50 protein-coding genes and 1 rRNA gene (1 of these 51 running past the window's edge) are annotated in these 57,671 nt (G+C 51.0%); 23 read left to right on the forward strand and 28 right to left on the reverse strand.

Translation table 11 applies throughout. From position 1 onward, the window contains the following. Positions 1–221: ribosomal RNA gene (locus BMX22_RS04200) — 16S ribosomal RNA — on the reverse strand; the annotation flags it as partial. 877 nt (positions 222–1,098) lie between these two features. On the opposite strand from BMX22_RS04200, the gene lepB reads away from it, so the two are divergent. The 8 genes from lepB to BMX22_RS04240 all read left to right on the forward strand — a co-directional run bounded on the left by lepB (position 1,099) and on the right by BMX22_RS04240 (position 12,195). Beyond that, on the forward strand, positions 1,099–1,737 hold the full coding sequence (gene lepB / locus BMX22_RS04205; protein WP_318259675.1) for a signal peptidase I: 639 nt from the start codon (positions 1,099–1,101) through the stop codon (positions 1,735–1,737). Positions 1,738–1,777: 40 nt separating this feature from the next. Continuing rightward, entirely contained in the window at positions 1,778–5,089 is a 3,312-nt protein-coding gene (locus tag BMX22_RS04210) for a Spy0128 family protein (RefSeq protein ID WP_074740957.1), read from the forward strand. 52 nt (positions 5,090–5,141) lie between these two features. Then, the gene (locus BMX22_RS04215; RefSeq protein ID WP_074740959.1) at positions 5,142–6,773 is read left to right on the forward strand and encodes an isopeptide-forming domain-containing fimbrial protein; all 1,632 of its coding nucleotides are present in this window, start codon (positions 5,142–5,144) and stop codon (positions 6,771–6,773) included. A gap of 68 nt (positions 6,774–6,841) precedes the next feature. Further along, entirely contained in the window at positions 6,842–7,714 is an 873-nt protein-coding gene (locus tag BMX22_RS04220; protein ID WP_074740961.1) for a class C sortase, read from the forward strand. A gap of 13 nt (positions 7,715–7,727) precedes the next feature. Continuing rightward, on the forward strand, positions 7,728–8,792 hold the full coding sequence (locus BMX22_RS04225; RefSeq protein ID WP_074740963.1) for a Cna B-type domain-containing protein: 1,065 nt from the start codon (positions 7,728–7,730) through the stop codon (positions 8,790–8,792). Further along, the gene (locus BMX22_RS04230) at positions 8,785–9,429 is read left to right on the forward strand and encodes a sortase (protein ID WP_074740965.1); all 645 of its coding nucleotides are present in this window, start codon (positions 8,785–8,787) and stop codon (positions 9,427–9,429) included. The genes BMX22_RS04225 and BMX22_RS04230 overlap by 8 nt, the downstream gene beginning before the upstream one ends. 458 nt (positions 9,430–9,887) lie before the next feature. Beyond that, positions 9,888–10,535, forward strand: coding sequence for a TetR/AcrR family transcriptional regulator (locus BMX22_RS04235; RefSeq protein WP_074740967.1), 648 nt, complete (start codon positions 9,888–9,890; stop codon positions 10,533–10,535). 19 nt (positions 10,536–10,554) lie between these two features. Then, complete coding sequence (locus tag BMX22_RS04240; protein ID WP_074740969.1) at positions 10,555–12,195, forward strand: glycoside hydrolase family 36 protein; 1,641 nt, start codon at positions 10,555–10,557, stop codon at positions 12,193–12,195. 89 nt (positions 12,196–12,284) lie between these two features. Here the strand turns inward: BMX22_RS04240 and BMX22_RS04245 are convergent, their stop codons facing one another. The 6 genes from BMX22_RS04245 to BMX22_RS04270 form a co-directional block, all read right to left on the reverse strand. Next, positions 12,285–14,732: a glycoside hydrolase family 44 protein gene (locus tag BMX22_RS04245; protein WP_177172966.1), complete on the reverse strand. Its 2,448-nt coding sequence runs from the start codon at positions 14,730–14,732 to the stop codon at positions 12,285–12,287. An 83-nt stretch (positions 14,733–14,815) separates the two neighbouring features. After that, positions 14,816–15,670: a helix-turn-helix domain-containing protein gene (locus BMX22_RS04250; protein ID WP_074740971.1), complete on the reverse strand. Its 855-nt coding sequence runs from the start codon at positions 15,668–15,670 to the stop codon at positions 14,816–14,818. Between the two features lie 338 nt (positions 15,671–16,008). Further along, positions 16,009–17,607 (reverse strand): leucine-rich repeat protein, encoded by a 1,599-nt coding sequence (locus BMX22_RS04255; protein WP_074740973.1) that lies wholly within the window; start codon positions 17,605–17,607, stop codon positions 16,009–16,011. Positions 17,608–17,791: 184 nt separating this feature from the next. Next, the gene (locus BMX22_RS04260; RefSeq protein ID WP_074740975.1) at positions 17,792–18,595 is read right to left on the reverse strand and encodes an ABC transporter permease; all 804 of its coding nucleotides are present in this window, start codon (positions 18,593–18,595) and stop codon (positions 17,792–17,794) included. A gap of 4 nt (positions 18,596–18,599) precedes the next feature. Continuing rightward, entirely contained in the window at positions 18,600–19,403 is an 804-nt protein-coding gene (locus BMX22_RS04265) for an ABC transporter permease (RefSeq protein ID WP_074740977.1), read from the reverse strand. After that, entirely contained in the window at positions 19,400–20,401 is a 1,002-nt protein-coding gene (locus tag BMX22_RS04270; RefSeq protein WP_074740979.1) for an ABC transporter ATP-binding protein, read from the reverse strand. The genes BMX22_RS04265 and BMX22_RS04270 overlap by 4 nt, the downstream gene beginning before the upstream one ends. A gap of 355 nt (positions 20,402–20,756) precedes the next feature. Between BMX22_RS04270 and BMX22_RS17045 the strand changes: the two genes are divergently transcribed. After that, positions 20,757–22,883 carry a family 16 glycosylhydrolase gene (locus BMX22_RS17045; protein ID WP_413777953.1) on the forward strand — a complete coding sequence of 709 codons (2,127 nt, stop codon included), beginning with the start codon at positions 20,757–20,759 and terminating at the stop codon, positions 22,881–22,883. 147 nt (positions 22,884–23,030) lie between these two features. After that, positions 23,031–23,795 (forward strand): AraC family transcriptional regulator, encoded by a 765-nt coding sequence (locus tag BMX22_RS04285; protein WP_074740985.1) that lies wholly within the window; start codon positions 23,031–23,033, stop codon positions 23,793–23,795. Between the two features lie 97 nt (positions 23,796–23,892). Here the strand turns inward: BMX22_RS04285 and BMX22_RS04290 are convergent, their stop codons facing one another. Next, positions 23,893–25,173 (reverse strand): aminotransferase class I/II-fold pyridoxal phosphate-dependent enzyme, encoded by a 1,281-nt coding sequence (locus BMX22_RS04290; protein WP_074740986.1) that lies wholly within the window; start codon positions 25,171–25,173, stop codon positions 23,893–23,895. A 333-nt stretch (positions 25,174–25,506) separates the two neighbouring features. Between BMX22_RS04290 and BMX22_RS15800 the strand changes: the two genes are divergently transcribed. Then, positions 25,507–27,003, forward strand: a complete 1,497-nt coding sequence (locus BMX22_RS15800) for a dockerin type I repeat-containing protein (protein WP_177172967.1) — start codon at positions 25,507–25,509, stop codon at positions 27,001–27,003. Between the two features lie 45 nt (positions 27,004–27,048). Here the strand turns inward: BMX22_RS15800 and BMX22_RS04305 are convergent, their stop codons facing one another. The 4 genes from BMX22_RS04305 to BMX22_RS04320 form a co-directional block, all read right to left on the reverse strand. Continuing rightward, positions 27,049–27,267, reverse strand: coding sequence for a hypothetical protein (locus tag BMX22_RS04305; protein WP_074740988.1), 219 nt, complete (start codon positions 27,265–27,267; stop codon positions 27,049–27,051). Positions 27,268–27,345: 78 nt separating this feature from the next. After that, complete coding sequence (locus BMX22_RS04310) at positions 27,346–29,094, reverse strand: NADH-dependent [FeFe] hydrogenase, group A6 (protein ID WP_074740990.1); 1,749 nt, start codon at positions 29,092–29,094, stop codon at positions 27,346–27,348. Positions 29,095–29,109: 15 nt separating this feature from the next. Next, the gene (locus BMX22_RS04315) at positions 29,110–30,969 is read right to left on the reverse strand and encodes an NADH-quinone oxidoreductase subunit NuoF (protein ID WP_074741337.1); all 1,860 of its coding nucleotides are present in this window, start codon (positions 30,967–30,969) and stop codon (positions 29,110–29,112) included. A gap of 65 nt (positions 30,970–31,034) precedes the next feature. Then, the gene (locus BMX22_RS04320) at positions 31,035–31,532 is read right to left on the reverse strand and encodes a complex I 24 kDa subunit family protein (RefSeq protein ID WP_074740992.1); all 498 of its coding nucleotides are present in this window, start codon (positions 31,530–31,532) and stop codon (positions 31,035–31,037) included. A 393-nt stretch (positions 31,533–31,925) separates the two neighbouring features. On the opposite strand from BMX22_RS04320, the gene BMX22_RS04325 reads away from it, so the two are divergent. From BMX22_RS04325 to BMX22_RS04335, 3 genes are all read left to right on the forward strand, one after another. After that, positions 31,926–32,606, forward strand: a complete 681-nt coding sequence (locus tag BMX22_RS04325) for a hypothetical protein (protein ID WP_074740994.1) — start codon at positions 31,926–31,928, stop codon at positions 32,604–32,606. Between the two features lie 204 nt (positions 32,607–32,810). Continuing rightward, positions 32,811–32,987, forward strand: a complete 177-nt coding sequence (locus BMX22_RS04330) for a DUF4250 domain-containing protein (RefSeq protein WP_177172968.1) — start codon at positions 32,811–32,813, stop codon at positions 32,985–32,987. 26 nt (positions 32,988–33,013) lie between these two features. Beyond that, positions 33,014–34,456 carry an InlB B-repeat-containing protein gene (locus tag BMX22_RS04335; protein ID WP_074740996.1) on the forward strand — a complete coding sequence of 481 codons (1,443 nt, stop codon included), beginning with the start codon at positions 33,014–33,016 and terminating at the stop codon, positions 34,454–34,456. A 322-nt stretch (positions 34,457–34,778) separates the two neighbouring features. Here the strand turns inward: BMX22_RS04335 and BMX22_RS04340 are convergent, their stop codons facing one another. Further along, on the reverse strand, positions 34,779–36,683 hold the full coding sequence (locus tag BMX22_RS04340; RefSeq protein ID WP_074740998.1) for a diguanylate cyclase: 1,905 nt from the start codon (positions 36,681–36,683) through the stop codon (positions 34,779–34,781). Between the two features lie 259 nt (positions 36,684–36,942). On the opposite strand from BMX22_RS04340, the gene BMX22_RS04345 reads away from it, so the two are divergent. The 3 genes from BMX22_RS04345 (at position 36,943) to BMX22_RS04355 (ending at position 40,078) form a co-directional block, all read left to right on the forward strand. Further along, positions 36,943–38,577: a class I adenylate-forming enzyme family protein gene (locus BMX22_RS04345; RefSeq protein ID WP_074741000.1), complete on the forward strand. Its 1,635-nt coding sequence runs from the start codon at positions 36,943–36,945 to the stop codon at positions 38,575–38,577. Between the two features lie 104 nt (positions 38,578–38,681). After that, positions 38,682–39,074, forward strand: a complete 393-nt coding sequence (locus BMX22_RS04350; protein WP_074741002.1) for a PaaI family thioesterase — start codon at positions 38,682–38,684, stop codon at positions 39,072–39,074. A 212-nt stretch (positions 39,075–39,286) separates the two neighbouring features. Beyond that, positions 39,287–40,078: an NUDIX hydrolase gene (locus BMX22_RS04355; RefSeq protein WP_074741004.1), complete on the forward strand. Its 792-nt coding sequence runs from the start codon at positions 39,287–39,289 to the stop codon at positions 40,076–40,078. A gap of 57 nt (positions 40,079–40,135) precedes the next feature. On the opposite strand, the gene BMX22_RS04360 is transcribed toward BMX22_RS04355, so the two are convergent. From BMX22_RS04360 to rplU, 9 genes are all read right to left on the reverse strand, one after another. Beyond that, on the reverse strand, positions 40,136–40,705 hold the full coding sequence (locus BMX22_RS04360; protein WP_074741006.1) for a manganese efflux pump MntP family protein: 570 nt from the start codon (positions 40,703–40,705) through the stop codon (positions 40,136–40,138). A gap of 234 nt (positions 40,706–40,939) precedes the next feature. After that, positions 40,940–41,440 carry a GNAT family N-acetyltransferase gene (locus tag BMX22_RS04365; RefSeq protein ID WP_074741008.1) on the reverse strand — a complete coding sequence of 167 codons (501 nt, stop codon included), beginning with the start codon at positions 41,438–41,440 and terminating at the stop codon, positions 40,940–40,942. Positions 41,441–41,583: 143 nt separating this feature from the next. Further along, positions 41,584–42,318 carry a YebC/PmpR family DNA-binding transcriptional regulator gene (locus tag BMX22_RS04370; protein ID WP_074741010.1) on the reverse strand — a complete coding sequence of 245 codons (735 nt, stop codon included), beginning with the start codon at positions 42,316–42,318 and terminating at the stop codon, positions 41,584–41,586. A 12-nt stretch (positions 42,319–42,330) separates the two neighbouring features. After that, positions 42,331–42,531, reverse strand: coding sequence for a hypothetical protein (locus BMX22_RS04375; RefSeq protein WP_074741012.1), 201 nt, complete (start codon positions 42,529–42,531; stop codon positions 42,331–42,333). 19 nt (positions 42,532–42,550) lie between these two features. Beyond that, entirely contained in the window at positions 42,551–42,964 is a 414-nt protein-coding gene (locus BMX22_RS04380) for a ribonuclease III domain-containing protein (protein ID WP_074741014.1), read from the reverse strand. Between the two features lies 1 nt (position 42,965). Further along, the gene (gene obgE, locus BMX22_RS04385; protein ID WP_074741016.1) at positions 42,966–44,243 is read right to left on the reverse strand and encodes a GTPase ObgE; all 1,278 of its coding nucleotides are present in this window, start codon (positions 44,241–44,243) and stop codon (positions 42,966–42,968) included. 208 nt (positions 44,244–44,451) lie between these two features. Beyond that, positions 44,452–44,733, reverse strand: coding sequence for a 50S ribosomal protein L27 (gene rpmA, locus BMX22_RS04390; protein WP_031562180.1), 282 nt, complete (start codon positions 44,731–44,733; stop codon positions 44,452–44,454). A gap of 4 nt (positions 44,734–44,737) precedes the next feature. Further along, positions 44,738–45,052: a ribosomal-processing cysteine protease Prp gene (locus BMX22_RS04395; RefSeq protein ID WP_074741018.1), complete on the reverse strand. Its 315-nt coding sequence runs from the start codon at positions 45,050–45,052 to the stop codon at positions 44,738–44,740. After that, a complete protein-coding gene (gene rplU, locus BMX22_RS04400) occupies positions 45,049–45,360 on the reverse strand; it encodes a 50S ribosomal protein L21 (protein WP_074741020.1) in 312 nt (103 codons plus the stop codon). The genes BMX22_RS04395 and rplU overlap by 4 nt, the downstream gene beginning before the upstream one ends. Positions 45,361–45,706: 346 nt before the next feature. Between rplU and BMX22_RS04405 the strand changes: the two genes are divergently transcribed. From BMX22_RS04405 to BMX22_RS04430, 6 genes are all read left to right on the forward strand, one after another. Then, complete coding sequence (locus BMX22_RS04405) at positions 45,707–46,639, forward strand: AAA family ATPase (protein ID WP_074741022.1); 933 nt, start codon at positions 45,707–45,709, stop codon at positions 46,637–46,639. A gap of 6 nt (positions 46,640–46,645) precedes the next feature. Then, positions 46,646–47,866 carry a DUF58 domain-containing protein gene (locus BMX22_RS04410; RefSeq protein WP_074741023.1) on the forward strand — a complete coding sequence of 407 codons (1,221 nt, stop codon included), beginning with the start codon at positions 46,646–46,648 and terminating at the stop codon, positions 47,864–47,866. Between the two features lie 3 nt (positions 47,867–47,869). Continuing rightward, positions 47,870–50,146 (forward strand): transglutaminase-like domain-containing protein, encoded by a 2,277-nt coding sequence (locus tag BMX22_RS04415; protein ID WP_074741025.1) that lies wholly within the window; start codon positions 47,870–47,872, stop codon positions 50,144–50,146. Between the two features lie 2 nt (positions 50,147–50,148). Further along, positions 50,149–51,570 carry a dockerin type I repeat-containing protein gene (locus BMX22_RS04420; protein ID WP_074741027.1) on the forward strand — a complete coding sequence of 474 codons (1,422 nt, stop codon included), beginning with the start codon at positions 50,149–50,151 and terminating at the stop codon, positions 51,568–51,570. A gap of 15 nt (positions 51,571–51,585) precedes the next feature. Further along, positions 51,586–52,551 (forward strand): 50S ribosomal protein L11 methyltransferase, encoded by a 966-nt coding sequence (gene prmA, locus BMX22_RS04425; RefSeq protein WP_074741029.1) that lies wholly within the window; start codon positions 51,586–51,588, stop codon positions 52,549–52,551. 68 nt (positions 52,552–52,619) lie between these two features. Beyond that, on the forward strand, positions 52,620–53,816 hold the full coding sequence (locus tag BMX22_RS04430; RefSeq protein WP_318259676.1) for a DUF6348 family protein: 1,197 nt from the start codon (positions 52,620–52,622) through the stop codon (positions 53,814–53,816). Between the two features lie 252 nt (positions 53,817–54,068). Here BMX22_RS04430 and BMX22_RS04435 read toward each other — a convergent pair whose 3' ends face one another. The 6 genes from BMX22_RS04435 to BMX22_RS04455 form a co-directional block, all read right to left on the reverse strand. After that, positions 54,069–55,064 carry a hypothetical protein gene (locus BMX22_RS04435; RefSeq protein WP_074741033.1) on the reverse strand — a complete coding sequence of 332 codons (996 nt, stop codon included), beginning with the start codon at positions 55,062–55,064 and terminating at the stop codon, positions 54,069–54,071. A 36-nt stretch (positions 55,065–55,100) separates the two neighbouring features. Next, positions 55,101–56,021, reverse strand: a complete 921-nt coding sequence (gene tsf / locus BMX22_RS04440) for a translation elongation factor Ts (protein WP_074741035.1) — start codon at positions 56,019–56,021, stop codon at positions 55,101–55,103. Between the two features lie 121 nt (positions 56,022–56,142). After that, positions 56,143–56,889: a 30S ribosomal protein S2 gene (gene rpsB, locus BMX22_RS04445; RefSeq protein ID WP_074741037.1), complete on the reverse strand. Its 747-nt coding sequence runs from the start codon at positions 56,887–56,889 to the stop codon at positions 56,143–56,145. 158 nt (positions 56,890–57,047) lie between these two features. After that, a complete protein-coding gene (locus BMX22_RS04450; RefSeq protein WP_074741039.1) occupies positions 57,048–57,338 on the reverse strand; it encodes a YlmC/YmxH family sporulation protein in 291 nt (96 codons plus the stop codon). A gap of 61 nt (positions 57,339–57,399) precedes the next feature. Then, positions 57,400–57,558, reverse strand: coding sequence for a hypothetical protein (locus tag BMX22_RS16345; protein ID WP_177172969.1), 159 nt, complete (start codon positions 57,556–57,558; stop codon positions 57,400–57,402). Between the two features lie 106 nt (positions 57,559–57,664). Then, positions 57,665–57,671, reverse strand: partial view of a hypothetical protein gene (locus BMX22_RS04455; RefSeq protein WP_074741041.1) — the end only. The gene runs 494 nt beyond the window's last position; 7 of the gene's 501 nt are visible here — the last part of the coding sequence; the start codon falls outside the window, past its right edge; its stop codon occupies positions 57,665–57,667.

Consider the following 57,671-nt stretch of genomic DNA (forward strand, 5'->3'; position numbering starts at 1 on the left):
CGATAAATCTTTGATAACAAAGTCATGCGGCTTCGTTATGTTACAAGGTATTACCATCCGTTTCCAGAAGCTATCCCTTTCTCAGAGGCAGGTTGCTCACGTGTTACTCACCCGTCCGCCACTAAGTTAATCTCAGTAAACCAAAATTAACTCCGTTCGACTTGCATGTGTTAAGCGTGCCGCCAGCGTTCGTCCTGAGCCAGGATCAAACTCTTTATTAAATAGTATATATCACTCACTCTCTCAAGAAACCAAAATATCTTAATCCTGTTCAATAACGCTTGCGTTATTACTGCGCATTTTTTACTCTTGCTTGAGTTGTTTCCTCATTACAAGGAATCTCAAGGGTCGTTACTTTTTCTTAGCATTGTTCAATTTTCAAGATGCTGTGCCGTCAGTTCAGACGGGCTTTCTCACTGCCGTATAGCCTCTCCGCGTCCGACAGTAATGTTATTATATCACCATTTTGCGGTTTTGTCAACTCAAACTTCGGAAGGTTTTTCCACGTTTTTTTGTTGAAAACTAACAACGTGCCTTTATCGCACCCGAATTTATACTTATAAAAGAGCAACAGCCTTAACTCCAAAACCCAAAGGAGATAAGACTGTTCTGATTCGCCCTCTATAACAATAGGAATACGGATAGCTAAAGGAATTATACAGCCGTGCCGCGCTATCCTATCGGCAACGAACCCCGCCTCAGCATAATCTGCTGCCCGATTGTGCAGATTGAGCAGACAACTTTTGCTTTTGGTTTCTGATTGTATTATACAACTCCCCTCTTATGATTTCAACTCACATTCTGTCTTTTTGGTGCACAATATGAATATATATCAAAAAATTATTTTTTTACAATTTATTAATAATATCAGTTGGCTACGCAATCACCCCCGTAGTACAACGTTTCGGCACATTTGATAATAGTTATAACCAATATCTTTCAGCTTTTTATTTTACTTTTTCGCATTTGTTTGATTTGTTAATTCAGCTTTATTATTTTTGTGAACCTTTTTCGTCTCTCTTTGTTGACATCTTCTCATCTATATGGTATAATATACACATAGTATTCCAATTCATTGCATCTTACAAGGATAAAAAGATGGCTAAAAAGGATTTTAAAGACCTTAACAAACGCGAACTCGTCGACCTCGTCTATAAGATGATCGACACCGATGAACCACCGTCAGAGGAGCTTCCTCCGACTGATGAGGTGCGCAAGGTACACGACAAGCTTGCATACCGTGCAAAGCTCAGAAAAGTGCTCACAAGTACGATATCTGTGCTTGTAGTTGTCGCTGCTGTCGCAGTACTCGTTTCGACCTTGTTTCTCCCCGTGATACAAGTCTCGGGTGACAGTATGGAACCCACCTTGAACAACGGCGATATTATACTACTTGTAAAAACAAAACGCTATTCAACAGGTCAGCTGTGCTGCGTTGCTTGGCAGAACAAGCTCCTGCTGAAACGTGTCATAGGGCTCCCCGGAGACAGTATCGACATCGACGCGGATGGAAATGTCTCGGTGAACGGTCGGCTCCTCGACGAACCGTATGTTATCAACAAAAGTCTCGGAGAGTGCGATATTTCGTTCCCTTACGTCGTTCCGGACGGTAAGATGTTCGTGCTTGGGGACAGGCGCGATACGTCAATAGACAGCCGAAGTTCGGCTATCGGCTGTGTCAGCGCCGAGCAAATGGTGGGAAAAATGCTTTTCCGCATTTGGAAGTCCAATAAATAAGACTGAACAGTCTTCACTCATTGTAAGGAGGTGAGAACATTTGGGTATACCTTATAATAAGTACATACAACTTTTGCGTGAGTCAAAGAAGAAGCGCAGACAGCTTGCCTGTCTTGTAACAGCTTTGTCCGTATTTGTTTCGGGTGGAGTCTTCTGGCAGCTGAGAGGTATCGGCACGGCTATGGTCGACGGAAACCTCCCCACTGCCGACGACTCGGGCTGTGACCTTACAGCAACGCCGCTTGGCGCTTCGGAACTTGAAACGCAGGATGTATGGGAAGCCACGCTTCCAACGCTGACCGATATCGCGGGTGAAAATCTCGCTCGTATCGCCGAATCACAGCTCGGATACTCCGAAAGCAGTATCAACTTCGTACACGCTGAGGACGGCGAAACGCATAACGGATATACCAGATACGGCGCGTGGTACGGCAATCCGTACGGCGACTGGAACACTATGTTCACCTACTTCTGCATGAATTATGCAGGCATCGGTTCTGATGATATCCCATACGGCTCAGGCTGCTGGGCTTGGTCTCTCGAACTTGATAAGGGCGGGCTCGTTGTTCCTGTAACTCGCGGTTCACCCGCACGAGGAGATATTCTCCTCATCGACTCCGACCTCGACGGCAAGGCTGACAGGTCATGCATAGTGACAGCGGTCAGCGATGACGATATCCCCGAAATATCTGCAATAGAAGGCGATGTGGACGGTGAAGTCGCTGCCACTGCCTACCTCCTCGACGACGAGCACCTACTCGGTATGGTCTCGCTCGCGGACATCGTCCCCGAGCCGCCTGTACTCCCCGAGGAGCCCGCATATGTCGATTTCACGGCTGAAAGCGAGTCGGGCATTCGGGTCGAGGCTCACGCTGACAGTTTCGCTTTCCCGAGTGATACCGAAATGTTCGTGTTCGATATTTCCCGAGATGACGCCATTCAGACTGCTGCCGCCCACTTTGGCGATGCCGATTCCGATACTATCGAGGCTGTAGCGGTCGATATCACATTCATGACTCCCGACGGCTCCGAGCTTGAACCCGCTGAGGGCTCCCTCGTGAGCGTGAATATCAGTCTTCCCGAAGAGCACTCGCTCACAGGCGGTGAGTTCTCGCTGCTGCACGTATCGGATGACGGCGATGTTCAAGAGGTCGCCGACGCAAGCGTTTCCGCGGACGGTGCGGAATTTGTGGCGGAGAGTTTTTCGGTGTATGTTGTGACTGCTAACGGCGAAAAGAAAAAGACAGATTGGCATGCTTTGTCATTCGCCAACGGACAAGGTAATAATACAGCTGACAATCCCTATGTTGTTGGAGTCGGTGAAAACATTTTTGTTACATATGAATATGCTGAAAATGAAAACGATTTAAAATTCACTGTCAAAGGAAACGATCTGGGCACTGGTAAAGTGATTGATAGGACTCCTGGTAAGGATGAAAGAGATTCTTCAGACGGTAAGAGCAGATCTGCTTATTTTACTGCTACTAATACTGGTGAGTGTCGGATTGTTGTTGGAGCTAATCTGTGGGAGCCAAACGAAACTATCTCAGATTCTCTTTACGTAAAGGTAATTGACTCTCCAGTCTATATGTACGTTGGAAATGAACGAATTTATTTCGATCAAGCAATGAGCGACCTGAACAACACTGCGTATAAAACTATATATCTTCTTGAGGACGAAAAGTTTAAGCTAAGTCTTAATGGCACGAATAGGGGCAATGATTTTTCAGTGGTTGATTCTACTATTTTGACTAAGGGTGTTGCTGTTAATAATGGTAGCAATACCGATGTTGAATTCACCACTCAAAAACACGGAGAAACAACAATTACTGTCAATGGTCAGACAATTAATATTGTTGTAAAGCACCCTATGTATGTCAAGGACAGTTTTCATTATAGAGATATTGACAGAATCAACGAGTGGGTCAGCGCTGCAACCAGTTGGATTGGAAAACAAAATGGCTACATAGCTAATTCCAACGGATACTATCCATATCAACTGTTTGATGGCGATAATTTGACTTTAAAAGTTCCAACTCGCGAATTAACAAATGCAGAACTTGTCATTGGCACCCCGGTATTCAAAATGACAAAAGGCGATGGAAGTGAAGAAACAGTAGCTTATACTCCGGATTTCACTCCACTTTCAAAGTATTCCGGGGATTTGTCTCCACATGGCGGGAATATCGATGTTATATTATCTGCTAAAAACGAAAGTGACTATAACATATATGTTCCAATTTACTTAAAAGACGGTAATGAAACCGTTAGAATAATGCATGTTAAGATCCCGGGAAACACTAACAGTTTCCTTGACCATGCGGATATTGAAATCGCCGACGGCGGAAAATACACTGTTACCAAGCTAAAACGCAGCGGAAGCAACATAACCAAAAGCATTGTAACATACAGAGCTTATGTTTCCGGAGTAAACGAAAGTATACTGTATGAATCGGAAGACAATTCAGTAACCTGCCAATTCTATAATAAAAATGATGAGCCATACCCCAAAGATGAAATAACCGGCTATTCAGGTAATCAATACTATGTTGACCCCAATGTACCGAAAGGTTCTCCTCAGTATGAATTTACTTCAAAATATGAAATATTCCCTGACGGTAGTCTTAACTGGGGTTCTATTGGGCGAATAAAGTTCTATCCTTCGGAAGTTGATCATGCTGTATTTAATGTGCAACTAACTCTTGAACCAGATACAGAAGTTGTGTATAACGCTGATGGAACGGTCAAGGAAACAAATAATATCAAGGGCAGCGGAGATAAAGTGTTAGACAACGTACCATTTACTATGAACCATCAAGATGTTCTCGATGCTTACAATAAGTGTCCGAATCACACAGGTCTTGATTTCACTATCATGGCTTTCTCCGCATTGGTAGAGTTTGACCTTGAAAAGAAACTCACAGGCGCTGATCAGCTTACTGATGGCCAATTCAAGTTCGGTCTTTTTAAAAACGAAGATGATACCGAGCCAATATCTACCGTAACCAATAACGCTGACGGTATTGTAACATTTGACACTCTTCACTTTGAAAAGCCAGGTTCCTACACCTACTATGTCAAAGAAATTGTTGATACTCCAGCAGCTGACATTATCTACGATAATAAAATAATGACGTTACAAATCCAGGTAACAGAAAACCCTACCACCAATCAATTAACAGCTAATATATTGACAAATGTTGACGATTTCAAATTCACCAACCATAAAACCTACACCCTCCCCTCAACAGGCGGAACGGGCGAACTGCCGTACATAATCTTCGGCGGGACGATGCTCGCGGGTGCGTTCACTCTGCTGTTCATACGCAGAAAAAAGGCGGCGGCACGATAAAGCCTCCCCCACACACTGAAACCACGACATTTAAATGAAAGGAAAAAAGATTATGAAAAAAACTCTTAAAGGCTTATCGGCTATACTGATGACCTCAGTTCTCGCTGTTTCAGCAAGCGCCGCTACTGTAGGCTCTTTGACGGCTTCGGCTGGCTCCATCAAAGTCAAAACTGCCGCCGATACTAATAATGCTTATAAAGCATATCCTATTTTGACCGGTACCCTCACCGAAGGCAAACTGAGCAATGTTGACTTTAGTGATGCTTTACCAACCACAACGGATTCATCCGGTAAGAAGCATCTTAGCGATGATTTGGTTTCAGCCTTGAAAACTAAGTCAGGTTTAACTGCTTTTGCTTCTCTTTCTACAGACACTACTCCCACACAGTTTGCGGATATGATCGCTAATCTCGCTGATAAGAGCGCTGATGCTGAAAAATTCGCAAAAATAATCGGCAGGTACGTAGCTTCCAGCGAGGCAATTGCAATTTCAACTGATGCTACTCCAGTAGCTGACGGTTATTATATCGTCAAGGAAGAGGGAACCGGTGCTCCCAAAACACTGAATCTTCTCAAGGTTGCTGGCAATGCTGCGATTGATGTTAAGGAAACGACTCCTTCTTCCGACAAAACAGTCACTGATGTAAACGATTCAAAAAATGTAGCAGATACCCACACCAAAACCGCTGACTATGATATCGGAGATAATGTACCATATGTTTTGACTTTCACTCTACCGTCTGACTACAGCAGGTATGAAAAGTATCCGATTACATTCACAGACACAATGAGTGCAGGACTTTCATTTGATAAAAGTGCAGAGATTTTCTACGGTACTGGTGATACAACTGGCGATGCGATTACTTTTTCAGGTCCAACAGCTGTAACAGGCGGAAATCAATACACTTACCAAGTTGATCTGAAGGCACTGCAAGCCACTGAAGCAGCAAAGACAGCGGCTGATCAGGATGAAGATATCATGGGCATTTCTAAAGGAACTGTAATCAGAATCGAATATACTGCAACCCTTAATGACAATGCAGTAATTGGTGGTACAGGAAATCCGAACACTTATACAGTAGAATATGCAAATGACCCGAACTGGGTTCCTAGTGATGATACTCCCGGTACTCCCGAAACGCCTCCGGAGAATCCTCCTACAGGCACAACACCTGAGTCAAAGAATGTAGTGTTTACATATCAGCTCACTGTAAACAAAAAAGATGATGATGGCAACTCTCTTAACGGTGCAACATTCAAGCTTTCCAAGTGGACAGATAAGGAAAAAGCTGCTGATATTAATGGAACAAGCTGGAAACAGGTAGATGTAATCCAATTGACCGATGCTGCAACATTTGATTTCAAGGGTCTTGATGACGGTATCTACAAGCTCGAAGAAACAGCAGCTCCCGCGCATTATAACCCCATTGCTCCCATTAAGTTTGAAATAACAGCTGAGCATATCGATTCGACATACACATTAGACACTATTCAAACAGATCTTACAGATGCAACAGTAACCAATGGCGTGATTTCCGTTGACATCAAGAATAACAAGGGCATCCAGCTCCCCTCAACAGGCGGCATGGGCACAACGATATTCTACATCGTAGGCGGACTGATGATATCAGGCGCACTCGTTCTTCTCATCGTTAAAAAGAGAATGAGCATCAAGGAAAAATAAACCGTAAATGACCGCATCGCGGCGGAGGCTCTCCGCTTCCGCCGCCGTATCGCGGCAGGGAGGACTCAATGAAAAAGCACCTTTTCAGTATACTGATAATTGCTATGTTCATCATTGGGTCGTCCGTGCTGCTATATCCCGCGATTAGCAACTATGTCAACTCCAAGCACGCGTCGAGAGTAATCGCGACATACAATGAAGCTCTCACAAACTCCGACGAAGACGAGCTCGGCAGCTTTTTCGACGCGGCTGCCGACTACAATGACAGGCTCCGCACAACGCCTGATTCCTTCTTTATTCCGTCGAATGTGGACGGCTACTCAGACACGCTCGACATCACCGGCACGGGGATAATGGGCTACATCGACATCGACAAGATAGGCGTCGAGCTGCCGATTTACCACGGCACCGAGAAAGAAGTCCTGCAAATCGGCATCGGGCACCTTGAAGGCACCAGCCTCCCCGTCGGCGGAGATTCCACACACTGTGTCCTCTCGGGACACCGCGGACTTCCGAGTGCCAAGCTCTTCACCGACCTCGATGAGCTCGAGATAGGCGACGAGTTCACGATAACGATACTCGACCGACTGCTTACCTACAAGGTCGACCAGATACGCATCGTCCTCCCGACCGAGACCGACGACCTGCAACTCGTCAGCGGAGAAGACTACTGCACGCTGATGACCTGTACTCCCTACGGTATCAACACGCACAGACTGCTCGTACGCGGAGTCCGCACGGAAAATGCACAGGTCAAGAAGGGCGTATTCGTCAGGAATGAAGCGTTCAGGGTCGATACGCTGATAGTCACGCCGATAACGGCGATACCGCTGCTTATCATAGCGCTCGCTCTCATATTCCTTCACGACAGGTTCATTTCGCGAAAGAGAGCTGCAAAAGCGCCCGAAGAAGAAAATCCTCCTCCTGACAAAGAAGAATGATGAGGTGATGAAAATGCCGAAAAACAACAGAATATGGGCGGCTGTAATGAGTGCTGCGGCGGCATTCTCGCTCCTTGTGACGTTCATGCCCGCAGATGCTTCGTCCGCGGACAGCACAGTCTCGCTCGTTTGCGAGAGCGGCAGCAAGAACATCGCAGGCATACAATGGAAGATTTATCGCGTGGGAGAGCTCAGGGACACCGAATATGTTCTCACAGGCAGCTGCGAGGACTACGAAGTTGACCTTTCAGAGCTCACCCCCGAGAATATCAACGGCACCGCCAAGGCGCTCGAGAGCTTTGTACTCAGAGACGCCCTGCCGCAGCTCGCCGAGTGCAAGACCGACGAAAACGGTACAGCTTCCTTCTCCTCACTGGAAACTGGACTTTACCTCGCTGTAGCCAAGAGCGTGAAGATAGGCCATGAAATGTATAAGGCTTCTCCGCTGCTGTTCGAGGTCAAGGATAACGATGAGGGAGAGAGCAGGATATTCCCGAAGATGTACAGCAACAGCACTCTCGCAGGCGTAGAAGACTATTACACAGTCAAGAAGGTGTGGGTGGATAACGACGACAGCGCAAAGCGCCGTCCCGTTAATGTCACGGTAGACCTTTACATGAACGAGGAGCTCGCCGATACGATAACCCTCAGCGAAGAAAACGACTGGGAGTACAGGTGGGAAAACCTTGACCCCGAGGCTGAATGGCGCGTTGTAGAACGCGAGATACCCGTGAAGTATGAGGTCATCATCGACTACAACTCCACTCAGTACCTGATAAAGAACACCTACAATCCCTCCCGCAAGACAGGCGGCGGAACAGGTACTGCCACGACATCCACCACTACTTTGACCACTGTGACCTCCACGACCACGACCGTCACCACTGCCGCACTGGTTTCGACCGACGAGAAGTCGACACTCCCGCCGAAGGAGACTACTACGTCTACTTCTGCCAAAGAGCCAAAGCTCCCCCAGACAGGACAGCTCTGGTGGCCGATACTTCCGCTGACGGCAGGCGGACTTGTCTTCCTCATGACAGGTCTGATTATACCCAACAGGAAAGACGACGATGAATAAACTCCGAATAGTATTTATCACAACAGGAACAGTGCTGATATTCTCGGCGCTGTTCCTGTGCTTGTATAATATGAACGAGAACAAGCGCGCCTCAGAGGAGGCTGCAAGCACCCTCTCAGAGCTGATTGCCGCTATCCCCGAACCGACAGTCCCCGCAGAGACGACTCTTCCCGTCACGACTGCCGAGCCCGACCTCTTCGCTCCATATGAGACAACGGTGACGACTGCTCCCCCGCTCCCGACGATTGAGCTCGACGGTCAGTATTACTGCGGCTACCTGACGATACCTGCGCTCGGAGTTGAGCTTCCCGTGGTGAACGAGCTGACATATCCCGCGCTCAGGTATGCTCCCTGCCGATACAGCGGAACAGTCAGCGGAGGCGACCTCGTCATAGCTGCGCACAACTACAGCAGTCACTTCGGCAGGATAAAGGAGCTTGCGGAAGGCGACGAGATATACTTTACCGACTGCGAGGGCAATCAGCACTGCTACACGGTCATCAGTACCGACAGCGTAGACGGCACGGACATAGGCTCGATGCTCGGCGGCAGCAGCGAGGAATGGCAGCTGACACTGTTCACCTGTGACCTCAGCGGCAGGAGCCGCATTGCAATAAGAACAGCCGAAAAGGAATAAAAAGGCTCCCACACCGTTATCACTGCGATGTGGGAGCTTCTGCGCGGACATATATCCTATAGGCAACACCGCACAAAGCCCGCCTGAAGGCTTTGTACTGGATATGCTTGCATATTTTCCGTCATCTTGCACAGAAATCCCTTGACATACGTCAGTATGCCTGCGGAATTTCTATACAATCTGACGAAAAATCTGTCGGCGCATCTCCAGCACAAGCTTTGTGCGGTATTGCCTATATTCTGTTTATGACAGTCCGCAATCCCCGAGCCTTGCCGATATGGCTCATTTCCCCGAAAAAACAGGGCTGTCCTGTTAAGCGCGCGATGCGCTGATATCCTATTGACAAAAACATAAAAATGTGATAGACTGAATCTATCAGATGATAGTCTTGTCTATCACCTGATAGAAAAGCTATCATTTACTGTATCCATTTTACCATAAAAAGGGAGGTTTGTCAAGTGGAAAGCGAATTCATACCACAGAATTTCCGTAGCAAACGCATACACCACGCCATTGAAGTCAGCTCGCAGATGTTCCTGCGCAACGGCATTGAAAATGTGAAAATGACCGACATCGCCGACGAATGCGGCATAGGAGTCGCTACGTTGTATCGCTACTTCGGCACGAAAACAGGCATAACCATTGCCGCCATGACCCACCTGTGGGAGGAACTCAAAAAAATGTTCGGCGGCGTGTTCGATTCGCCCGTTTTCAAGAAGCAGACAGGTCTGAAACAGTGCTCGGACCTGATGAGGATGTTCATCGTGCTCTACGAGGCACACCCCGCCTTTATGAAGCTGCTCGGCGAGTTCGACCTGATGATAATCCGCGAGAACGTTCCCAAGGACAAGCTCGTTGACTACGAGAAATCAGTGCTCAATTTCTATCCTGTGTTCGAGACGTCTTACCTTGCAGGCATTGAGGACGGAAGCGTCCGTGAGATAGAGAACTTCCAGCTCTTCTATCTCTCATTCGCGCACACGTTCATGGAACTCAGCAAAAAACTGATACAGGGCGAGCTCCTGCCGTCCGACAACTTCTCCGTTGCGACAAAGGAGCTTGAGACCGTCATAGATGCCGCAGTCTACTATTTGAAGAAGATATGACAAGGGAGGCAGAACGGATATGATAAAACTTTTATCGGTCACATTCTCGTATGAATACGGCGACGAGACTTTCACCGTCAATACACGCAGAAGCATAAAGAGCGACCTCGTTTCGCTGGATATCTCTACTGAGGGAGACGTGTTCACCGCTTCGGTAGAGAGCTCCGATGAGATAATCATCACCGAGCTGACCGCGAATTTCCGATTCGGCTACTGTGAGTCCGACCGCATATTCCTCAACGGCTATCAGTCGTGGACGGACTCCTACGAACACACGATATACGACAAGATGAAGGGCATCGACCATATCCCCTACGGTATCGCCGACAAGCATTCCTTCTCTCAGTACGGCGACTACACCTTCACGGGGTATTCGGGCGCGCTGGGCGAACTGCACGGCTGGAGCTACGGCTATATCCGCACGGGCGAAAGCTACAATTTCGTCGGCTCGCTCTCCGAGGACTGCGGCTTTACCCTCATCAGGACCAAAACAGGCTCAGACGAGCTCATCTTCACCAAAGACTGCCGCGGACTCGCACTCAACGGCAGATTCGACGGCTTGAAGCTCCTGCTGACCGACGGCTCTGAGAATGAGGTGTTCGACAGCTGGTTCGACCTCCTCGGGGTGAAGCTCCGCCCCGAAGCTAAGCCGATATACGGCTATACAAGCTGGTACCGCCACTATCAGAACATCAGCTCCGACATTCTCGGTGCCGACCTGCGCGCGCTGGCGGAGTCTAAGTACAAGGCTGACGTCTTCCAGATAGACGACGGCTGGGAATCGGTCGTGGGCGACTGGCTCTACGCAGACCACGGCAAGTTCCCCGAGGGTATGCAGGCTGAGGCAAAGCGCATCACCGAAGCGGGAATGACCGCGGGACTTTGGCTCGCACCCTTTGTCTGCGAGCACAACTCGATACTGTATATGACCCACAAAAGCTGGCTCCTACAGGACGAAAACGGCGAGTATGTCAAGGGCGGCTCGAACTGGTCAGGCTTTTACGCGCTCGACATCTATAACCCCGAGGTGCGCGACTACCTCCGCGACGTATTCGACACGGCAGTTAATATATGGGGATTCAGGCTCCTCAAGCTCGACTTCCTCTACGCGGCGTGCATTATCCCCCGCCGTGACAAGACCCGCGGACAGGTAATGGCGGACGCTATGGACTTCCTCCGCGAGTGCGCAGGCGACGCTCTCATTCTCGCGTGCGGAGTGCCGCTCGCTTCGGCATTCGGCAGAGTGGACTACTGCCGCATAGGCTGTGATGTCTCCCTCGACTGGGACGACAAGCCGTATCTGCGCTTTGCTCACCGCGAACGCATAAGCACGCGCACCACTATCCTCGACACCATATTCCGCCGCCAGCTCAACGGGCGAGCATTTCTCAGCGACCCCGACGTCTTTATGCTGAGGAGCGACGGCAATACGCTGACAACGTCGCAGAAAATGGCTCTCGGAGAGGTGAACGCCTCAGCGGGAAGCGTGCTGTTCACATCGGATGATATGGCATTCTACGGCGACGAGGAAATGCGTCTGCTCGGCGGATTCATGCGTATGCGCGACGCAAAGGTGCTCTCCGCTGCGCTCGACGAGAACGAGCTGACCGTGACGTATCAGCTCGGCGAAAAACTTATCACAAGAACTTATAAAATGTAAGGCAATACCGCACAAAGCCTTCAGGTGGGCTTTGTGCGGTGTTGCCGTAAGAAAAAGAGCACCCTCACGGGTGCTCTTTTTCGGGAAGCTTATTTTGTAGTCTCAGGGAGAGACTTTATCACCTGTGCGTCAAGGCGCTGGATAGCGAGCGCGTCCTTTGCTGTAACGCCATCGCCGGGGTCGCAGCAGTCTGCGTTTGCAGCGCCCTCTGCTGTCAGTCCGTACTTGTCCTTATTGGCAAGAGCCTGGAGGATAGCTACTGCGTCAGCAACGGTCACCTTCTTGTCGAGGTTTGCGTCACCGAGGAGAGTTACAGCAGCAGTGCTGCCTGTAGCAGAAGTTGAAGATACAGCCGTTGCAGTGGTCGAGGAAGTTGTTGTGGAAGCAGTACCTGTAGTTGTGGCTGTAGATGTAGTGGAGCTGCCTGTCTCCTCGCCTGTGTGGTCGTACTCATAGACCATAGTGATAGAGTTGTAGGTCACAGACACGTCATCGCCGCTCGCGCTGTTTGCGGAAGACTTCCACCAGTCCTGGAATTCGATGTATGTATCCTTATATGTGGCGTTCTCTATCTCTAAGTTTGCGTCGGTCTTGGCGGGATCGGGGATAGTGAATGTGCCGTCCATTTCTACTACCACGTCGCCCGAGCCGTTGTACATAAACGACTTGCTGCCCCAGCCTGCGACCGTTCCGTCTGACTTCACGAGCTGGTTGAAGCAGAGTCCGCCTCCGCCGCAGTACCATGCAGAACCTGTTGAGCTGCTCGCTGTGCAGTTGATGATGATCTTTGTGAGATGCTCCTTGTCCTCAATGGGTATCATGGGAACGTCGTTGGGGGACATCTCAAGCTCGTCGAACTTGTACTCTGTTTTCTTTGTCTCTATGTTGGGAGCAACGTATATCTCCGCATCGCTTTCCTTGTCGGAGAGGACTACCTGTGCGAACGAGAGAGCGGGAAGCTCTACTGTTACCTTGTTGTCCTTGACTTCGTTGTTGATGCTTACGACTCTGATGTCGCTGTGGTCCTGAGTTACGGCGTAGACTGTAGCGCTCTTGTAGGTGCTTGCCGCGCCTGTGAGCTCAATGGTAGCCTTCTCGGGCTTAGTTGTGTCCTTGTTTGCGAGTACGACTGTTACCTTGGAGTCGTCACTGCCGTTGACTGCGGCATATGCATAGGACTTGGAAAGGTCCTCGGTCTTGGCTTCAACGAGAGTGTCGCCGAAGGAAGCGCCCTTGCCGTCATAGTTGGTGTAGAGGTTGATAGCAGACTGCACATACGGACACTCGCCCATCGTGCCCCAGTATGTAGCGAAGTATACGCCGTTGTCGGCGAAGCAGCCGAGTGCCTCTGCCTCAGCGATACCTGTTCTGATATCCTTGCCCGTCTCCTTCTCCTTGGAGATGTTGCCGAGGTTGTACTCTGATACAGATATCTTTGTACCCGGGTAATACTTGTCTATCGACTTCTGTATCGCGGGAATGAACGGGAAGAAGTCCGCAGCCCACGGCTGGAGCCAGCTGTTCTCAGCGTATGACGGGTCGTAGAGGCTTCTTGCAGCCTGTAATATGTCGTCCTCGGAGTTGATTCCCTGCGAATAGTAATGTACGTCGATGACGTCGAGGAGACGTGAGCCGTTCTCCTTCTCGGCGTCTGCCATCTGCTTGAGGTAGTAGTCGAGGTACCAGCTGTAGTCGTTCTTTACAGCCTGCCACTCGGGATCAGTGAAGCCGTTGCCGCTCTCGGCAGCGTTGATGCACGGGAGCATACCCCAGAATGCGGGTCCGAATATCTCAGCCTTGGGGTCAACCGCCTTGACAGCCTTTGCGAGCTCTATCGACTTGGAAACGAGCTCTTTGTTGGTCATCTCCTCGGGGTGGAGGTAGGGATGGGTGTCGTTCCAGAGGGCAGGCTCGTTGTCGAGCGAGTAGCCCTGTATGCCCGTCGCCGAAGAAGCGTCGCCGAACTTGTTCACGATGTAGTTTACGTACTCGTCCATATAGACCTTGCCGTCGGTAAGGTCGGGCTCGGCAGCGAATGCGCTGCCCTTCTTTGCAATGACCTCGTTCCAGCGTGCTGAGGGAGCTGTCTCTGCCTTTGAGACATCGCCGTCCTTGTCGGCAGCAACATATCCCGCCATCTGGAGCGTTGCGAGCTTGTACTCAACGTTGTACTTCTTCGCCATATCCGAGAGCTTGGATACCGCACCCGCAGGGCCGTCGCCTATATCGCCCTGATTCGTGTCTGAGCTGTTGTGCCAGTCCTCACCTGCGTTAGACCAGTTGGTCTCCCAGTTGTAGCCTGTGAAGCGGTTGCCGCCCTGTCTGATATTACTTACCGTAACGTTCTTGAGGCTTGCGGAATCAAACGCGTTGATACCGTAGATGTAGGGGCTTATCTCCTTTTTGGTGCCGTCGAGCTTGACTGTAACGTTCATGGTATAGCTGTCCTCGGCAGAACCTGTTGCCAAAGGCAGAGACGATGCGGAAGCTATGGTGCATACTCCTGCAAGCATTGCGGCAAAGCTTTTCTTTATCATGTTTCTTTCCTCCATTTTTGCGGCGGACAAAAATCCCGCCTATTCTGATTATCGTTGTTTTGGTCGGATGATATCCGTACCTGCTATTCAATAGTGTCCTGTGATCTATGTCTGAAAGGTGCTCTTGTCCATGTGTCGATGTCAGGCTCGGGGAAGGAAATGTAGTTGACGAGCGATTTTGCGAGGGTGAGTATCCCCACGAGCGGCACGTTGTGAACATAGCCGTATATCGGGAATGTCTCGCCGCCCGTATTGGCTGTGAGCTGCCACATGATGCCGAGGTTTTCGCAGCGGTCGACTATGGCAGACACAGTCTCCTGCGGCATATCGAGCTCCATGGAGATGCATTCCTTCGTTAGGATATTGTTCCTGCTGAGAGTCTCGGCGTAGGATATCACCCTCATCGCATTTTCGTCCGACAAAAGCGAGAACAGTTCGAGCAGACGAGGTTCTATGGAAAAATAGCTGTCTATGCCGTCCTCGGGGATACGCATGAAGCAGGCATACTGCATATCGGGATTCAGACGCGCGATGGCGAGCGCGTTGTCCGAGCGTACCTGAGCATAGGTCTCGCGGGTGAAGCTTTCGGGAAGGCTTGCGTGCTCGGGACTTGGTCCCGTCCTGAACGCACATAAGAGGGTGTATATGAGTTCCATGGCGCGCTTGCCCTTTTCCGCCTCATCGAGCTTGCCTACCTCCTCGATAACGGCTGTATTAAGGCTTATCTTTCCGTCCTCGTCTTTAAGCCCGAACAGTACATCGAGCGAAACGTCCAGTATCTGCGAGAGCTTCGGAAGAAGCTCGCAGTCGGGGTAGCTGCCCTTCTCCCACTTCGAGACAGCCTGCGGTGTAATTGAAAGCTTCTGTGCAAGCTGCTGTTGTGTGAGCCCTGCCCTTTTCCTGTACCTGACGAGATTTTCATTAAAGTTCAACTTCATTTTGAGAGCGTCCTCCCTTTTGTGAAATTGTAGGTGAATCGCGTAAACGTTTACAATTTACTCTAATTGTCCGTCCTTTAATTGCATTATATCACATCGGAAAGTTGATTTCAAGCGAATTTATCTTTATATTTTTCAACCGATAGTTGAGTAAAGAAGCGAAAACAAGGGACAGCCCCGAATCCCCTTGACCGAGAAGCAGGTCATCGAACCGTAAGCCTTCATTTCGATGACCTGCCGCTACTCGGCGGGAGATCCCGCAGCTGTCCCGTTTCATCGGTATTGTTTCCCGATGCTCCGATCGCGGCGTTATATCGTATTCGCGTCTCCGTGCACGATCATTTCACGAGAAGCTTTCTCAGCGCGCAGAGGTCAAAGGTATCTGTCACGCCGTCGCTGCAAACATCGGCAACGAACGGATTGACGAGCTCGGCGTCATCTGCCCCGAGCAGCCACTTCTGCAATGCCACAGCGTCCGCGACCGTGACCTCACCGTCATCATTGACGTCGCCCGACTTGCTGAATGTATACTTCGCACGCGAGAAGAAAAACGTATTGTACTCCCCCTTGACAATGGTGAGCCAATGCTGCCTCGTACCCGAGAACGTTATCTCCGAGCTGTGTGTGCAGCTCAGGAAAACCGAATCGTCGATCTTATGCAGACACCCTGGAAGCTTCAGCTTCTCCAGCATGGCACAGCCGCTGAACGCTTCGGGCGCTATATACTCGACGCCTTTCAGCTCGGCAGAGGTAAGCGCCGTGCAGTTCGCGAAGGTACTCTCCCGCAGCGTTTTCACCGTTGAAGGCACCGACACGGATGTTATCTTTTCATTTTCTGCGAAAGCCTGAGGCGCAATTAAAGATACGCCCTCGGGGATAACAACATCGCCTTCGCATTTTTTGCCGTCGATGAGGGTATTATTCACAATAACGAGCGGATCTTCCGCACACAGGCTGTCGAGCCACGGCGTAGACTCAAATGCATTCTCGTATACGTCCACCTGCTGCGAGGGGAATTCCACCTTGGCAAGAGAGGTACATCCGTTAAAGGCATCCGCCCGTATCTCGGCATTATCCTTCGGCAGCTTCACGCTTTCAAGGGAATTACATCCCATAAATACCGCACTTTCAAGCACCTTCAGTCTGTCAGGCAGCTCGACCTTTTTCAGGTTCATGCAGTACATGAACGCACAGTCGCCGATATAAGCCATATCATCGGGGAGTTTCACCGAGGTCAATTCCATATTCAAAGAAAATGCGTGTTTGCTGACAGATCTTATGTTTTCGGGGACAACGACATCTCCCTTGCACGTTTTTCCGTCAATGACGATATCGTTCACAATAACGAGCGGGTCTTTTTCCTGCTGTTCAGTGAGCCATGGAGTACCCTGCATTACCTCGGTGCTTATCGTTGTGACCGTGGAGGGGAAATATATCTCCCTGACGCCCGTAAGGGCGAAAGCTGCCGAATAGATCGCTGTCAGCCCCTCATTCAGTCTGACCGTTTCGAGGTTTTCGGAGTAAGCGAATGCCTCAACACCTATCGTCTTGACCGAAGCAGGCACTTCCACCGACTTCAGATTGCTGCACGACATAAAGGCGCGGAATTTCAGCTCAGTGACTGTATCGGGAATGACGAGCGAGCTCACAGCACAGCTGTCAAATGAGCTTTCACCGATGACCGTGACCTTGACGCCGTCTATCTCGGACGGTATCTCCACCTCCTCGACAGTCTTGTCACAGGAGGTTATCGTTATCCCTGAAGGGTATTTCCGATATCCCAGCGGTCCGAAAGTCCCTTCGGTATACTCCTCGGCACCGTCCTCAGCCGAGGCTGACAGTATGCACGGAGCAGTGAAGCTCGGCGTCATCGAGCCCGCAAAAAAGGCAATAAGTCCTGCCGCAATAAATGCAGCGGTAAGTTTTCCCTTCTTCATAAACACCATTCCTTTCAAAGTGAAGATTCATCATAAACAAACTGATTCTTTTATTAATACCCCTGCACTATTCTTTTGGGTGCAAAAATCATAGCTTGATGCAAAAAGCAGGCTGCCGAACCGTAAAAACGGCACGACAGCCTGCAAAACCGCCGAAGGTCTCCCCTCCCCGCGTTTTTCATCATTATGAACCTGTTCCGCTGTACTTCATCGCACCGTACATCCATATCCTGTAAGCGATGTAGAAGAACGCAATACCGAACAGCGGCGACAGCCACGAAAGCAGCTCCACCTCATCGGGACGCAGTATCACAAGGCTCGGATAGTACGCGATGAACGCGATAGGCATGATAAATGTGAACACAAATCGGAATACCCTGCTGAAAATAGTTATCGGGTATTTCGCATAGTCCTTGAACCTGAATGCGAGGTCCAGCACGAAGAACGAATTGTGTATCCAGAAGCAGGTCGCAGCAGCGGCGGTCTGCAAGGCTATCATCACCAGCGACGCCGTAAGCAGAAAGATGACCAGCTTGACGAGCATCAGCGGAGTGAAGCCGAGTCCGAGCTTTATCCACGAGAAGATTATCATGGCAAGCCCGAACGCAAGCTGTCCCAGTCCCTTGATATCGAAGACCTCGGACTGATAGTAGAAGAAGAGGTTTATCGGGCGGAAGCAGTATTTGATGAAATCGCCCGTGTAAACGTATTGCCGCAGGCTCCAGTTGTTGTCGAAGAAGCACTGTGCAGGCGTGAGAGACACCAGCGAAAAGCCGTACAGGAACAGCATCTCATAGTAGCCCCAGCCGTTGATGGCCGAGAAGTTGCGGAAGAGTATCCAGAAGCTTATAAATCCCGCAATATTGGTGAATATCATACCGATAGTTGATATGATAAAGTCGGCACGGTAGCTCATCTTGCTTTTCAGGTCCTGAGCGAGTATCTTGCAGTAGAGCCGCGCATAAAACAATATTCCTTTTCTTTTCATAACATCAGCCTCCGTTCACCGTTATCTGCGGAAGCGATATTTTCCAGAAGAGCTTGCTTACCGCATAAGTTGCCAGGAACCAGAAAAGCTGTGTCCCGAGTATCACCGCTACGTCCTTGATGTCGGTCGTCTTGCCGAGCAGCAGCGTCAGCGGAGCGTTGTATATCGACTGAAAAGGCAGCCAGTTCACGATATTGCGAATACTTTCGGGGAAGAAAGCAAGCGGTATCGTAGCACCCGAGAGCAGCAGCACGATGACCTGCTTCATTATGTTTATGCCCCATATCGACTCCGTGTACAGGCATATCGTACCGACGAAGAAGTCGATGTTGTAGTTTATCATCACGGCGATGACCACCGAGACAACAAAGTAGAGCAGATTGAACCCGAGCGGAACAGCTCCGTGAGTTACGATATTGACGACGATGAACGTCGGGAACAGCGTAGCAAAGAAGTTCACGATAAAGTTGCCAGAATACTCCATGAAGATATACCTTCTTATCTCCATGGGCTTGAGCAGGTACAGGACTATCGAGCCCGACTGTATCGCCCTGCCTATCTGCCAGACCGTATACATCTCCATAAAGTTGAAGAGAGCGGTCGCGAGAACGAGGTATATCAGCGTATCGGAGAAGGTCATGCCGTTGACGACCTCCTGTCCCGACGAAGCGTATATCGCCTTCCACAGGAAGTACACGACTATGAGGTAGAGCAGGTTGCCGACGAAGATTATCACCGTCGACATACGGAACTGCAGCGACTCCATGATACCCATACGAGTGAGAGTTAGGTACTTTTTCGGATTCATTCGACACCCTCCTCGTATATCTTTTTGATGACGTCCTCGGTGGATATCTCCTCGAGCTGCATATCGCGTATGCGGCGCTTTTTCTGGAGCTTTGTGAGCACGTCCATGACCGATATCTTCTCCTCGTCGACGAGTATTGATATCCACTCCTCGTCCGCACTGACCTTGAGGTCGGGGAACTCCTTCGCTATCACCTCCGACTCCTTTTTCAGGTCGCCGTCCACGCGTATCTTGAGTGTGCGGTAAGAGCCGAAGAAGCCCTTGAGGTGCGATATATCATTATCATAGAGCATCTTTCCCTTGTCGATGATGACGATACGGCGGCAGAGAGCGTCGACGTCGCCCATATCGTGGGTCGTGAGGATGACGGTCGTGTTTTTTTCCTTATTGAGAGCGTGTATCAGCGTGCGTATCTTCGCCTTCATCGAGACGTCGAGACCGATAGTTGGTTCGTCGAGGAAGACTATCTTCGGGTCGTGCAGAAACGCCGCGAGGATATCGCTGAGCGTGCGCTGTCCGAGCGACATCTGACGCACGGGCTTGTGCAGGAGCGGCTCTATGTCCACGAGCGACTGATACAGCTTCATCATGCTGTCATATTGCTCATCGCTTATCTGATAGATGTCCTTCAGGAGCTTGAACGACTCCACGAGAGGCAGCGCCCACCAGAGCTGCGAGCGCTGACCGAATACGACGCCGATATTCTGCGCATTCTTCGACCTGTTCTTGTATGGCAGCTTTCCGTTGACGAGTATCTCTCCCGATGTCGGTTCGAGAACTCCCGTCATCATCTTGATAGTGGTGGATTTACCTGCGCCGTTCGGACCGAGATATCCGACTATCTCGCCCTGTTCGATGCTCATGGTGATGTTGTCTACAGCCTTGACTATCTTATAGTCACGCGAAAAGAGGTCCTTGATGCTTCCTGCGAGGCCCTCGCGGCGGTTAAGGACTTTGAATTCTTTTGTGATGTTTTTGATGTCTATGACAGGTGCCATTTTTTCATCTCCTCTTTAGAAAGTATTTCTTCATTATATCACAAGAATTATTAAAAAACAATTAAAAGCAGATAATAATATAATTACAATATTATTACAGAATAGCCGATGTGCAGCGGCAGGATACGTCAAGAAATTATCACGCGTTCACTTTATGTAAATGATATTTCTCGATATGCCGCAATTTCAAGCTAATTCATTTTTGCAGAGGTCACGATTTTACCATTTTTGTCACAATAATAATATACAAAACAATCTGTGTACTGTATAATAAATTTGTCTAATGCATACTGTGTTAATAATCACGTAAGCATAAATCGAACCGATAATCAAGTAAAGAGAGGGGTTTTTTATTATGAAAAACAGCTTCAAGCGCTGTCTCGCAGCTGTATCTGCCGCAGCCATGATGGCAACCGCAATGCCGTTTGCAGCGAATGCGGAAGAAAATACAGCTGATAAGAACAGCATCTCGTTCTCGGGTGTATCTGCAAGCATAAACGACGCATCTCAGGGACTAAAGTATGGCGACGCCAATCTCGACGGCTATGTTACCGTCGCAGACGCAGTAGCGATACTCCAGTTCGTTGCAAATGCGGACAAGTACCAGCTCAAACCGCAGGGCAAGGATAATGCCGACGTTTACAACCGCGGTGACGGCGTAACGGCTGCTGACGCGCTTTCTATCCAGAAGTATGATGCAGGCGCAATCCGCGAACTGCCCGAGTCATACAGCCCGAAATACTCCGAGACAACAACTACTACCGAACCCACTACTACCTCCACCACTACTACAACTACCACAACTCAGCCTACTACCACAACTACGACTACCACCGAACCTACCACTACAACTACTACCACCACAACGACCACTACTACGACCACAACTACAACCACTACCACCACTACTACCACAACGACAGAGCCCACGACCACGACCACAACAACAACTCAGCCTCATCAGAACGGTATCCCCGACCTCGGAACTCCCATGAACGCGAACGCGACCATGGTATCCAACTTCAAGGCAGGTCAGGCAGGCGACTTCTTCGCTTCCGACGGCTGGACGAACGGCAAGCCGTTTGACTGCTACTGGTACAAGAGGAATGCCGAGATAAAGGGCGACCACCTCGAACTGCTCATTGACCAGAAGTGGAACGCTTCCGACGGAAATCCCGACTGGATGCCTTCTTACTCGGGCGGCGAGTTCCGCACAAATGAGTTCTATCACTACGGCTACTACGAGACCTCGATGCAGGCTATCAAGAACGACGGCGTTGTTTCTTCATTCTTCACCTACACAGGTCCCTCCGACGTAGTCAACGGACAGAAGAATCCGTGGGACGAGATCGACATCGAGATACTCGGCAAGGACACAACAAAGGTCCAGCTCAACTACTACCGCAACGGACAGGGCGGTCACGAAAAGATGATCGACCTCGGCTTCGACGCATCCGAAGCATACCACACCTACGGCTTTGACTGGCAGCCCGGCAAGATAACATGGTACATCGACGGCAGAGAAGTATGGTCTATGTCAGGCGACATTCCCGTAACTCCCAGCAAGATAATGATGAACGCATGGCCCGGCAAGACCGTTGACGACTGGCTCAGGGCTTACAACGGCAGAACACCTCTCGTCGCTCGTTATCAGTGGGTGACATACGACAAGAACGGCAAGAACGGTCAGGGTCAGCAGCAGAATCCCTGGCAGGACCCCAATCAGGGTCAGCAGCAGGATCCCAATCAGGGTCAGCAGCAGGACCCCAATCAGGGTCAGGGTCAGACTCAGTCAGGCATGAACAGAAATGCCACAATGGTTTCTGACTTCACAACAGGCAATGCAGGCGACTTCTTTGCTTCCGACGGCTGGACGAACGGCAAGCCCTTCGACTGCTGGTGGTACAAGAAGAACGCTGAGATAAAGAACGGCCTCCTCGAGCTCAAGATAGATCAGAAGTGGTCGAACGACTCCAACCCCGACTGGAACCCCAAGTATTCGGGCGGCGAGTTCCGCACAAACAAGTTCTACCACTACGGCTACTATGAGACCGAGATGAAGGCTATCAAGTGCGACGGCGTAGTATCCTCGTTCTTCACCTACACAGGTCCCTCCGACGTAGTCAACGGACAGAAGAATCCGTGGGACGAGATCGACATCGAGATACTCGGCAAGGATACAACAAAGGTCCAGCTCAACTACTACCGCAACGGACAGGGCGGTCACGAAAAGATGATCGACCTCGGCTTCGATGCTTCGCAGGACTTCCACAGATACGGCTTCAACTGGCAGCCCGGCAAGATAACCTGGTACATCGACGGCAAGGAGGTATGGTCTATGACAGGCGATATCCCCGTAACTCCCAGCAAGATAATGATGAACGCATGGCCCGGACTCACGGTAGATGACTGGCTCAAGGCTTATCCAGGCACAACGCCTCTCACTGCATATTATAAGTGGGTAACTTATAACAAGCAGTAAAATAATATACCCGAAAAAGCGAGGACGCAAGTCCTCGCTTTTCTCGTATGCGGTGTCCGCAAGCTTATGGTAATTTTTATCAACAGGTATTGCAATTATGGTAAAAATCTGATATAATGAAAGTATCATCAACGTTGGAGGTACATTATGAACAGCTACTCCCAGCAATACCTTGCTACCCACCTTTTCTCACGTCGGGAGGAGGACTTTGAATACGCCTCGTTCGACCGTGAGATAGCCTTTTACGAAAGCATATGCGCAGGCAATATCGAGCTTGTGCGCGTGTATGCAACACCCCTGTGCAGCGAGGGCTACGGCATCCTCAGTAAGGACCCGCTGCGTAACCTCAAATACCACTTCACCGTCTCTGCGGCTCTCATTGCCCGCTTCTGCATAAAGAGCGGCATGACTCCCGAGGAGGCATACAGCCTCAGCGACATATACATCATGAAGGCTGACGAGTGCAGGACAGACGAAGAAGTCCACGCCGCGCACACCGAAATGATAGAGGAATACTCGCGCCGAATGCGCCTCGTCCGCAACAGCAACATCTACTCCAAGCAGATACTGCGTGTGCTTGATTACATCAGCGAGCACCTCCACACCCGAATAATGATAAACGAAGCCGCAAAGCATCTGAACATCAGCTCCGCTTACCTGTCGCGCCTCTTCAAAGCGGAAACAGGCATGGCATTCAGCGACTACGTCAACCGCAAGAAGATAGAGGAAGCCTCGAGCCTGCTGCGCTTTTCCGAGTACACCGACCTCGAGATAAGCACACTGCTGTGTTTCAGCTCGCAGAGCTACTTCATCAAGATATTCAAGAAATACATGGGGATGACCCCGCGCGAGTACAAGAAGCGCTACCGTCTGCCCGACTTCGTAACTGACGAAGCCGCATCCGAAGAATAAAGTCACCACTTCGCATATGACGCACTGTCATTTGTGCGGTGCCGAGCAAAAAAGACGTCCGACAGGCTCACACCTTTCGGACGTCTTTGTATTATATTCAGTCCATCTCACCAAGAAGCTTCTCCGCGCTTGCGAGCTTAACGCTGATAACGAAGAGCTCGAGAGCCTTGCCGAGGTCCTCTATCGAGGGATAAGTCGGAGCTATGCGGATATTCTTGTCATCGGGGTCAATGCCGTAGGGGAAGGTCGCACCTGCGCCTGTGAGCGTAACGCCCGCCTCCTTGCAGAGCTGAACTATCCTCTTTGCACAGCCGTTGAGCGCGTTGAAGGATACGAAATATCCGCCCTTGGGCTCAGTCCACTCACCTATACCGAGCGGAGCTATCTCCTTCTCGAGCGTACTGCACACGAGCTCGAACTTGGGAGCGATTATCGCCTTGTGCTTTTTCATATGCTCCTGCATATTGGCGAAAGTACCGAAGAACTTCACATGACGGAGCTGATTCATCTTATCGTAGCTGATGATGCTGATACCGAGGAACTTCTTGAGCTCCTCGACATTCTCCCTGCTTGCGCCCATGACAGCAACGCCTGCGCCTGGGAAAGTCACCTTTGAAGTCGAGCCGAATATGTATACGATATTCTCGTTGCCGACCTTCTTGGCCTCCTCGAGGATATTGAGTATAGGCTTGGGGTCGTCTGTGAGGTGATGGATGCAGTAAGCGTTATCCCAGAAGATACGGAAGTCCTTAGCCGCAGGCTTGAGAGCGGCAAAGCGCTTTACGGTCTCGTCACTGTAGCTGATTCCGTCGGGGTTTGAGTACTGCGGAACGCACCATATGCCCTTTATGGAAGCATCTTCGCTGACGAGCTTCTCGACCATATCCATATCGGGACCCGAAGCCGTCATGGGGATATTTATCATCTCAACGCCGAAGAACTCAGTCACCTTGAAGTGTCTGTCATATCCGGGAACAGGGCAGAGGAACTTTACCTTGTCGAGCTTCGACCACGGAGTGCCGCCGAGGATACCCTTGTTGAAGGCACACTGAACGGTCCAGAACATAGCGTTAAGGCTGGAATTTCCGAAAATGATTATCTCATCGTCATGAACGCCTATCATGTCGGAAAAGAACTCCTTAGCCTCGGGGATACCGTCGAGCATACCGTAATTTCTTACGTCAACGCCGTTCTCGCTGAGGAAGTTTCCGTCATCGAACACGTCGAGCATACCCACGCTGAGCTCAAGCTGCTCCTTGCAGGGGTTGCCTCTTGCCATATTGAGAGACAGGCGCTGAGCCTTGAAGCCGTTGTAGAGAGCTTCAGTCTCGTTCTTAAAGCTGATGAGCTGTTCCTTGTTCATTTCCGATAGATTCATTTCGGGACCTCACCTTTCAAATCATACAAAATGTATGGCAGTTCAGCGCACTGACTGCCAAATAAAAGTATAACATACACTACATTTTTTTGCAAGAGACAAGATAACAAATAATACGGCTTAATTACGCATTTTTTTAGCGCTTTCAGCATATTATTTCAGGCATACGTCTATATACGGCGGTAATATGTGCGCGACGCGCGGACAGGCTTTGTGGAAATTTAATGAATTTTTCGTGTATTCATTGACTTTTATTTTCAGTTCTGTTATAATGTATCTTAGATAGATATCGGAATTGGGAAGATACTGAAAATGAGAAACGGAGGTCATAACATGAAAAAATTATTCTCATCAGCATTTTCTCTCTTAACTTCTGCCGCCCTGCTCATAGGAGCCGCCCCCCCTGCCGTATTTGCAGAGGATGACATACCGCAGTTCGTCGACATCGACGAAAGCGAGACGCTCTCGATAAGCGACCTTGACGAGCAGGCTCTCAGCGGAGGAGGGGCTGTAAACATCGGTTCAAACTACGACAATGAGAACGGCGCATACAACCTCGGCTACTACCTCGACGAAAACAACGCAGAGGTGTACCTGAAAATGATGACTCTCATAAACCCGAGCCTTGACACGCTCGTTATCACACTCCCCGAACCGCTTGTTATCGAGAGCTCATCATGGTATTTTGACATAAACACAGAAGCCGCATCAACAGCGGTGTTCAAGGCTTGCAGAAGCGGTATCGAATGCGCGTCATTCGATATCCCCGAGCTCTTCTGGCTCGACGTCAACAATTTACAGGTCGGCGTAAAATCCGTCCAGCAAAAGCGTCTCGGCTCCCGCAAGTACCAGTACACAGTCTACCAGCTGACTGTCTCACCCGCCGCCTACAGCGGATTCGCCTCGTGGGACGAGGTATTTGAATACAAGGAAAAGCTCGAGGAGACCGTAGCCAATTTTGAGGTCAACGGCAGTACACGCTACGAAAAGCTGAAGTCCATTCACGACCGGATAGCAAAATTCACCTACTACGATCTCGAGGGACAGTTTTCGGGCTCATGCCTCGGCGCGCTCTTAGTCCCCGGCGTAGTCTGCGAGGGCTACTCGAAGGCGTTCAAGCTCATCTGCGACCGCGAGGGCATCCCCTGCGTGTGCATATTCGGCAACTACGACCCCGATGAAAAGACCGCACATATGTGGAATTACGTGCAGATGGAGGACGGAAACTGGTACGGCATGGATGTCACATGGGACGATTATGACGGAAAATACGGCTATCAGATAGTATACGACTTCTTCCTCAAAGGCTCGGACAGCTTCTTCCAGGAGCACACTGAGGGCGAGGAGTATGCGCTCGCCTACTTCACCTACCCCACCATCTCCAAGACCGACTTTGACCCGACAAAGCCCATAGTTACGACAACAACTACTACAACCGGCACAACTACTACCACTACCGCCACAACAACAACGATAACTACAACAGTCACCGAATCGACCACAGCCGCACCGACTACTACATCTGCCGTATCCTCCACCACTTCAACTTCCACCGCCACTACTACCGCAACGTCCACCACGGCACCGACCACCGCGTCTGCAACAACTACTGCCGAGCCTGCTCCCGTGTATGAATACGGCGACGTCAATCACGACGGCACGGTCAGCGTCGCGGACCTTGTATGCTGCACCGACCACGCGCTTGGCAAAAAGCCCTCCAAATGCTATGAGGACCTGACGGACGACGGAAAGGTCGATATGTTCGACGTCATCGTGCTGAGGAAGCTTCTGACCACTACGATAACAGCAACAACGGACGGGATAAACTAAACGAAAAGGTCTGTGCTTTTAAGCACAGACCTTTTATAATGTCATTTATTCACCTTTTTCGCCGAAGATCTTATCGGGCGATGTAAGAGTCAGATTCTGGACATGGCCGCATTTCGGGCACGCCTCGCAGTGGATAGTGCTGCGCTGAGGGTCAGTCTTATACTCCTCGCCGAAGGGATAGAACAGAACGTCATGCGGAGTAGCTGTAAAGAGTTTGCCGCTGATGAGCTTTGTCCCGCACAATTCACACGTATTCTTTTTCATGATTTGCTCCTTTATCTTTATGAAAATCCCTCCGACACACAGTCGGAGGGACACGTTTTTACTTGTAAGACGCGGTCATCAGACCTCGTTTACCTTTCTCTTTACGTAAGAGGTGTGAAGGACCTCATGAGCCTTGTGGCTGCCGGGCTTCTCGAAGAACTCCTCGTAAACCTTCTTGATAGCGGGATTCTCGTGCGACTGACGGAGAGGCATCTCCTTGTCGAGGTTGTAGAGGACCTTAGCTCTTTCAGCTCTGATGTCAACGAAGTATCTGATACCCATGGGAACCTGAGGCTGACCGCCGCCGTTTACACAACCGCCGGGACAAGCCATAACTTCGATGAACTGAGCGTCGCACTTGCCTGCTCTGATATCGTCGAGCACCTTGCGAGCGTTGGAAAGTCCGCTTGTAACGATCACCTTGACGTCGAGGTCGCCTACCTTGTAGGTAGCTTCCTTGATAGCATCAGTACCGCGGACCTCGGGGATATCAATAAGATTATCACCTGTGAGAGTATTGTAAGCTGTTCTGAGAGCAGCCTCCATAACACCGCCTGTTGCGCCGAAGATAACGCCTGCACCTGTCGAGATACCGAGCGGATCGTCGAACTTCTCATCGGGAAGACCGAGGAAGTTGATACCTGCGCGCTCTATCATTCTGCCGAGCTCACGTGTAGTGAGAGCGAAATCAACATCGGGAACGCCTGCTGCGCTCTGGTCGGGTCTGCCGATCTCGAACTTCTTAGCAGTACAAGGCATGATAGAAACCATAACGATGTTCTTGGGATCAAGACCCATCTTCTCTGCCCAGTATGTCTTGGCTGTAGCGCCGAACATCTGCTGAGGCGACTTGCAGGTCGAGAGGTGGTCGAGAAGGTCGGGGTAGTAGTGCTCGCAGAACTTGACCCATCCGGGTGAGCACGAAGTTATCATAGGAAGTGTGCCGCCTGTAGTAACGCGCTCGATGAACTCGTTAGCCTCCTCCATGATAGTGAGGTCAGCAGCGAAGTCGGTATCGAATACCTTATCGAAGCCGAGTCTGCGGAGAGCAGCAGCCATCTTGCCCTCAACGTTCGTACCTATCGGGAGACCGAATGCCTCACCGAGACCTGCACGAACTGCGGGAGCAGTCTGAACGATAACAGTCTTCTCGGGGTCTGCGATAGCAGCCATAACATCCTTTGTGAAGTCCTTCTCACTGATAGCGCCGACAGGGCATACAGCGATACACTGACCGCAGGATACGCAGCTTGTCTCGCCGAGTCCCATATCGAAAGCAGAGCCGATATATGTCTTGAATCCGCGCTCGTTTGCGCCGATAACGCCGATACCCTGTGTCTTGGAGCAGACAGCCACGCAGCGGCGGCAGAGGATACACTTGTTGTTATCGCGGTACATATGTGCAGCGGAATCATCTATCTCGTAGTGCTCGTTGACGCCGTCGTACTTGGTAGCGTCGTCGATGCCGTAGTCCTTGCAGAGCTTCTGGAGCTCGCAGTTGCCGCTTCTTACGCAGGAGAGGCACTTTCTGTCGTGAGTCGAGAGAATGAGCTCGAGAGTCTTCTTGCGCGACTCTATTACCTTGGGAGAGTTGGTAACTATCTCCATATTGGGCGAGCAGGGATAAACGCAGCCCGCTACAAGGCGGAAACCTCTTCCCTCGTTCACCTCAGTAACGCAGATACGGCAAGCACCGATCTCGTTGATCTCTTTCATATAGCAAAGTGTGGGGATCTCAAAACCTGCGGTATGAGCAGCCTCAAGAACAGTAGTACCCTTGGGGACGGAGATCTCAACACCATTAACTTTAACTGTGATATTTTCCATTGATTATTCCTCCGCTTACTTCTTGATGATTGCCTTGAACTTACAGGTTGCGATACAAGCGCCGCACTTAACGCACTTGGACTTGTCTATCTCCATTGCAGCGAGCTTCTTGCCGGGAGCAATGTAATCGGTTCTTGAGATAGCGGAAGCAGGACACTGCTTAGCACACATACCACAGCCGATACACTTATCCTTCTCGATCTCGAAGCTGAGGAGGTCCTTACATACGCCTGCGGGACACTTCTTATCAACAACGTGGGCAATGTATTCATCCCTGAAGCACTTGAGAGTTGAAAGTACAGGGTTGGGAGCAGTCTGTCCGAGACCGCAGAGAGAGTTGCTCTTTACGTGGAGAGCGAGCTCTTCGAGGGTATCGAGGTCCTCAAGAGTTCCCTTGCCCTTTGTGATCTTGTCGAGTATCTCCCACATTCTCTTAGTACCGATACGGCAGGGAGTACACTTACCGCACGACTCGTCAACAGTGAACTCGAGGAAGAACTTGGCGATATCTACCATACAGTTGTCCTCGTCCATAACGATAAGTCCGCCCGAACCCATCATCGAGCCGATGCTGATGAGGTTATCGTAGTCGATCGGGATATCGAAGTGCTCTGCGGGGATACATCCGCCGGAAGGACCGCCTGTCTGAGCAGCCTTGAACTTCTTGCCGTTGGGGATACCGCCGCCTATCTCCTCGATAACTTCGCGGAGAGTAGTACCCATAGGTATCTCAACGAGACCTGTGTTCTTTATCTTACCGCCGAGAGCGAATACCTTTGTACCCTTTGACTTCTCGGTACCCATTGATGCGAACCACTCCGCACCGTTGAGGATGATCTGGGGGATATTTGCATATGTCTCAACATTGTTGAGGATAGTGGGCTTCTGGAAGAGACCTTTTTCAGCAGGGAAAGGAGGTCTCGGACGGGGCTCGCCGCGGTTGCCCTCGATAGAGGTCATAAGAGCGGTCTCCTCGCCGCATACGAACGCACCTGCGCCGAGGCGGAGGTCGATGTCGAACTTGAAGCCTGTGCCGAAGATGTCATCGCCGAGCATACCTGCCTCACGAGCCTGCTTGATAGCGATGTTGAGACGCTCAACAGCGATGGGGTACTCGGCACGAACGTAGATATAACCCTGTGTAGCGCCGATAGCATAACCTGCAATGGTCATAGCCTCGAGTACAACGTGGGGGTCGCCCTCAAGAACGGAACGGTCCATGAATGCGCCCGGGTCGCCCTCGTCAGCGTTACAGCAGACATACTTCTGGTCAGCATTGGGAACGATATTTCTTGCGAGCTTCCACTTCATGCCTGTGGGGAAGCCGCCGCCGCCTCTTCCGCGGAGACCCGAATCGAGGATAGTCTGGATAACGTCCTCGGGAGTCATCTCTGTAAGCACCTTGCCGAGAGCCTTATAACCGTCTCTGCCTATGTACTCATTGATGTTCTCGGGATTGATAACGCCGCAGTTTCTGAGAGCAACACGGTGCTGCTTCTTGTAGAATGCAGTATCATCAAGAGCCTTTATCTCATCGCCTGCAACAGTCTCCTCATAGAGGAACTCCTTGACGGGGTTGCCCTCAACGAGGTGCTCCTTGACGATGCGGGGGATCTCGTCTACCTTAACGCGCGAGTAGAACGAACCCTCGGGGTAAACGATCATGATGGGACCTCTTTCGCAGAGACCGAAGCATCCTGTCTTGACTATCTGCACCTTCTCGGTGAGTCCGTTGGAAGCAAGCTCATTCTCGAGGGCCTCGATGATCTTGGGAGAGCCCGAAGAAGTACAGCCTGTACCGCCGCAGACGAGTACGTGTCTTTCATATTTTGAAGAAGCGTTGCCATGAGTTCTGAGAGCGACCTCGCCCTCCATAGATTCTCTGACAGCCTTGAGTTCTTCAAGAGTCTTCATATATTTTCCTCCTATAATGTTATCGTTTATGCTGTATACTTAGCGAGTATCTTATCAACGTCATCAACAGTGAGACGGCCGTAAACGTCCTCATTTACGGTGAGAACGGGAGCAAGTCCGCAGGCGCCTATGCAGCGGCAGGCATCGAGAGAGAACTTGCCGTCGGGAGTACATTCGCCGCCGGAGATGCCGAGCTTCTCCTGAAGCTTGTTGTAGATGTCTCCCGAGCCCTTAACATAGCAGGCTGTACCGAGACAAACCGAGATAGTGTACTCTCCCTTGGGATAAAGCGAGAACTGAGCATAGAAGGTAACAACGCCGTAGATCTTCTCGAGGGGGATACCTGTCTTATCGGAAATAATGGTCTGGACCTCGATGGGGAGATAGCCGTATATCTCCTGAGCCTTCTGAAGGATAGGCATCAGAGCACCCTGAGTGTCCTTTTTCTCTTCAATAACAGCTAAAAGCTGAGCCTCCTGTTCGGGAGTGCCCTTGAAGGGAACAGTGGATTTAGATGAATTCATTGTTGATGAACCTCCTTAATAAATTCTGTGAAATAAATAACAAACCGTTTGCCGACGGAAATATTATGACTCACATATCATAATGTATTATAACATATAATAAATAAAATTTCTATCGCCAAATTAGCCTAATTAGCCTCCGAATCATTGTACGTTTTTAACAAAAACGCGCAAGATAAATATGTTAGTATTACATAACATTTACAGTTGTCAAGGTTATACTTTTACCAATATTTCGTTAATTTCAGCCCTTTAAAGCAAATGTGAATATTTAGGGAACAAACTGAAAATATCATATATTTTTATACAATAAAAACCGTGCCTGCTATTGACATTTACTATATGAAATGATATACTTATTACAATAAATATTCATATATCGGAGGGATGGATATGCCTTACATCATAGATCGCGAGACATCAATGGAATTTATGCACAATTACACACTGCTGAAGCGTGTCAAGCGCATAAACGGCATTGCCTTCTTCACGTATCTGATAGGCGGATTAATGATAATGGCTTACTCTCTCGTGAGCATGGTCGGGCTCAGCTGGGACTGGATAGCAATGTACACGGGCATACCGCTTATGTCGTATATATCGTTCATTCTGATAATCGACACGTTTATAGTCGCGCCGCTTTCGTTTTACCTGACATACCGTGTCAGCATACTTCACCACTCCCTCTCGGGACTGATAGTTCTCCCGCTTCAGGTCGCGAATTACGGTCTGATGATATGGCTCAACATCATCCACTTCTTTGACCGCATACCGATAGCGTTCACCATAGTTTCGTTATATTGCCTCGCCTGCATCTTCACGGGAGCCGCGAATATGTGGGCAGTTATCAGGTACCACTGGCTGGAGGATCAGGAGGGATTCCCGCAGTTCAACCCACGCTATGAGGAATACAAGGAAAACAGGCGTGAACGTGAGATAATGGACCCGTATCAGCTCAGGATGCAGCAGATACAAAAACGCTCATCAGGCGAAATGACTGAGCTCGGCGCCACGCAGGACGAGCTCGAGAAGTACGAAAAAGTCCACATTCCGAGTGAAATGGACAGCATATGAACGCAGGTGCGGCACAGCAAAAGCTGTGCCGCGCTTCATTTTACAAATTTACATAAAGTTCAAAAACGATGTTCCACTAATTTCATTGACAAATGTATACGATTATTGTATATTTATTTTGTAGAGTACTCGATTTTTGCCGCCTTACGTCTGTTTTGCACTGCGGACGAAAGGAAGCTGTATCGAAAAAAGGGAGGGTATGCTTTGAATATTCCGAATGACCCCGCTATTCTTCTCAGCTACATAAATACAAAGCTGAGAGATGAATACCCGAGCTTCGACGAGCTGTGCAGGAGCCTTGACCTGCCTGCCGAAGATATTGCCGAAAAACTTGCAAAAATAGGCTATTCCTACAACAAAGAAAGAAATTGTTTCGCCTGACGCTATGCGTCGGACAGGAGGAAAAAATGAAAAAATCACATCGCAGACCGATCGCCGTCATTCTGGCGGCAGCAGTCTCTCTGAGCACGTTCGGAGGCTTGTTCACAGCTTCCGCAGCCGATGACGAGGGCAAAAAGGAAATAAAACTCATTTACGAGATAGACGAGGACGCGACTGCGGGCAAGACCACAGACCTCTCGCTGTTCGAGCCTTCGACCACCGATGAAGCACACACCAACGTCCCCGCGGGCAACTTCACAAAGAAGGGCTATATCTTCTCGGGCTGGACATACGACGGAGTAGTCGGCTATTCCTCGGGACAGTTCGTAGACCTCCCCGCAGACGCCGATGAGGTCGTATTCCATATGTGCTGGATAGACCCCACGCAGGAAAAGCACACCGTAAAGTACGTGCTCGAGCGCGACGGCATGACCTTCGAGAACCCAGAGTGGCTCGAAGATGAATCATATTCCCCCAACGAGGTATTCACTCCGAACGATACTACGGTATTCGTAGAGAAGGAGACCGAGAACGGCACACTCAAATACGTGAGCAAATGGCTGACAGACGGAGAGAGGGTATACAGCTACGCAACACAGCTCGTTATGCCCGACCACGACATCGTCCTCTACCCCATCCTCTACAGGAAGATACAGCTGACATACTTCGCAGGCGACGTTGACAGACTCAACGGCAACAGCGAATTCTCATTTGAAAAGACCGAAGGCACATCCGACGAACTCGCAGGCAAAGACCGCTTCTCACGCAGGGGCTTCACCCTCACGGGCTGGGAATCGAGTGCAGACGGCAAAATCTACAAGCCCACCGAGACAGTTGTAATGCCTGGCGAGGACGTTACGTTCACAGCCGTATGGCAGCCCGTAGAGTACAAGGTCGTATTCAATCCAGGCAACGGCGGTACGGTCATAAAGATACCCGCCGAGACCGATACCGTCATCACCTGCCCCGCCCCCGAAATCACCGTTGACGGCAAGCACTTCGCAGGCTGGAAGTCCAATGACGACGGCAAAATCTATCAGATAGGCGACGAGTACAAGGTGCTCGGAGCAGTCCCCGGAATGGGCATCAGCTTCAAGGCTGTATGGGAGGACGGCGACGCTCCCGAGGTAACAACGACAACTTTCTCCTCTACTACTTCTGCAACCACAACATCTGCAACAACATCTTCCGCATCAACATCCGTCACAACTTCAACTGCGACCGCAACAACAGTCGCAACTTTCATTCCCGAGGATATCATCAGCGGCGACGCCAACTGCGACAAGAAGGTATCCGTAGCTGATTCGGTAGCGATACTCCAGCATATCGGCAACCACGACAAGTATGGGCTGTCGGAGCTCGGAATGGTCAACGGAGATGTAGACGGAGAGGCAGGCATCACAGCCAACGACGCTCTGACCATCCAGAAATACGACGCAAAGGTAATAACGGAATTCCCCGCCAAATAACAAAGTACCCCCGCCGTAAGGGCTGTACGCACACAGAAGCAATGCGGAGTATTTATTGAGGGAAACCCTTTTGAAAAAGGGTTCTCCCTCAAACTCCCTTCCTAAAACTTTCAATTTAAATTTTGCCCCTATGGGGTACTCTCCTGATATGAAAAGAGTAAGTCTTTCTTTTCAATGAGAGTACCCCATAGGGGCAAAATTTGGACTAAAAGTCTTTGGAAAGGGGTTCGGGGGAGAACCTTTCTTCAGAAAGGTTTCCCCCGATATATGTCCCGTATTGCTTCTGTATGCGTACGCCCCTTAAGGCGGGGATTTACTTTACTTATTTCGCCTCCATAGCGCGGCGGGAGTTCTTTTTTTCTTTTTTGACCTCATACATCAGAGCATCAGCCTGCTTGATGATGCTGTAGAGTGTCTCTTCCTCGGCAGGGACTTTAATGATACTGCCGACGCTTGCAGAGAGCGTATACGGCTTGCAGATGATATTGTTTATGCTTTCGAGCTTGGCATTGAGGCGTCTTTCCAGCGCGGCATCATCGCCGTCAGCAGCCTTCTGCTGGAAGACAACGAATTCATCGCCGCCGAAGCGCGCGCAAATGCTGTCGCTTTTCAGGCACTCCTTGATAACGTCCGCGAGGCGCTGGATCGCGAAGTCGCCCTCATTGTGACCGTAGTTGTCGTTGATGAACTTCAGCCCGTCCATATCAATGAACGTGAGCATTATCTTGCGTTTTCTCATAACGCTTGTCCTGAACATATCATCAGCCAGCTTGATGAAGCCGTTTCTGTTGTACACATTGCAGAGCGGGTCGATTACGTAGAGCCTGTTGAGCTCCTCCATAGCCTTGTTGATATGCGACAGCTTCCTCAGATTCTCGAGCGAGTTGCTGATATTCATAGAGAATGTATGGCACAGGAGGTTTGTTATCGGGAAGTCGCCGTTTGTAATTATGAAGTATCCGAGCACTCTCTCCTTGAAGTGTATAGGGAGAAAATAGCTGATATTTCCGCCTGTTTCGAGGGGCTCGGGGTACATCTGACTGCACGGGAAATACTCTATCGACATAGTCTCGCCCTTGTCCCAGATGAGCGGAGCGCACATCTCGCAGTCAAGGCCTATATTCGCAGCAGTGTTTGTGAACGCCTCCTGCCAGTCATCCTTGAGGCACAGAGCGAACCGCTCGCAGTCTATCTCGGAAACGAAGTCCCTGATGACCGCGAAGGTATCGTCGGTATTCTCGGTCTCGGCAAGTCTTGCGGAGAGTATATTCAGCTTGTGAACGTTATCGTTGCTGTCCTCTATCTTGTTGTAGGTGCGCTTGCGGTACTCACTGAACTCGCTCACACCGCCGAGGCTGTTGTTGCTGCATCCGCAGCTCTCGGTGAAAACGCACTCAGCCTCCATGTGCTCTATCTCGGGCTCCTTGCCGTTGACGATATCGAAGAGAGCACTGCAGGCCGCACTTCCCGCACGGGCAAGAGGACGTCCCACAGACGTGAGTGCGGGGCAGTAATTTCTCGCACTGTAGGTATTATCAAAGCCTGTGACTATGACGTCGAGCGGCACACAGAATCCATACTTCTCGAGCGTGCTGACAGCCGTCAGAGCCATAGCGTCGTTAGCGCAGATAAAAGCATCGGGGAGAGCAAGTCCCGACTCCATATACTGCTCGATAGCAGCCTTGCCGTCGTATGGGCGGAACTCACCGTAGAAAATGCGTCCCTCCTCGACGGACAGACCATTCTCCGCCATGACTTCGCGGAAAGCATTGAGGCGGTCAACAGCCTCAGGGTTAGACATAGGACCCGATATGTAGTTCAGCACCTTGGCGCCGTGCTCAAGGATGACATGGCGGACCATATTGCGCATGGCAGCGGTGTTGTCGATGCTGATATTGATGAATTCGGGATAATCGGCGCAGTCAAACACCACAGCAGGCAGCTTTGCCGCCTTGACGCTGCTTATTATCTTCTCCCTGACCACCATATCGTTGATACAGTTGGTCATGAGGATAACGCCGTCGAAATACTCGAGGTTAGCGACGTCGTACATACTGTACTCGCCTATATCGAATATCTTACTGTCGAGCATACCCCCATATGCAGCGAAGTACGTCACGTTTACCCTATTACGCTTTGCAAAATCATTTATACCCGTGATGATGTTGTTCTGGTACTCTTCATCGAGACCCGCAACAAACACGGCAATATTAACTATTTTTCCCATATTTTTCTCCTTTTACCAGAAAAGTATAATACTTATATGTAAATTATAGCACTTTTTACTCAATAATAAAAGGGCAAAATATGAATTAAAGCAATTTCGTGATACTGCACACACAAAGACGCCTTTTTTTGGTGATTTCGCATATCTCTGCACTCTTTACTTTTTGGCTTTTTTGTGTTAAAATGGTTTTATATGATTTATGGCTTTACAGCTTTATTGCTTTGAAATGCTTGACAAAGCTGAGAAAGGACAGAATACTATGCCTATTACAGAATTGCTCGAAAGAAATGCTGAATTATACGGCAGTGACGTCGCTCTCGTGGAGGTAAACCCCGAGATAACCGAGGTTCGCCGCAAGACATGGAAGGAGTACGAGCTCATCGAGCCGAACCCCGAGTGCCGCTACCGCCGCGAGATAACATGGAAAGTCTTTGACGAAAAGGCAAACCGCTTTGCGAATATGCTTCTTGCGAGAGGCGTACAGAAGGGCGACAAGGTCGGCATACTGCTGATGAACTGCCTTGAGTGGCTACCGATATACTTCGGCATTCTCAAGACGGGAGCCCTCGCAGTACCGCTCAACTTCCGCTATACAGCCGACGAAATAAAGTACTGCCTCGACCTTGCCGAGGTCGACATCCTCATGTTCGGCCCCGAGTTCATCGGACGCGTAGAGGAGATAGCCGAGGACATCAGCAAAAACCGCCTCCTCTTCTATGTAGGCGAGGGCTGTCCCTCGTTCGCCGAGCACTACGACAGCAACGTTGCCAATTCATCGAGTGAGTCACCGAATATCAAACTCACCGACGACGACGACGCAGCAATATACTTCTCCTCGGGCACAACAGGCTTCCCGAAGGCTATCCTTCACAAGCACCGCAGCCTCGTACACTCCGCCAAGTGCGAGCAGAACCACCACGGTCAGACCCGTGACGACGTGTTCCTCTGCATACCTCCGCTCTACCACACGGGCGCGAAGATGCACTGGTTCGGCAGCCTCCAGTCGGGCAGCAAGGCAGTCCTGCTGAAAGGCGTAAAGCCGAAGTCGATAATCGAGACGGTGTCGAACGAGCTCTGCACTATCGTATGGCTGCTCGTACCGTGGGCGCAGGATATCCTCGATGCCATCGACCGCGGTGAAATAGACCTTTCACAGTACGAGCTCTCCCAGTGGAGGCTCATGCACATCGGCGCACAGCCTGTCCCCCCGTCGCTCATCGCGCGCTGGAAGGAGCACTTCCCGAATCACCAGTACGACACCAACTACGGCCTCAGCGAGTCCATCGGCCCAGGCTGCGTACACCTCGGCGTAGAGAACATCCACAAGGTAGGCGCTATCGGCAAGGCAGGCTACGGCTGGGAGGTCAAGATAGCCGACGAGAACGGCAATGCCGTCGAGCGCGGACAGGTCGGCGAGCTCTATGTCAAGGGCCCGGGCGTTATGACCTGCTACTACCGCGACGAGAAGGCGACCGCCGAAACTCTCAAGGACGGCTGGCTGCTTACGGGCGATATGGCACAGGAGGACGAAGACGGCTTCATCTACCTCGTTGACCGCAAGAAAGACGTTATCATCAGCGGCGGCGAGAACCTCTACCCCGTACAGATAGAGGACTTCCTCCGTGCGCACCCCGCAGTCAAGGACGTGGCTGTCATCGGACTGCCCGACAAGCGCCTCGGAGAGATAGCGGCAGCGATAATCTCGGTCAAGGAGGGCGTAGACTGCTCCGTAGACGAGATAAACGCATTCTGCCAGAAAATGCCGCGCTATAAGAGACCGCATAAGATAATCTTCGCAGACGTTCCGAGAAATCCCACAGGCAAGATAGAAAAACCGAAGCTCCGCGAGATATACTGCGGCGAGAGCCTCGTTGCCAAGCAGATAAAGAACTGACGTAATGGTGCAGGTGGATAACACATCTGCACCATTTTGATCAGCTGCGGGCGATGCAGGCATCTCCCGTGTCGGATCTATCAATTATTGAAAGGAATATCACTATGGAAAACATCGAAAAGGTAAGGGAATTATTCGCAAAGGACCGCTTTGCCACGGAAAACGGCATGGTAATCGACGAGATAGGCGACCACAGCGCAGTATGCAGCCTTGAGCTTGCCGAGCGCCATCTCAATGCCATGGGCAACGTAATGGGCGGAGTCCACTACACACTCGCGGACTTTGCATTTGCCGTAGCCTCCAACTGGCAGCAGCCAGGCGTAGTCGGCATAAATAACAGCATAGCCTACCTCTCCCCTATCAAGGGAAAGAAGCTCATCGCAAAGGCGACAATGATAAAGGACGGCAGGAGCACCTGCGTATACAATGTAGACATCACCGACGAGCTCGGCACAAAGGTAGCAAACGTGCAGTGCATGGGATTTCACGTGAAATGAGACGTAGGGGCGCCCTTCGGGCGTCCGCATATTCATAATTACGACGGACTGCCAAAGGCAGCCCCTACACCATAACAATGCATAGCACCATTCTCTGCGTTCCGCAAACAAAAATCCCGCCAATCCCGACAAATATCGCAAAAACCATTGACATTTTCCGACAAAGGGTATATAATTACAGTCGCGTGAGAATTTCAACAGGAGTGCGATTTATGGAACAAAAAGAAATATACCTCAGCAAGCTTGCCTCGCAGAAGGAACTGTACGCCGAAGCTGCCAAGAAGCTCGGTGCCGCGAGCATTGCGGACGCAGACGAGCTGCGCGGACTGCTCAACTCCGTCAGTGACGACATAAAATACATGATATACGAGTCGAACGAGGACATCATCAACGACTCTGTACGCGAGATAATAGGCATATTCACCGAGGCAGAGAAGAATAATCCCCACATCTCAATGGAGGTCATCGAGGATGAATTTCTCAACCTCATCGACTCCGAGGCGCGCATCACATCGGAATCGAAGCCGCGCAGCCTTGTCCACCGCGACGGTGAGCTCCACCCCGCGGTACATATATGGATAATCAAGCGCAAAGATATGGGCATATACGTGCTGCTGCAAAAGCGCTCGCACGAGAAGCGCATAGCTCCCGACTGCTACGACGTATCCGCAGCAGGTCACGTAGGACAGGGCGAGGAATTCCGCAGCACAGCAGTCCGCGAGACAGCAGAGGAGCTCGGACTGAAGATACACGGCAGCCACCTTGAGCTGATAGGGCTGATGAAGAACTGCTACACAGCCGAGGGCATCAAGGACAACGAGCTGAGGGCTGTATATCTCTGCCGCGAGGACGTTGACGTGGACAGGCTGGTATTGCAGTCATCTGAGGTCTCGGACGTATGCTGGGCGGAGATAGACGAGCTGCTTGCGGTAATGGACGAAGGAGAGTTCAAGCACTGCATCTCCCTCGACGAACTGGCACTGATAAAAAAGGCTGTTTTCTGAGAAAAAATCAGCGGAAGGGATCTGGAACGTTCCACTTATCCCTTCCGCTTTTTATTTTTACAGCACGCCAAGTCCGTCGAGCAGCAGCTTCACGCCAATGAGTACAAGTACGGCTCCGCCCGCAAATTCAGCCTTTTTCTCGTATTTGCTCCCGAAGCGGTTGCCGATGGCTACACCGATGAGGCTCGTGACAAATGTAATGACTGCGATGACGGTCACGGAGCTGATAACAGGCGTTTTCTGCGCCGCGAACACGACTCCGACCGCGAGCGCGTCAATGCTCGTAGCTATCGCGAGCACGAAGAGCTCGCCGATATTGAGCTTGTACTCGGTCTGAGCCTCCTCGTCGTCTCCGCCGTGAAAGACCTCGAATATCATCTTGCCGCCGATGAAGCCGAGCAGAATGAACGCTACCCAATGGCTGTAGCGGCTGATAAACTCCTCGAAGCGGCTTCCGAGGAAGTAGCCGATGAGCGGCATGCCTCCCTGAAATACGCCGAAAAACAGGGCAGTCAGGAAGGCTCCCTTATAGTCTATCTTCTTCATGCTCAGTCCCTTACAGACCGAGACGGAGAAGGCGTCCATAGCAAGTCCGAGCGAAAGAAGTACAAGTTCAGTCCAAGTCATAAAATTACCTCACAAAACAAAAAATCGGGCACTCGCGTACCCGAACCAGATAAACTCAGGTACAGCAAAAAAGCCATACATGAGTCTCATTATTTAAGACAAAACCGGACCGTTAAAGCGGTCAGTGTGTCGGCTTGTCACGCGTTGCCGCGCTAACTACTCCCTCATATCACAACACTTATTATACAATTTATTCGGCTTCAAGTCAATAAATTACAGTTTGTACATTATAACTCAAAGCACATATGTGAAGATATAGTCGTCCATGACATATCCGCCGCCGATATCGGTCACGACAGAGTCGGTCAATACGAATCCCGCTTTTTTGTAAACAGCCACAGCGTGGTCGTTATGCTTGTTGACGGTAAGGTAGACGGAGCTCTTTCCGTGCTTTCTTGCCTCCTCGAAGACGCGTTCAAGCATGAGCCGAGCTATCCCCTGCCCGCGCTTGTCGACACGGAGGTACAGCTTGCTGAGGAAGAAGCGGTCGTCGTGCTCGGGCTTTACAGCGATATACCCGCAAAGGTCGTCATCGTCGTAAACAGCGAGGTAAGTGTACGCCTGCTCCTCCACCTGACGTATCATCGCTTCGAGCGACTGAAACTTTTCCACCATATAGTCTATCTGTCCCTCACTAATGATGTCAACAAAGCATTCATGCCATATCTCGTCGGCAAGCTCCGCAACTCTGCGAAGCTCGGGCAGATACTTTACCTTTTTTATCTCAACCGCCATACTTCCTCCTTTATCGCTTTTCACGCGGGCGGATGGTATCCGCCCCTACAAGGGACGTCGAGGACGCCGTCCCCTACAAATCACCGTGAAAACGGAACTATGTAGGGGCTGGCGTCCCCGACAGCCCGTTTATGATATTGAAATTATTCCTCGTCGGGCATATCCCAGTTATGGTAAACGTTCTGAACGTCGTCGTTGTCCTCGAGGTGCTCGAGCAGGAGGTTCATCTTCTTGATGTGGTCCTCGTCAGTGAGCGTGGTATAAGTTGCGGGCACCATTTCAGCCTCCGCAGAGAGCACGTTATAGCCCTTTGCGGTAAGTGCCTCTCTGACTGCGGATACATTCTCGGGAGCGCACTCTATCTCAACGCTCTCCTCGGAGATGTCGAAATCGTCGCCGCCGCACTCGAAAACATCCTCCATAACAGCGTCCTCATCGAGTCCCGTGTTCTCGAGGATAACGATGCCCTTCTTGGAGAACATGAACGATACACAGCCCGTAGTACCGAGGTTTCCGCCGAACTTGTCGAAGTAGTGGCGTACATCGCCCGCTGTACGGTTCTTATTGTCGGTGAGGCACTCAACGATAACAGCAACGCCGTTGGGACCGTATCCCTCGTATGTGAGGTTCTCGTAGTTGTTCTTATCCTCGCCGCCCGCAGCCTTCTTGATGACGCGGTCGATGTTGTCGTTGGGGACATTGTTAGCCTTAGCCTTTGCGATAAGGTCGCGGAGCTTGGCATTGTTGGCAGGGTCGGGACCGCCCTCGCGGACAACGACGGTGATCTCTCTGCCTATCTTAGTGAAGATCTTGCCCTTTGCGGCATCGGTAGCTTCCTTCTTGCGCTTGATATTGTTCCATTTTGAATGACCTGACATAGCTTTTCTCCTTTACTCTGAATAGATGTAATTCTCGTCGGTATCATGACGAAGCTTGTATAGGCGTGCGATCTTCTCATCGCGGTAATCGAGTATTGCGACTATCCCCGCGCCTGCGATGAAGCCGAAGACAAATCCCCCGACAACTCCGAGGATAATGCCGCCGAGTTTGACCCCCTTCAGCATTCCCAACAGCCCCTTGATAAAGCTCATAGCCCTTACCTCCGTTCATTCATATATCTGCGGACACATCTGTACCCGCCATTATACTGTCAAACAGCTGATAGATACGTTCAGTCCTGCCGAGCAGGAAGAGGTAGCCGAAAAGGCACTCCACAGCTGTTGCGCGTCTGTATTCGACAGCGTCCGCGTGCTTGGGCACAGTATTTCCCGTAGCATTCCTGCCGCGTTTCAGCACAGCGAGCTCTCTCTCATCGAGGAGCTCCTCGAGCGTGCTGTACGCCTCCGACTGGAATTCCGCGCACACGAGCTTCACCTTTGCGGAGTGGAGCTTTGCCACTGGCATATTCGCGATACGCAGGAGATACTCCCTCACGAGCGTGTCATAGACGCTGTCTCCGAGAAACGCAAGGCTGAGCGGACTGTAGGTGTTCGCCTCGCGCTCTGTAAGCTTTTCATTTTCCATATTACTCAACAAAGTCAAACTCGAACCCTTCTATGCTGACGGTATCGCCTTCCTTAGCGCCCATTTCCTCGAGCTTGGCGATAATGCCGCTGTTGATGAGCACGCGCTGGAAATACTGTAGCGACGACCAGTCGTCGGGGTCTACGGTACGCATAACGGGCTGTATCCACGGCGCGTCCACGAAGAATACGCCGTCCTCCTCCGTTATCTCGAACTTCTTGTCCACGCCGAGCATCTCATCGAGCTCAGCCTGCGGAATGGGCTCAGCCTCATACTCCTTGATAGGCGGGAGTGTCTCGAGCACCTCCGCCACCTTCATTATCAGCTCGTGAGTACCCTGAGTAGTCGCGGCTGAGATACAGAAGAACGGAATACCCTTATCCTCGATGAAGCTGCGGAAATCGGCTATCTGCTCTTCGGTCGCCATATCGCACTTATTCGCGGCGACTATCTGCGGACGCTGAGCGAGCTCCTCGTTGAACTTCGCGAGTTCTGCGTTGATGATGTTGAAATCCTCCTTGGGGTCACGTCCCTCGATGCCCGAAACGTCCACGACATGAACGATAAGGCGGCATCTCTCGACGTGGCGGAGGAACTCATGACCGAGCCCTACTCCGTCGCCCGCGCCCTCGATGAGCCCGGGGATATCCGCCATAACGAAGGACTTCTCCTCCCCCGTCTTAACGACTCCGAGAACGGGCGTGAGGGTAGTGAAGTGATAGTTGGCTATCTTCGGCTTAGCAGCACTGACAACGGATATCAGCGTAGACTTGCCCACGTTCGGGAAGCCGACAAGACCGACATCTGCGAGGAGCTTCAGCTCGAGAGTTACCTCGAATTCCTCGCCGGGATAGCCGGGCTTTGCGAATTTTGGTATCTGGCGCGTTGACGTAGCAAAGTGGACATTTCCCTTGCCGCCGTTGCCGCCTCTTGCGAGCACCTTCGGCTCATCCGAGGACATATCCGCCATTATCCTGCCCGTATTAGCGTCCCTGATGACAGTACCCCTCGGCACCTTGACTATGAGCGGCGGAGCGCTCTTGCCCGTGCAGTTCCTGCCCGAGCCGTTCTCGCCTCTCTCAGCGACGTACTTGCGCTTATAGCGGAAGTCTATCAGTGTCGAGAAATTATCGTCGACCTGAAAGATAACGTCTCCGCCTCTGCCGCCGTCGCCGCCGTCGGGACCTCCCGCAGCCACATATTTCTCCCTGTGGAAGGATACGGCACCGTCGCCGCCGTCGCCTGCTTTGATCTTTATCCTTGCCTGATCAACGAACATTCTACGACCTCCTGTTGTTTTGAGCCTTTAGCCATTAGCTTGCGGTGTCCGCTTACGCGGACAAATCGAATAATTGAGCCGCCAACATCTCTCAGATACATCGGCGCAGCCGATACCATCAGCTAACGGCTAACGGCTTAAACCTAACGGCTCATTTTTTAAAAGAAAATCCCAAGCAAACGCTCGGGATTTATGACGCAATAGATTGTTACTGCTCTGTGTAAACAGAAACCTTCTTACGGTCACGACCGTAACGCTCGAACTTAACTCTTCCGCTTACAGTAGCGAACAGTGTATCATCAGAACCGATACCAACGCCCTCACCGGGATGGATGTGAGTACCTCTCTGACGAACGAGGATGTTACCGGCCTGAACGAACTGACCGTCAGCTCTCTTGACGCCGAGTCTCTTAGCCTCGGAATCACGACCGTTCTTTGTAGAACCAACGCCCTTCTTATGAGCGAAGAACTGAATGCTAACCTTGATCATTATTTTACACCTCCGAAAATGAGATCCTGATAGTATGCGGATACTCGCCGCGTATCATTTCGAGCTGCTGAACGAGCATATCCATAACAGCGTGGACTTTTTCATCGGGCATTTCTGCGATACAGAGCATAACGTTGTCCTCTGCGCCCGCCTCAGCCCTGATATGGAAGCCGTCGGTTATGATATTGGCTGCCAGCATACACGCCGACGTCACCGCAGCGCAGACGATATCCTGTCCGCTCTCCGCGAAGCCTGCGTGACCTGTTACACGGAATCCGCAAAATTGATTTTCTGACTGATAGAACTCAGCTTTGATCATGCGTTGATAGCTTCGATCTTTACCTGAGTATAGGGCTGTCTGTGACCCTGCTTCTTCTTCTCACCCTTCTTGGGCTTGTAAGTGAAAACAGTGATCTTCTTAGCCTTGCCGTTCTTGATAACGGTAGCCTTAACGGAAGCGCCGTCAACATAGGGAGTACCTACCTTGATGCCGTCATCAGCGCCGAGAGCAACGACCTTGTCGAAAGTAACGGTCTCGTCAGCCTCAACTGCGAGCTTCTCGATGAAGATAGTATCTCCCTCGTTTACCTGATACTGCTTTCCGCCTGTCTCAATAACTGCGTACATTCATTGGCACCTGCCTTTTCATAAAACTCGCTGTCACAGGCGCATATACATGACTTGAAGAGCCTGTTTACAAGCGGCAATAATATTTTATCACAACGCTTGCGGCTTGTCAAGTATTTTTTTGCAAAAAGCGGCAATTTTTCCATTCCCGCGACCATATGCGTGACTTCGCGGTAACACGGGCGGCATAATTACCGTTTTCAACAATTTCACCAGTTCATTTTTGTATGATTTAACAAAAATGTGCATTGATAATCTATATATACGACACTTGCGGCTGAAAGCCAAATATGATATAATTATAAAGGTATATTGTGTATGCCAATCTGAAATTGTGAGGAAAACTATGAACAGTAAGATACAAACGCTTGCAGATTCCATCGGCAAGGTCATCGTCGGCAAGGACGATACCGTTATAAGACTCATCGCCGCCCTTCTCTGCGAGGGTCACGTGCTCCTTGAGGACGTCCCGGGCGTCGGCAAGACGCAGATGATAACTGCGCTCTCGCGCTCTATCGGCGGCAAGTTCAACCGCATACAGCTCACCCCCGACGTAATGCCCTCCGACATCGCGGGCTTTACCATGCTCGACGGCAAATCGGGCGAATTCATCTACCGCGACGGCGCCGTAATGTGCAACTTTCTCCTCGCGGACGAGATAAACAGAGCCTCGCCGAAGGTACAGTCGGCGCTTCTCGAAGCAATGGAAGAGCGGCAGATATCCCTCGACGGCGAGACCCACAAGCTCCCTCAGCCCTTCCTCGTAATGGCTACACAGAACCCCGTCGAGACCTACGGCACGTTCCACCTCCCCGAGGCGCAGATGGACCGCTTCTTCATGAAGCTGTCGATGGGCTACCCCGTCCCCGAAGAGGAGATGAAAATTCTCGACCGCACCGAGCACCACAACCCTATAAACAACATCACCGAACCCGCAATGCACGTTGAAGACATCCTCACAATGCAGGAGGAGGTACGCAGTGTCCGCGTTTCCGAGCAGGTCAAGCGCTACATCGTAGACCTCGTCGGTACGACCCGTAACGACAGAAATGCGACGCTCGGCATCAGTCCCCGCGGAAGCATCGCGCTGTATAAAGCGGCAAAGGCATTCGCCTACATCTACGAGAGGGAGTATGTTACTCCCGATGACGTAAAGACCGCGGCAGTATCCGTGCTCGCGCACCGCGTCATACTCTCGCCGCAGGGCAAGAGCGAATTCGGCACGGGTGAGAGCTACATCAGACACATCATCGAAAACGCGCCTGTTCCCGCAATGTAAGCATTTATGGATAAAAACAAGAAAAAGCGAAAGGTCATCCTTTTCGAGCCGACAGCGGGCGACGCTTTCAAGACCGTCATAGCAATACTTTCGGTAGCCTTTCTCCTGTATATTTTCACCTTCTACATGGACGGCGAAATGGGCGTGATACTCATCGCATTCACCCTGTTCGCACCGCTGATATCGCTGTTCTTCGCCGTATACGCAAGAAAGCGCGTAAAGGTCAGCCTCAACTGCGACGGCTACGTCCAGAAGGTAAGCAAGCTTGAGGTGCGTGTCACCGTCGAGAAAACGGGACGCTTCCCGCTCGGGATAATCGAGATAACTCCCCGTGCGAGCGAAGTATTCGCACAGAGCGACAAAGTCTACCGCATATCGCTCGTCCGCGACAATAAGAGCTCATTCACATACACCGTTGACGCCGTAACGGGCGGAAACGGTGAGATAGCGCTTGAAACGGTATATTCGTGCGGCTTTCTCGGATTGGTCCGCTTAACGCTGACACAGGACCTCCCCGCCCCCGTAAGCGTCGGAGTTATCCCCGATATACCGCAGATAAAGGCATCCTCACAGCTCTTCCGCAGCATCGCTGACGTCGTTCTCACGAGCGACGAGGAGGAGGAGAACGACACTGCGCTGATGTTCTCGGCAAACACATCTCCTGGCTACGAGCACCGCGAATACGTTCACGGCGACCCGATGAAGCGCGTAAACTGGAAGCTGTCCTCGAAAAAGGATAAGCTCATGGTAAGGCTCGACGAAGCGGTAGCCTCAGTGCAGCCGATGATAGTTCTCGACCTGTACAGGAGCAGTTCCGCAAAGCCCGAGGAGGCTATCCTCGGCGAAGAGCAGATAATACGCTCGGTATTCGGACTTCTCTCCCTCCTTGTGAAGCAGGGCATCGCCTCAACGCTCATATACCGCAGCGCAGGCGGCGACGTCATCGCCGAGAGCGTAGATAACCCCGAATATCCCGAACAGCTCCTGCTGAAGGTGCTTGCCGTAAAGGTGACAACAGACGAACGTGTCGACCTCAAAATGTACGGCGGCTCTGTATGCGCCTGCGTCATCGCGTCCACCGACTGCGGAGCCGAGATAGAGACGATAGCCGAAGCCATAGATGACAGGGACAACGTCAGCCTGATAGGCATATCGCCGACAAGCCGCAATCTCACGACTTTCCCGATGTGGTACCTCGACGGCGACAATAACTTTAAGTTGGTATAAAAAATGACTGATACTGCAAACAAGAGCAGCGGGCTCAGAGCCTTCCTCACAAGGACGCTCGCAGACCCCGTACTGCTGTATACAGTGCTGCTGATAATGTCGATAATGCACCACTACCGAAGCAGCCGCGCACTTGCCTACGGTTTGGCAGCCTATCTGATAGGCTGGGTGGTTTTCCGCATATTCGACTTTGTCTACAAGCACCATATAATCGGCTTTTTCGCCTGTATCATACTGTATTATATCTCCGCAAGGTCAGCCTACGCCTGTATGGATAAAGGTTCCGAGAACTACCCCATCTCATGGGGGCTGTGGTTCTTCACCCCGCAGAACGCGCTGAGATACAACAAATGGTACACGTTAGCCATATTCATATTATTCCTCATATTCATGCTGTCTGTCGTGTATTATTTCACGCGGGTGCGGTACAGGATATTCATGAATTTCCTGATATTCATCATCCCGTTCACCATATACGGCAAGGAATACGAGAAAATGCCGATAGGCTACATCATCGCCCTCGCCGTAGGCTACGTGCTGATGATGGTAATGTTCAGACAGCTCCGCGAATCCGAGAAGGATGTCTTCGTCAACAGGGGCGAGGCATGGAAGTCCGTCGCAGTATTCACAGTGCTTTTCGCCCTGTTCTCGACGCTGTTCCCGAAGCCCGTCGTACACGAGGACAGGACTATTCTCGAAACTCTCATCAATGCCGACGCACTGACCGACCGTCTCAACCAGATGCTTGATGTATTCCGTGATACATCGACAGGCGAGCAGTTCCGAACACGCCAGAGCGACGTCATACACTACATCGTCGAGGCTGACGATGCGATGAGACTGAAAACCGCGACCTTCAGCACCTACGACTTCAAAAGGGACGAGTGGAAGGCAAGCGATATCGACACCTACTACCGCACATACACCGACCCGAGCTTCGACATCAACTTCAACGCCGAAACTGCGGACGCCGTGTTCTTCGCCGCAAAGCTCGACTACGACTTTGCTAAGAAATACGGTCTTGTAGCATATGCAGGCAAAAAGCTCGAATACCCCCAAAAGAAAAAGGCAGTCATTTTCCCGCGCTACGGCGTGATGAACGGCGCCGAGACCATCCCCGTACCGCAGGGAGCTACCGCCCTGACCGAGTCCGACTACAAAAACAAGATCGCTCTCAGCCGTGCAGGTGCGGTGTTCACAGTAGACGATCAATACTACACGAACGAGACCTTTACATTCGAGTACATCCCGAACACCGCCTTCCCCGACAGCAACAAGGAACTCATTCAGGTGCTCGCAGACAGGGACGATTACAGCCTTATGCTCAAGGATGCCTACGATGCCCTGGACATATGGCGCCCCAACGAAGAGACAAAGCACTACCGCAGCGTCATCAACTTTAACGAAGCATTCTACGATTCCTATACCGAGCTCCTGCTCGACTACGGAAACGACGAAAAGATATACGAACTCGCACAGCAGATAACAGCGGGCTGCGAAACGGAGTACGACAAGGCGAAGGAGATAGAGTGGTACTTCATCTCCAACGGCTTCAAGTACGACCTTGACTATCAGAAAGCTCAGGGCGAAAACGTCCACGACTTCCTCTTCAGAACAAAAACAGGGGTCTGCGTCGAATACGCCACAGCAATGGTAATGCTGTCCCGTGCGGCAGGCATACCCGCGCGCTACTGCGAGGGCTACCTGATGCAGAACGAGATAGAAGATGCAGACGTAAAGAGCTACCGCGTAACGGCAAACGACGGCCATGCCTTCCCCGAGCTCTACATCAAGGGCTACGGCTGGATGACCTTTGAGCCGACGATGTCCAACATGATAAACAGCACCGCCAATAAAACGACAAAGGTGTCAACTACGGATATGCTCAAAAAGGCGGGCTTCGTGATGCTCGTGATATCTGCGGGAATGCTGCTCCTGCTCGTAGTTATGCCGTATCTGACGCATAAGCTCTTCATGCTCATAAACAGGAAGCGCGAGCCCGACAAGGCAGTCGCAGCAGTGATGCACCGCCTCTGCAAGCTCTACGGGATAGACGCGACCAATACCGCAGGAGAGGCAGCACAGCTCATAGCCGAGACCTCGGGCGCGGATATATCAGCCGTAAAGGAGCTCTTCAGCAAGTCCGCATACGGCAGCATCCCCATGAGCGAAGCCGACAGAGACAAGGCAATGGCAGACTATCTTGCCGCATACGAAGCACTTAAAGAAAGCAAAAGGAAGAAGCGCAGAATCAAAATATCCCCTCATGGAGGTAATTGAAAATGCATGAAAAAATAGCCAAAAGGCTCATCGGTACGGCAGCAGCCGCAGTCGTCGCGGTCAGCACGCTGACAGCGGCGCTCCCGTCGCAGGCTGCCTACAAGCAGGAGGAATACCTCACGTGGAGCCAGCTCGACGAGCGCTGGGGCGCCACTCCCATGGACTCTACGACCGTAAGGAGCTCGGGCTGCCTCATCACGTCGCTGGCAATAATGATAATGGACTCGGGCTCGCTCGACGCCACCGCGATGAAGAATCTCGGCATAGAAAAGGCGGAGGACTTCAATCCAGGCGTGCTCGCAAAGGGCTATACGAGCATCGGCGGCTTCGGCTCGGGCGGCTATATCAAGAGCTGGCTCGATATACAGAAGCTCGTCCCCAAGGTAAAATGGGGCTACGACCAGAATCTCAAAAGCGTTGAGAATAAGATAGAAAAGACCGAACTCGACGCATCTGGCAATGAAGTCAAAAAGCTCGTTCCCGACAAGGCAAAGGTAGCTGCGGAGGTACAGACTCTGCTCGAACAGGGCTGGTACATAATCGCCCGCGTCAACACCGCATACGGTGGCTGGCACTGGGTATACATACGCGGAGTTGACGGAGAAGATATCTATATGTCCGACCCCGCAAACACCAATCCCCTGCTATATGAGGTCTACCCCGACGGCTTGCAGGGTGAATACTGGGCGCTGAAGGGAGCCAACTCCCCCGAGACCGAATACGTCCCGCCCGAGCAGTTCGAGCCCTACGTCAACATTGAAGTCGTAACGCCGCCCAAGACAGTGTACGCATACGGTGAGGAGCTCGACCTCAGCGGCTGCATGATAAAGCGCAGCGGCAAGGATATGCTGGGCAAAGAATGGGAGGAGGAGCCTGTCCTGCTGACCGAGGCTGAAAACGTCAGCTACTCTTCCTACTTCTTCGACCCGAATTATGCGGGCGACTATCAGCTCGACATCTACACCGATACCCCCTACGCCTACGGCAACACCTCGGTCACTCTTACCGTATCACAGCCCGTCGGCGAATATTACCTACAAAGCGGCAGCAAGACGCAGGTATACACCTCAGAGCTCGGTGAGAAACAGCTGATGACCCTCAGCTCGGGCGAAACGGTGAACGTCACGGAATGCCGCGGAAAGCTCGGACATATCGAATCCAAGGACTTCACAGGCTGGGTCGACGTATCAAAGATGACAAAGAACGACAGCACCTCCGTGCATGACAAAGGCGATATCGACGGCGACGGCTCTGCCGATAAATACGATCTGGCAAAGCTGAGCGTATACCTCAAAAGGAAGAGCGAGCTCCCCGAGTGCATATCCACGCTCACCGACGCCGAGCGTAAAGCTGCCGACATGAACGGTGACGGAGCGCTCGACGAAGCAGACTTCATCGCTCTGCTCACGGCTATACAGAATTAAGGAGGATTTTCCTGAATGGAATGGACCGAAGTAAACATCTACACCACCGCTGACGGTATCGAGCTCCTGTGCTCAAAGCTCACGGATATCGGTATCAAGGGCTTTGTGATAAAGGACTCCGAGGATTTCAAGGAGTTTCTCGAGAACAAGAACGGCCAGTGGGACTACATCGACGACGACCTAATGGGGCTTGCCGACTGCGAGACCTGCATCACGGTATATCTCCCGCAGAACGAGCAGGGAGCAGATATGCTCCACTCGGTAAGAGCCATGCTCGCGGAGATGAAGTCCGCAGACGCCGACGGCACTTACGGACGCCTTGAAGCCGAGCTCGCAAGCATCCGCGAGGAGGACTGGGCAAACAACTGGAAGCAGTATTTCAAGCCTCTGAAGGTCGGTGATACACTCGTCATCAAGCCCTCATGGGAGGAATACGACGACGCAGGCGAACGCGTCATACTCGAGATAGACCCCGCCTCCAGCTTCGGAACGGGTCAGCACCACACAACGCGCCTGTGCCTTGAGATACTCGAGGGCTGCGTCAAGGAGGGCGACAGGATACTCGACCTCGGCTGCGGAAGCGGCATACTCTCTATCGCAGCTCTGCTTCTCGGAGCAGAGAACGCCGTAGCAGTCGACATAGAGGAGAACGCCGCCGCGACCGCAAAGGAGAACGCGATAAAGAACCATATCCCCGAGGAGGACTACAAGACCTATTTCGGCAACATCCTCACGGATGAGAAGCTTGCCGCCGAGATAGACGGTGAGTACGACATAATCACCGCAAATATAGTTGCCGACGTGCTCATCGCGATGAAGGACTACTTCTGGCGCTACCTGAAAGACGGCGGCTACCTCATCGTCTCGGGAATAATCGAAGAGCGCATGGAGGAGGTGCTGACTGCAATAGAGCAGTGCGGCTTTACACGACTCGGCGTAAACATCAAGGAGGGCTGGGCAGCAGCTCAGTTCGCAAAATAACCCCAATAGCATATTTCAGACCGTCGGTCTGTGAGAATATGAAAACATCAACGCTATAATTAAGGAGAATGATAACAGTGGCTTTATTCAAGAAGAAAAACAAGGGAAACGAAGAAGCAGCGGCAGCAGTAGCCGAGCAGGGCTTCGACTATCAGGCAGCCGCCCTCGAGGCGCTCAACGCCAAGCTCAACGGCACCCTCTATGACGGCTGTATCATCATGCCGAGAGGCATAACGATAGATGTCAAGATAGGCAAGAAGGAAGAGCGCGAGAACATCAAGAGCGTGCAGTTCATGTTCCTCGTATCGAGCGACAGCTTCGACGAGCCCATCATCGACCCCATTGACGCGCACGGTCCCTCCGACCAGGAGGTCGTAAATATGGCAGTGGAGATATTCTACGGCGGGCTCTGGCACCCTATCGACCAGTCCCTCTTCAAGAAGAACCCCGTTCACGTACCCGTGACCTTCCTCGGACAGCACTACGACTTCGATATGTACGCACACTCGATCGTGCGTATCGGCGTAGAGCACAACAACGACCCCAAAATGCTCATAGCATACATCGCTAACGAGATCCCGAAGTATCTCGGCTCCAAGAAGTATTACTGGATAAGGATATTCCTTGCAAAGCAGGGCGACAGACAGATAGTTGAGGCACGCGTGAACGGCTCCGTGTGCTACGAGCTCGCAAAGCCGCTCAAGGAGTATGTTGACTCGTGGGAGAAGACCGACTCATTCAGATGTGAGAAGCAGTTTGCAATCTTCGTAAACCGCGCAGAAGACGAGTGCCCCTTCAAGAAGGAACAGGTCGTAGAGGGAGCAAAATTCGCTCTTGAAAGAATGGTTAAGATCTCGAATCCCGAAGAATATCAGGCATTCTGCAAGGACCTTGACGAATTCACGGGCAATAAGGACATGGCAACAGAGCTGAGGATATTCATACCCGAGATATTCGCGAAGCTCACGCTCGGCTACGAGGAAGGCGACAGCCTCTTCCTGCTGACAGGCGACCCCAACAGTGAGGAGGGCGGCAACCGCCTTGAATTCCGCAAGACCCAGCTCCGCTCCTACTTCTATATCCAGCAGACGATCCTCGAGTACTTAGGAACAAGACCGCCGCAGGAGGACGTACAGCGCATCGTATTCAACAGCGTAGCGTTCAGGGAACTCCGCAAGGCTAAGGAACAGGGTCACGAGCCCAAGGACCTCTACGTCCCCGGAACAGCCTACAGAATAGGCAATCCCGATTACAAGGTTTGGTAATAATACGAAAAGGCGGACACTGTCCGCCTTTTTCATTGAGAGTGAATGTAGGGGACGGCGTCCTCGACGTCCCGCAAATATACGAATGGCATACGCGGGCGACGGAACGTCTCCCCTACAAAAAACGGCTCCCGAAGGGGAGCCCACTTTGGCGGTTTCGCAGGATACCGAATATGTACCGTAAATTTACGGCTCGGTAGCCCACAAATTCCGCTAAGGGAAGCACTCCCAACGGGAGCCGTTCTGCTTTTATTATTTCTCGAAGGGACCGAAAGTATCAACGAACCACTGGTTCATATCGGTCTCTGTACCGCCTGTAGAGAGGTAAGCGTAATAGCTCAGGGTCGAGGAGGCGTCCTTAGCGTCGATCTTGCCGTCGTGGTTGATATCGCCGAAAGCGATGATACCGTTTACGGCGGTGTCGTTGTACTTCTCAAGGTAGTTGAGCGTGAACGAATACTGACCGTAGGAATCAGCCTTGTCATTCCTGCTTACAGCGAGAGTATACTTGCCCTCTTTGAGAATGAGAGCGTTTTTCTTGGTTATCTTGCTGTCCTTTGCATCGTTCTTCTGATAAGTGCCGTGCTTGATGAGGTCGTCCTGATTGTCGTAGAGCGACCAGTCAGCAGCGTCGAGAGCACCCTCGAAATCAAAGGTCACTCTGCCCTCTTTTTCGAGGCTGAATGTGAAATAGTCAATGTAGTCGTTATTGGATATCTGAGCGTTGTACTTTGTTTCAAGCTCTATTTCGGCAGCATCGCCGATAGCGTTGTTGCTGCCGTCGCCGGGAACGTTGAGTTTGCAGGGAGTTGCTGTCAGCTTTATATCATAGCTCGGTGTCCAAATAAGGGCGCTTTCGGAATAGAGACGAAGATAATATGTTCCTGCTTTTAGGTAATAGGTCTTATTCATCGAAGCATCGCGGATAACGCCGTTCCCAGAAGAGTCCAGAACCTTATTGTCATCAGCCTCGTCAATGAGCTGATACTGATAGTTGTCCTGATTAGCTATCACCATATTTATCTTGGTGGGTTCTGTCAGAGTGAAAGTGTACCAGTCGTTGTCGCCGCCTAAAAGTTCGCCAGAAGCGACCTTGCCAAGCTTTATCTCGTCGGCAGTGAACATTGTGTTTCCTGTTATATCTTTGTCCTCAGCAAAAGCCGTGATACCGCTAAAAGGAAGTGCCGAAACTGCGAGTGCCGCAGCAAGAACTACTGCGATACCTCCCCCGATTTTGTTAAGCTTCATAACTATTTCCCTCCAAATTTCAAAAAATTATGTCTCTTACTTCTTTATCATGTTAGCAACTTCGTCAGCAAGGTTATCTTCCTTCTTCTCGATACCCTCGCCGCGCTCATAGCGGATAACGTCAGTAACCTTGATAGAGCCGCCGAGCTTCTTAGCCTCTGCATCAACATAGCCCTGAACGGAGAGCTTGTCATCCTTTACGAAAGCCTGCTCGAGGAGGCAGTTCTCTGTGTAGAACTTGCCAACCTTGCCCTCAACGATCTTAGCACGAACCTGCTCGGGCTTGGAAGCCATCTTGGGATCCTCAGCCATCTGAGCCATCATGATCTCCTTCTCCTTCTCGATCACCTCAGCAGGGACCTGCTCGCGGTTGAGATAAGGAGCATTGAGAGCAGCCGACTGCATAGCTACGTCCTTACCGATAGGAGCTACCGCATCAGCAGCGAGGTCAGTGTCCATTTTAACGAGAACGCCGATGCTGCCGCCGTTGTGGATATAGGAAGCGAGCTTGCCCTCGAGTCTTACGAAACGACGGATAACGATGTTCTCACGGATCTTCATGCCTGCGAGTTCTGTAAGAGCCTCGCCTACAGTGCCTGTGCCGCCGCTGATGGGCATCTCTTTGAGAGCCTCAACGTCAGCGGGGTTCTTCTCGATGATAGTATTTGCAACGTTAGCAACGAAGTTTCTGATATCGTCTGTGTTAGCAGCGAAGTCAGTCTCGGTGTTTACCTCGAGGAGCACGCCTGTCTCGCCCTTGACAACAGCAGCAACGACGCCCTCTGCAGCAGCTCTGCCGCTCTTCTTAGCCTGAGTAGCGAGACCTTTTTCTCTGAGGAACTCGATAGCCTTGTCCATATCGCCGTCGTTCTCTTCGAGAGCCTTCTTGCAGTCCATCATACCAACGCCTGTGGACTTCATAAGTTCCTTTATTTCTGCAACAGATACCTTACCCATTGTTAAATCCTCCTAAAATATAAAAATATAAATGTAGGGGACGGCATCCTCGACGTCCCAGAGCTGCGGGTTGTCGGGGACGCCAACCCCTACGTTTCAGTTCTTAAATGTTAATGACAGATTACTCTGCGTCAGCCTCAGCAGCAGCTTCCTCAGCGGGAGCCTCAGCCTGCTCGGCAGCGTCGCCGCCCTGTCTGCCCTCGATGATAGCGTTGGCAACAGTACCTGCGATAAGCTTAACAGCGCGGATAGCGTCATCGTTACCGGGGATAACGTAGTCAACTTCATCAGGATCGCAGTTAGTATCAACGATAGCAACTATCGGGATACCGAGCTTCTTAGCCTCAGCAACAGCGATCTTCTCCTTGCGGGGATCAACGATAAAGAGAGCTGCGGGGAGCTTCTTCATAGTCTTGATACCGCCGAGGAACTTCTCGAGCTTCTCTATTTCGAGGTTGAGCTTAACAACTTCCTTCTTGGGGAGGAGGTTGAAAGTGCCGTCCTCTTCCATGGTGTGGAGCTGCTCAAGTCTCTTTATACGTGTCTGGATTGTCTTGAAGTTTGTGAGCATACCGCCGAGCCAACGGGCATTAACGTAGTGAGCGCCTGCACGTGTAGCCTCTTCCTTAACGGAATCGCCGGCCTGCTTCTTAGTACCTACGAAGAGAACTTCGCCGCCCTCAGCGGAGAGGTCGCGAACGAAGAGATAAGCTTCTTCAAGCTTCTTTACAGTCTTCTGAAGGTCGATGATGTAGATACCGTTTCTCTCTGTGAAGATGTACGGTGCCATTTTGGGGTTCCAGCGTCTTGTCTGGTGTCCGAAGTGAACACCAGCCTCAAGGAGCTGCTTCATTGAAACTACTGACATTGTGTAGTCCTCCTTAAAATTGGTTAATATTAATCCTCCGCAGAGCTTGGCTCACAGGCAACGGCAGGTCTGCCGCACCAACCCATGAAAGCGTCCGCGTGCGAATTGCTTTAATATTATATCACATTCCGTAATTTTCCGCAAGAGCGCGTCAATTTTTATTCAAACAAACTTTTTAGTCTGTTTCCGCGTATATTTGTATGATATGTCAAATTGCTGCATCTGACGAGTATAGTCTCCGTACCGACCACCTCTATTGCCGAGCACGGTATCTCAATATCCTCGCCTCTCGGCAGCAGCCCGAACAGCCTGCCCGAGCCGAAGATGACGAGAGCCGTGACCTCCGAGGTATCGGTGTCGAAGCGGATATCGTCGATGTAACCGAGCCTCTCGCCCGTACCGAGGTCGATGACCTCCTTCGAGCGCAGCTCCTCAAGACTGCAAAGCATAGAAAAACACCTCCGCACTATCATATGCGGAGGCGCAAGTCCCGTATTTCTATGTTACGTATCATTCCTCGTCGTCATCGTCTTTTTTTCTGAAAAGCGCCGCAACGATCGTGACCGCTGCAACAGCGACAGCAATGCCCGCCACGATGAGGAGCTTCTGTGCGGGGAAGTTATCGCCCGTTGCGGGGACCGCAAGCAAAAGTGCCGATATCAAATCCATATTGTTTTCCTCCTTTTCCACCATCGACCGATAGTCTGTCTGATTCAGGACTATTTTATCACACAATGAAAAAAAAGTCAACAGCCGCCGCAAGCAAAGAAACATCTCATATT

The organism is Ruminococcus sp. YRD2003, assembly GCA_900109435.1.
In the GTDB taxonomy this organism is placed as follows: domain Bacteria; phylum Bacillota; class Clostridia; order Oscillospirales; family Ruminococcaceae; genus Ruminococcus; species Ruminococcus flavefaciens_G.

What these genes read in the sequence shown, in the direction of transcription:
- lepB (WP_318259675.1), top strand. Translation starts at nt 1,099, where the DNA reads ATGGCTAAAAAGGATTTTAAAGACCTTAACAAACGCGAACTCGTCGAC.
- BMX22_RS04215 (WP_074740959.1), top strand. Translation starts at nt 5,142, where the DNA reads ATGAAAAAAACTCTTAAAGGCTTATCGGCTATACTGATGACCTCAGTT.
- BMX22_RS04220 (WP_074740961.1), top strand. Translation starts at nt 6,842, where the DNA reads ATGAAAAAGCACCTTTTCAGTATACTGATAATTGCTATGTTCATCATT.
- BMX22_RS04225 (WP_074740963.1), top strand. Translation starts at nt 7,728, where the DNA reads ATGCCGAAAAACAACAGAATATGGGCGGCTGTAATGAGTGCTGCGGCG.
- BMX22_RS04230 (WP_074740965.1), top strand. Translation starts at nt 8,785, where the DNA reads ATGAATAAACTCCGAATAGTATTTATCACAACAGGAACAGTGCTGATA.
- BMX22_RS04240 (WP_074740969.1), top strand. Translation starts at nt 10,555, where the DNA reads ATGATAAAACTTTTATCGGTCACATTCTCGTATGAATACGGCGACGAG.
- BMX22_RS04245 (WP_177172966.1), bottom strand. Translation starts at nt 14,732, where the DNA reads ATGATAAAGAAAAGCTTTGCCGCAATGCTTGCAGGAGTATGCACCATA.
- BMX22_RS04250 (WP_074740971.1), bottom strand. Translation starts at nt 15,670, where the DNA reads ATGAAGTTGAACTTTAATGAAAATCTCGTCAGGTACAGGAAAAGGGCA.
- BMX22_RS04255 (WP_074740973.1), bottom strand. Translation starts at nt 17,607, where the DNA reads ATGAAGAAGGGAAAACTTACCGCTGCATTTATTGCGGCAGGACTTATT.
- BMX22_RS04260 (WP_074740975.1), bottom strand. Translation starts at nt 18,595, where the DNA reads ATGAAAAGAAAAGGAATATTGTTTTATGCGCGGCTCTACTGCAAGATA.
- BMX22_RS04265 (WP_074740977.1), bottom strand. Translation starts at nt 19,403, where the DNA reads ATGAATCCGAAAAAGTACCTAACTCTCACTCGTATGGGTATCATGGAG.
- BMX22_RS04270 (WP_074740979.1), bottom strand. Translation starts at nt 20,401, where the DNA reads ATGGCACCTGTCATAGACATCAAAAACATCACAAAAGAATTCAAAGTC.
- BMX22_RS17045 (WP_413777953.1), top strand. Translation starts at nt 20,757, where the DNA reads ATGAAAAACAGCTTCAAGCGCTGTCTCGCAGCTGTATCTGCCGCAGCC.
- BMX22_RS04285 (WP_074740985.1), top strand. Translation starts at nt 23,031, where the DNA reads ATGAACAGCTACTCCCAGCAATACCTTGCTACCCACCTTTTCTCACGT.
- BMX22_RS04290 (WP_074740986.1), bottom strand. Translation starts at nt 25,173, where the DNA reads ATGAATCTATCGGAAATGAACAAGGAACAGCTCATCAGCTTTAAGAAC.
- BMX22_RS15800 (WP_177172967.1), top strand. Translation starts at nt 25,507, where the DNA reads ATGAAAAAATTATTCTCATCAGCATTTTCTCTCTTAACTTCTGCCGCC.
- BMX22_RS04305 (WP_074740988.1), bottom strand. Translation starts at nt 27,267, where the DNA reads ATGAAAAAGAATACGTGTGAATTGTGCGGGACAAAGCTCATCAGCGGC.
- BMX22_RS04310 (WP_074740990.1), bottom strand. Translation starts at nt 29,094, where the DNA reads ATGGAAAATATCACAGTTAAAGTTAATGGTGTTGAGATCTCCGTCCCC.
- BMX22_RS04315 (WP_074741337.1), bottom strand. Translation starts at nt 30,969, where the DNA reads ATGGAGGGCGAGGTCGCTCTCAGAACTCATGGCAACGCTTCTTCAAAA.
- BMX22_RS04320 (WP_074740992.1), bottom strand. Translation starts at nt 31,532, where the DNA reads ATGAATTCATCTAAATCCACTGTTCCCTTCAAGGGCACTCCCGAACAG.
- BMX22_RS04325 (WP_074740994.1), top strand. Translation starts at nt 31,926, where the DNA reads ATGCCTTACATCATAGATCGCGAGACATCAATGGAATTTATGCACAAT.
- BMX22_RS04335 (WP_074740996.1), top strand. Translation starts at nt 33,014, where the DNA reads ATGAAAAAATCACATCGCAGACCGATCGCCGTCATTCTGGCGGCAGCA.
- BMX22_RS04340 (WP_074740998.1), bottom strand. Translation starts at nt 36,683, where the DNA reads ATGGGAAAAATAGTTAATATTGCCGTGTTTGTTGCGGGTCTCGATGAA.
- BMX22_RS04345 (WP_074741000.1), top strand. Translation starts at nt 36,943, where the DNA reads ATGCCTATTACAGAATTGCTCGAAAGAAATGCTGAATTATACGGCAGT.
- BMX22_RS04350 (WP_074741002.1), top strand. Translation starts at nt 38,682, where the DNA reads ATGGAAAACATCGAAAAGGTAAGGGAATTATTCGCAAAGGACCGCTTT.
- BMX22_RS04355 (WP_074741004.1), top strand. Translation starts at nt 39,287, where the DNA reads ATGGAACAAAAAGAAATATACCTCAGCAAGCTTGCCTCGCAGAAGGAA.
- BMX22_RS04360 (WP_074741006.1), bottom strand. Translation starts at nt 40,705, where the DNA reads ATGACTTGGACTGAACTTGTACTTCTTTCGCTCGGACTTGCTATGGAC.
- BMX22_RS04365 (WP_074741008.1), bottom strand. Translation starts at nt 41,440, where the DNA reads ATGGCGGTTGAGATAAAAAAGGTAAAGTATCTGCCCGAGCTTCGCAGA.
- BMX22_RS04370 (WP_074741010.1), bottom strand. Translation starts at nt 42,318, where the DNA reads ATGTCAGGTCATTCAAAATGGAACAATATCAAGCGCAAGAAGGAAGCT.
- BMX22_RS04375 (WP_074741012.1), bottom strand. Translation starts at nt 42,531, where the DNA reads ATGAGCTTTATCAAGGGGCTGTTGGGAATGCTGAAGGGGGTCAAACTC.
- BMX22_RS04380 (WP_074741014.1), bottom strand. Translation starts at nt 42,964, where the DNA reads ATGGAAAATGAAAAGCTTACAGAGCGCGAGGCGAACACCTACAGTCCG.
- obgE (WP_074741016.1), bottom strand. Translation starts at nt 44,243, where the DNA reads ATGTTCGTTGATCAGGCAAGGATAAAGATCAAAGCAGGCGACGGCGGC.
- rpmA (WP_031562180.1), bottom strand. Translation starts at nt 44,733, where the DNA reads ATGATCAAGGTTAGCATTCAGTTCTTCGCTCATAAGAAGGGCGTTGGT.
- BMX22_RS04395 (WP_074741018.1), bottom strand. Translation starts at nt 45,052, where the DNA reads ATGATCAAAGCTGAGTTCTATCAGTCAGAAAATCAATTTTGCGGATTC.
- rplU (WP_074741020.1), bottom strand. Translation starts at nt 45,360, where the DNA reads ATGTACGCAGTTATTGAGACAGGCGGAAAGCAGTATCAGGTAAACGAG.
- BMX22_RS04405 (WP_074741022.1), top strand. Translation starts at nt 45,707, where the DNA reads ATGAACAGTAAGATACAAACGCTTGCAGATTCCATCGGCAAGGTCATC.
- BMX22_RS04410 (WP_074741023.1), top strand. Translation starts at nt 46,646, where the DNA reads ATGGATAAAAACAAGAAAAAGCGAAAGGTCATCCTTTTCGAGCCGACA.
- BMX22_RS04415 (WP_074741025.1), top strand. Translation starts at nt 47,870, where the DNA reads ATGACTGATACTGCAAACAAGAGCAGCGGGCTCAGAGCCTTCCTCACA.
- BMX22_RS04420 (WP_074741027.1), top strand. Translation starts at nt 50,149, where the DNA reads ATGCATGAAAAAATAGCCAAAAGGCTCATCGGTACGGCAGCAGCCGCA.
- prmA (WP_074741029.1), top strand. Translation starts at nt 51,586, where the DNA reads ATGGAATGGACCGAAGTAAACATCTACACCACCGCTGACGGTATCGAG.
- BMX22_RS04430 (WP_318259676.1), top strand. Translation starts at nt 52,620, where the DNA reads ATGATAACAGTGGCTTTATTCAAGAAGAAAAACAAGGGAAACGAAGAA.
- BMX22_RS04435 (WP_074741033.1), bottom strand. Translation starts at nt 55,064, where the DNA reads ATGAAGCTTAACAAAATCGGGGGAGGTATCGCAGTAGTTCTTGCTGCG.
- tsf (WP_074741035.1), bottom strand. Translation starts at nt 56,021, where the DNA reads ATGGGTAAGGTATCTGTTGCAGAAATAAAGGAACTTATGAAGTCCACA.
- rpsB (WP_074741037.1), bottom strand. Translation starts at nt 56,889, where the DNA reads ATGTCAGTAGTTTCAATGAAGCAGCTCCTTGAGGCTGGTGTTCACTTC.
- BMX22_RS04450 (WP_074741039.1), bottom strand. Translation starts at nt 57,338, where the DNA reads ATGCTTTGCAGTCTTGAGGAGCTGCGCTCGAAGGAGGTCATCGACCTC.
- BMX22_RS16345 (WP_177172969.1), bottom strand. Translation starts at nt 57,558, where the DNA reads ATGGATTTGATATCGGCACTTTTGCTTGCGGTCCCCGCAACGGGCGAT.